Source organism: Bifidobacterium olomucense (assembly GCF_012932375.1).
GTDB lineage: Bacteria > Actinomycetota > Actinomycetes > Actinomycetales > Bifidobacteriaceae > Bifidobacterium > Bifidobacterium olomucense.
In genome coordinates this window covers 1-57,671 of the sequence record NZ_JAAIIG010000010.1, presented here as the reverse complement: position 1 = coordinate 57,671, position 57,671 = coordinate 1, and the positions used below count along the sequence as shown (strand labels likewise).

Sequence of the window (57,671 nt, the reverse complement as noted above, 5' to 3'; positions counted from 1 at the left end):
TAAAAAATGTGAACTCGAATGCTCTAGGCGAGGTGTTGACGGATGGATTCGTCGGCGCCTTCGCCGTTGGCCCATGCTGTGGCGCCGTTTGCCTCCGGCTGGACTACTGCCGTTTCGGCCGCACCCAAGATTGTTTGATGCGCAGTTGGCACTCGATTTGCGGCGAATGTTCGCTCAACGGCGGCGGCTGGACCTTGTCGACCGGGTATCCGGTTTTCGGGAATGGCGTCGGCTCTTTGCCTTCGATCATCGAAACCAGTTTGCCGACCGCCCAATAGCCCATTTCATAATGAGGCAGTTCCACGGTGGACAGTGCCGGGTCCAGCGCTTCGGCGATGACCTGGTGATTGTCCACGCCGACCACCGCGATATCTTTGCCGGGCGTCAATCCGCGACGGGCCGCTTCGGAGTAGATGGCCCAGGCGCGGGTGTCGTTGAAGCAGAAGAATCCATCTACGTCCGGATGACGGTCGAAGAACGCCGGCATGCGAGCTGCGGCGTCGCTTCCGGTGTCCACGTTGATCATGAGTTCCGGGTCATAGGGAATGCCGCGATCGGCCAGGGCATCCACATATCCGGACAGGCGCCCGGGCTGGGCGACCATATTGTGTATGGTGCCCACGTAAGCGATGCGCCGGCAGCCGGCTTCGATGAGATGGTTGGTGGCCGTGTAGCCGATGCTGTGTTCGTCCGGCACGATGCTGGGTGCCGATCCGGAGGCATCCGTGGAGTCGGCGAGCACCACCTTGCAATCCTGCAGTGAGTCGGGCAGCGTGGTCTTTTGATTGAACATGCGTGCGTAAATGAAGCCGTCCACCCCGAACTGGCGCAGGGAGAGAATCTCGCGGTCGGATTCTTTCGCGCCGTTCTTGATGTTGGCCATGACGAGCAGGTAGCCGAGTGCTCGGGCGGCGTCCTGCGCACCTTCGATCATGCGCCCGGCGAACGGAGTGGTGGCTACTTCGTCGCTCAAGAGGCCGATGGTGTGGCTGCTGCTGGTGCGTAGGCCGCTGGCGAAACGATTGGTCAGATATCCCATATCCGTGGCGATCGAACGGATGCGGCTGGCGACGTCCGGGCTGATGCGTCCGGCGTCGCGATTGTTGAGTACGAGTGAAACGGAAGATACGGAGACTCCGGCGCGGGTGGCAATTTGTTTCATGGTGACCATGGTTTTGCCTCCTTGCTTGCTCCTGGTTGCTTCGTTGGTTGCGGCTTCGCGATGATGAAGCTGTCCTTCATTGGCTCGTTGTGTTAACAAGGTTAAAAAGTCAAAAAGTTGACGTCAATCGATTTATGTATCGGTGTGTCGGTTGGAAATCCGCTGTTTTCGTAGATTCCTTAGGTGAGTCAACAATTTGACTTGCGTTGACGTCTGTCTTGACTTCCGCTTGGTGGGCTTGTCGCTCCGTTTTGACGTGCTGATGGTGGTCGTTGCGACGGACACGTCGCGGCAGACGTTGCGATGAATGCCGTCAAAGATGATTGCGGCACAATGCTATGCGCTCGCTGGGCAAGACCATAGGATTGATTGTTATGGGCATAGTGGGTTTGGGACATGATGTGGTGGACGTTGCGGCCTTCGCTGAACAGCTGGCGGAGCCCGCTTCGCGCATGCGCAATCTCTTCTCCGTGCGTGAGGTGCGGCAGGCGCTGGAGCGCGCACGCGTGAAAAACGATGGCGAAGCGGTGCACCTGGCGGCTAAATGGGCCGGCAAAGAGGCCTTCCTCAAGGCATGGTGCGAGTCGCTGGGGGAGGGGCCGTATCCGTTTACGCTCGATGATTTCCCGTGGCGTGAGGTGGAGATTCTGGATGATTCGCGTGGCGTTCCTCATGTGATGCTCGCTGCAGGGGCTGCGCGTGCGTTCTATGGCGGCGGCCTGTCGTCTGATGGTCCATATGCTGGCTCGCGTCCTTCCATCCATGTTTCCTTGAGTCATGATGGTCCTATCGCTTCGGCAATGGTGGTAATTGGTCGCTAGGTCCATAGTGCCGTGGCGTTTGCATGGCGTCGGTGTGCGTATGCGGTCTGATGCCTTGGAAAGTGTGGGCTTTCGCGGGTTTTCGGCGTGGCGCGCTTGCCGGTATCGAACCGGTTTGATATCCTAGTGATCACACGTCAAACGGTTGACGCGGGCAATAATAGGGACGAAGGAGTTTCCGATGGCTCAAGGTAACCAGTCGGTACAGGATCAACAGTCGAACACTACCGTGGCGTCGCGCGCGAAGTCGTCGCGTAAGTCCGCGGCGAAAACCGCATCGAAGACCCCACGCAAAAGCGCACCCAGCAAGGTGTTCACCGCACGCCTTGCATCCCGCAAGGATGAGCTGGAGCGCCTGTTCAGCAGCCTGTACAGCGATCATGATCAGTTTGACGCGCTCATCGAAGCGATGGCCGCAGCCTACGCAGACCGTCCTGCTGATCTGAAGCGTCTCGACAAAACCCGCGAAGCCGATCCTGAGTGGTACAAGCGTGGCGACATGTTCGGCATGACCATGTACACCGACCTGTTCGCCGGCGATCTCAAGAAGCTTGCCGACAAGATCCCGTACCTGAAAGAGCAGAAGCTGACGTACCTGCACCTCATGCCGTTGCTGACCATGCCGCACCCGAACAATGACGGCGGCTACGCGGTTGAGGATTTCGATACCGTTGATCCCAAGCTCGGCACCAACGAGGATCTTGCCGAGCTGGCGAAGAAGCTGCGTCGCGCCGGCATCAGCCTGTGCATCGACTTCGTGATGAACCACACCGCCTCCACCCATCGCTGGGCCAAGGCCGCACAGGCCGGCGACCCGGAGTATCAGGATTACTACTTCTGCTACGATGACCGCACCGTGCCGGACGAGTACGACGCGCACGTGCCGCAGGTCTTCCCGAACACCGCGCCCGGCAACTTCAGCTGGAACGAACAGATGGGCAAGTGGGTGATGACCCAGTTCTACCCGTTCCAGTGGGATCTCAACTACCGCAATCCCAAGGTGCTGGTGGCCATGCTCTCCTCTGTGATGCATCTGGCCAACCTCGGTGTGGAGGTCTTCCGCATCGACGCCGTGCCCTACATCTGGAAGCAGCTCGGCACCAATTGCCGCAACCTGCCTGAAGTTCACACCATCGTGCGTATGCTGCGCATCGTGCTGGAATGCGTCTGCCCGGCCGTCGTGCTCAAGGGCGAAGTGGTTATGGCCCCCAAGGAGCTCGCCGCCTACTTCGGCACTCCGGAAGCCCCCGAGTGCCACATGCTGTACAACGTATCCATCATGGTGAACCTGTGGAGCGCGTTGGCCAGCCGCGACGTGCGTCTGCTCAAGGCCCAGATCGACAAGCTCAACGCCCTGCCGGACAACTGCTGGTTCGTCAACTACCTGCGTTGCCATGATGATATCGGCTGGGGTCTGGATGAGGATGTGGAGCGTTACCTCAACATCGATCCGCTCAAGCACAAGGAATTCCTGTACCACTTCTACGAGGGTGCGGTGCCCGGCAGCTGGTCGATGGGCGAGCTGTACAACTACGACGAAGCCACTCGCGACGCCCGCAGCTGCGGTACCACCGCCTCCCTGTGCGGCGTGGAGAAGGCCATCATCACGCACGACAAGCCGCTGTATGAAACTTCCGTCAAGCGTGATCTGCTGATGCACCAGGCCGTGGGCTTCCTGCGGGGCTTCCCGATGCTCAACTGCGGCGATGAGATCGGCCAGCTCAACGGTTGGGATTACAAGGAGGATCCGGACCGCGTGGAAGACAGCCGCAACCTGCATCGTTCCAGGTTCGATTGGGACAAGGCGGCGCTGCGCAAGAAGGCTGGCACGCTGCAGAATCGGCTGTTCAAGGGCATGGCCGAGGTGCGCGAAGAGCGTCATAATCCGTGCTTCGCCCCGGACGCTTGGGTGTCTACATGGGATACGTTCAACGACGCGGTGCTCGCCGTGGTCCGCAAGGTCGAAGGCGAGACGCTGATTGGTCTGTTCAACTTCTCCGAGCATGACCAGCACGCGCACCTGAACGCCAGCGAAGGTATCCTCGACGCTCCGCTCGATGCCGATCTGGAACCGTATGAGGCACGTTTTGTGCAGCTGTGATCGCCTAGGCTGATCGATAGCAGTCAAGAGTCGATTACTGAACAGCAAGGGCCGGGTGAGATTTCCCTCTCATCCGGCCCTTGGAGTTGTGGGGGCTGAGCGTGGTGTTTATGCCTCTTCCGGGTGCGGGCCCGCGGGAGAGCATGCGCGTCGCGGGGCGGCCGGCGTCTGCGGGTCCCGGCCTCGCGGAAGACGTCCCGCGAGAAGGGAAGGCCGGCGGCATGGTCCCGGAACATTGGCCCGTCTCCCGTAGCCGCCGGGAGACGGACGGCATGCGTTTCGCCCCCTCTGGCGCATGCGCACGATTCGCGTTGCCTTTCCGGAACCGCGGTTTGTGCGCGCCGTCGCAGGCCACTGTCGGGATCGGCCGTGCGGGGAAGGGCGGAATTCCGGCGATCGTGATCCCGCATGCCGGCGCACAAAGCGTTTTTGAAGGCTTTTTGCTTGATTCGTGCGAACACAAAATACGGCATGCGGGCCAATGGTCCCGAAGTGCGCGCCCGCAGTGCCCAGCCGCCCGAGCTGCTCCAAACCTCCGCTTACGCCCGACTCTCCGCCGCTCATAGGGCGTGATTACGAGCTCTCCTTGCCGCGATTGAGCTCTCATACCGTGCGAGCTCTTCCATGGTCATTGCGGTCACGCGAAAATCGACATGCGCGCCCCCTCGCTCCAGTGTGCGGGCAACAAGGAACGCGAATTCGGCCCTGGACTCGTCGTGGCCCAGATTGCCGGCCGTGGCCAGGATGATTTCCCAGCCGCGGGCGCGTAGGCGGTTGCGTTTCTCCTGGTCGCGTCTCCACTGTTCCCTGTCCGTGCGATGCTGATCCCCGTCGTATTCGACCGCCACGAGGAAATCCGGCCATGCCATGTCCAACGTCATCGGGGCGCCCGTCTTGAACGAGGAATCCGGCACATGATAATTCAATATTGGGTGCGGGATGCCGTGGCTGCGAAGCAGGAGATGGGACTCCGATTCTTTGGGCGACCTCGCTCCGGGAATCATGAGTCCCGTGGCAGTCTGGCATTTCTTTTTGCCGTGAAATGACAGGGGGCTCTTGCTCAGCGCGATAAAGGATCGTATGTGGCCGCCGAAGTCCGTTGCCGAATCGTTCGTCCGAAGATCCAAGGCGGCGATGATGGACTCCCCGAGGATGACGAGTTCCCGCAAAGGAAGATGCGTAGCCATCTGCGCCCAGGTATGGAACAGATCGAGCGCGTACACGTACTGGTTGATTCGCACGTTGCGCGCGGTCTTGAGCAAGGTCCAGACATGAGGTTGTACGAGGCCTCTCAGACTATGCATGCGCTGGCGTTTGCTGCTTGAGACCGTGTGCAGCCTGTCGGGGTCCATGGCGCAGTTCGACGGCAGCGGTACGGCTTGCAGCATCAATGATGTGGTCATACCGAACAGCAGTGGTTTGCCGGCCCGTTGCGCGACTTCCGTACAATGCTGGATGATGTCGCGTTTGCGTTGCGACAGACTGCCATACATCGAATTGGCGGCGAAATCGTTGCGGTTTGACGAATATGGACTGGCGCATGTGTTGGCATGCTGTGTGCCGAGCGTATCCGGAGGCTCGTCGCCGAAGACGCCGGGCGGGGGTGTGGGGAAAGGCCGACCGAAGGTATTGGCGTTGGTTCTATTGGATGATGTTGTGCTCATGATGTCACGGTAGCGGGTGCCGCAATGAGCCGCCACCTGAACCGGTGCATGTGGTTCGAGCTTATGTGGATAACTTGAATGTGGATAACCGGGCTGTCCGGCTGTCCGGGTGCCGCGGGCGCGCACTTCGGGACCATTGGCCCGCATGCCGTATTTTGTGTTCGCACGAATCAGGCAAAAGCCTTCAAAAACGCTTTGTGCGCCGGCATGCGGGATCGCGATCGCCGGAATTCCGCCCTTCCCCGCATGGCCGATCCCGACAGTGGCCTGCGACGGCGCGCACAAACCACGGTTCCGGAAAGGCAACGCGGTTCGTGCGCACGCGCCGCCGGGTCCTTCTCCCGCGGAGCGTCTTCCGCGAGGCCAAAGCCGCCGGAACCAGTCGGCCGTTGGCATGCCGGCGACGTTCCCGCAGGCCCGGACCCGGAACATAAACACCACACCCAGCTCCCACAACTCTGTTCCCTGTAACCCTATAAGACGGAAAACAAAAGAAAAGCCCGGTTCCGAAGAACCGGGCCGGAGAAAGGAGAGAGAAGAAGAAAGGAATTCAGTTATTGCGACCTCGTGGCCGTAAGTCCTATATAACAACCCCAAGCTCATTGCAACATACAAACCACCTGAAAACTGCATGAAAAACAGTGCCTGCCGTTTCCGTGGTCCCTGTCCTGCCGCTGGAGTTGTGACATAAGTGTGGCATTTCGCTGTCGGCGCTGGCCGCAAAACAAAAAACCGTTGGAATTCCAACGGTTTTCGACTGGAGCGGATGACGGGAATCGAACCCGCGTAATCAGTTTGGAAGACTGAGGCTCTACCATTGAGCTACATCCGCGCTAGGTCGTCGCTTTTGGCGACTTGAGACATTATACATAGGAATCCGACGCAAGCAACTTCGTCTGTCGTGCCTCGTGCCTCGGCGTGTGGCATCGGACCATGACGCAGGGGAAAATGCTGTTGCGAGCGGGGTTGCGAGTACCATGGTTGCGGACATGAAACATATGGTGTGCCCGCGCATGGTGCGCCCGCGCTGCTCGCGCTGCCAACAGCGCGAGTACACCATCAACAGCACAGGGCTGGACGACAGGACGGAGGATCATGGCGGACGTCGACGCAACCGTGCACTTCAATGCAGTCGCACAGTCTCACGCACAGCCTCACGCGCAGACCGACTCGCAGACTGACGCACAGATCAAGACGCAGGCCGACGCGCAGCCCGACAGGCGCGATGCCGAATCCGATCCGCTTGCCTCTGACGCCGAATCCGAACTTGCTCAGCTCATCAGACCCACGTTAACCGAAGAGCCCACGGAGCCCAACGAGGCCATCGAAGTGGTGGGCGGCAAAGTCGAAACGGTGGAAGTGTCCAAGCATCCTACCCCCTCGATTCCTGAAACCGACCTTTCGTTGGCGGAAATCGAACGGCGACGCTCCCATCCGGTCCGCTGGATCGTGGTGATTCTGGCGGCGTTGACGGCCATGATTGCGCCGTACTGGTTCGGTCGCTCGCTAGCCGTGAACGATACCTATGCCGTGCTGGGTGCTCTTGGTGGGGTGTCCGCCCAAGGCATTGCGTTGATCGGCTGGACCGCCGTGGTGATCGCCTATGTGGGGCTTGCGATGGCTGTAGTCGTTTCTCCTTCATGGCCGTGGCTGATCGTATTCGTTATCGGCCTTGCCGGCGAGCAATTCATAGCCGGCCTGAGCATGCTCAATCTGAACTTCTGGTATTCCACGTATGTGGTGTACGGCGACCAGGCCAATCTGGCGAACGCCGCTAACATCGGCATTATGGCGGCGGCGATCGGCATCGCCGTATATGCGGTGATTTTCGTGGGGCTATTGGTCGTCATCAAAAAAACGTCGCCACTGAACGTGCTGACCAAAAGCTGGGCGAGTTTCATTCTGTACTTTGCGATCGAGGCGCTCGCACTGTTCGTCGTACTGTTCGGCGGTGTGCTGACCGTGCTGTGACGCGGCAGACGGTCCGCCCCCTGACCTATAGTTTCCACTTGGCGTGATTTCGCCCGCGGATAGAGAGCGTTTCGAGCGAGCCCGCACGGAACACCGCGCAACGACCATATTAAGGAGGATGCCGTGGCACTGACGGCTGAAGAGAAGACCCAGATTATCAACGAGTACGCAACGCACGAAGGTGACACCGGTTCCCCCGAGGTTCAGGTTGCTCTGCTGTCCAAGCGCATCGCCGACCTGACCGAGCACCTGAAGCAGCACAAGCACGACCACCACTCCCGTCGTGGTATGCAGCTCATGATCGGTGATCGTCGTCGTCTGCTTGACTACCTCAAGCGCGTTGACATCAACCGTTACCGCTCCCTCATTGAGCGTCTGGGTCTGCGTCGATAATTGAAGACTTCCGCCCGAGTGCCTAGGATGGTACTCGGGCGTTTTACATATGCCAACCAACGGCAACAACAGCAAGAGGGTTAGAGGATAGGCCGCAAAACAGGCGCCGCAAGACAGTAACAAGACAGTAAACGGTCATGTAACGATCGAGTCTGGCGCTGGAGTTCATGAGGTAAGGCCGAAGAGAGAACCCGAATGAATGGGTTGACACGAGGAAGCGGTGGCCAAGGGGCCAGCCGACACAAGGTATGTGACGTCCGCTGAAGAGGACATGCGGCACGAAACCGCATTTGCATGTAGGAATAATTAGATAAGTAAAAAAAGGAGGAACCCCATGGAGGGTCCCGAAATCAAGGCCGTTGAGGCCGTAATCGACAATGGCTCGTTCGGCAAGCGCACGCTGCGCTTCGAGACCGGCCGTCTCGCACAGCAGGCCGATGGTGCTGTGGCCGCCTATCTGGACGACGATTCGATGATTCTGTCCACCACCACCGCCGGCTCCAGCCCGAAGGAGAACTACGACTTCTTCCCGCTGACCGTCGATGTGGAAGAGAAGATGTATGCCGCCGGCAAGATTCCGGGCTCGTTCTTCCGTCGCGAAGGCCGTCCGAGCTCCGAGGCAATTCTCGCCTGCCGTATCATTGACCGTCCGCTGCGTCCGCTGTTCCCGCACACCCTGCGCAACGAGGTTCAGGTTGTCGAGACCGTGCTCGCCGTGAACCCGGATGACGCTTACGACGTCATCGCACTGAACGCTGCCTCCGCTTCCACCATGATCTCCGGTCTGCCGTTCTCCGGCCCGGTGTCCGGCGTGCGTCTGGCCCTGATCGACGGCCAGTGGGTCGCTTTCCCGCGCTGGAGCGAGCGTGAACGCGCTGTATTCGAGATCGTGGTCGCCGGCCGCGTGATCGATAACGGCGATGTGGCCATCGCTATGATCGAGGCCGGTGCCGGCAAGAACGCTTGGCACCTGATCTATGATGAGGGACAGACCAAGCCGGACGAGACCGTTGTGGCTCAGGGTCTTGAGGCCGCCAAGCCGTTCATCAAGGTGATCTGCGAAGCTCAGAACGAGCTCAAGGAGAAGGCGGCCAAGGAAACCAAGGAATTCCAGCTCTTCCCGGAGTACACCGACGAACTGTACGCTCGCATCGACGAGATCGCTCACGCTGACCTCAATGAGGCGCTCTCCATCGCCGAGAAGCTGCCGCGTCAGGATCGCATCCACGAGATCAAGGAACACGTGCGCGAAGTGCTCGCCAACGAGTTCGAAGACATGGATGATGCCGAGAAGGAGAAGGAACTCGGCAACGCCTTCAAGGAGCTGCAGCGCCAGATCGTGCGTCGCCGCATCCTGACCGAGGACTACCGCATCGACGGCCGTGGTCTGCGCGACATCCGCACCCTTTCCGCTGAAGTGGACATCGTGCCTCGCGTGCATGGCTCCGCTCTGTTCCAGCGCGGTGAAACCCAGATTCTGGGCGTCACCACTCTGAACATGCTCAAGATGGAGCAGCAGATCGACGCGCTGTCCGGTCCGCAGTCCAAGCGCTATATGCACAACTACGAGATGCCGCCGTACTCCACCGGTGAGACCGGCCGCGTCGGCTCTCCGAAGCGTCGTGAAATCGGCCACGGTGCCCTCGCCGAGAAGGCTCTCGTGCCGGTGCTGCCGAGCCGCGAAGAGTTCCCGTATGCCATCCGTCAGGTCTCCGAGGCCATTGGTTCCAATGGTTCCACGTCCATGGGCTCCGTGTGCGCCTCCACCCTGTCCCTGCTCGCCGCCGGCGTGCCGCTGAAGGCACCGGTTGCCGGCATCGCCATGGGCTTGGTCTCCGGTGATGTTGATGGCAAGCACATCTACAAGACCCTGACCGATATTCTGGGCGCCGAGGATGCTTTCGGCGATATGGACTTCAAGGTGGCTGGCACCTCCGAGTTCATCACCGCCCTGCAGCTTGACACCAAGCTGGACGGTATTCCGGCTGACATTCTGGCCGCCGCCCTGCAGCAGGCCCACGAAGCCCGCACCACCATCCTTGAGGTCATCAACGAGTGCATCGATGGTCCGGCCGAGATGAGCGAGTTCGCTCCGCGCATCATCACCACCACCGTTCCGGTTGAGAAGATCGGCGAGGTCATCGGCCCGAAGGGCAAGATGATCAACCAGATTCAGGAAGACACCGGTGCTGAAATCGCCATTGAGGATGACGGTACCGTCTTCATCTCCTCCGAGGGCGGCGAGGCCGCTGAGAAGGCCAAGGCCATCATCGACTCCATCGCCAACCCGCATGTGCCGGAAGCCGGCGAAACCTACAACGGTAAGGTTGTGAAGACCACCTCCTTCGGTGCCTTTGTGAACCTCACCCCGGGCACCGACGGTCTGCTGCACATCTCCCAGATCCGCAACCTCGCCAACGGTGAGCGCATCGACTCCGTGGAGGACGTGCTCAAGGAAGGCGACACCGTTGAGGTAGTCGTGCAGGGTGTGGACGACCGTGGCAAGATCTCCTTGGCCATCCCGGGCTTCGAAGATCAGGAGAACAACGCCGGCGCTCGCGGCGGTGCTCGTGCTGAGCGCGGCGACCGCGATGATCGCCGTGGCGGCCGCGGCTCCCGTGACGATCGCCGTGGCGGCGGCCGTGGCCGTCGTTCCGCTGATCGTGACGATCGCGACTTCGATCGTGATGAGGATCGTCCGCGTCGCCGTCGTCCGGTGGATCACGACGACTTCGAGGATGATTACGAGGATCGTCCGCGTCGCCGTCGTTCCGCTGATCGTGACGATCGCGACTTCGATCGTGATGAGGATCGTCCGCGTCGCCGCCGTCCGGTGGATCACGACGACTTCGACGATCGTGACGACGAGGATCGTCCGCGTCGCCGCCGCTCCTCCGACCGTGGCGATCGCGATTTCGACCGCGATGACCGTCGTTCGGGCTCTCGTGGTCGCGGCCGTGGTTCCGACCGCAACCCGCGCTACGCCACCGATGACAACTATGACGATTACCGCGCCGATCGCGAAGAGCGTTCCGAGCGCCCGCGCCGTCGCGTCCGTCGCGACTTCGATCCGTTCGAGGACTGAGATCCTCTCACGGATCCGTCGCGGCATGGCCGCTCCCCTCACCTACGGGGAACCCACTGGGTTCCCCGCTTGACGGTTCGGCATTCGAGGACTGAGGTCTTCGGAAAGACCTTCGCAGTGATTACGGCATCCGCTGGAAATAACTGCATGTACTAAAAAAGGACAGGCCCTATTGCGGGTCTGTCCTTTTTTAGTATTTCGGCGTCGGTGATGAAATACTGCGCACAACGGAGAGAAACGGGGTCCTTGTTGGTTTTGTGCGCGTCGTTTTCAGGTGTATTCGCAGTGAGCTCGCACAAGAATGCTGGATTTCCAACGATTCTCACCAAATAGTTCGCCGCACAACGTCACTATTTTTTGCATTGTTGCGTAAAGTGCGTACACAAATCACAACAATGCAAAAAATCGAGGCATTGTGCGGCGTCATAATGGCGAATTGCGCTCGGGGCGGGGAAGCTGTCCGCTCACCGCTCGCGAAGCGGGGCGAGCTGGAAGACTTCGTCGGACTGGGCGGCGACTTCCGGGCTATGCGTCACGATAATCACGCATTTGCCTTCGTTATGCGCCAAATCCTTGAAAATCGCCATGATGTCGTCCTGCGTGGCCAGATCGAGATTGCCGGTGGGCTCGTCGGCCAAGATGATCTGCGGGTCGTAGCTCAACGCGCGCGCAATCGCCACACGCTGCTGCTCGCCGCCGGACAGGTGCAGAATACGCTCGTTCAAATACTCCGGCTGCAGGCGCACCTTCTCGATAAGCTCGGCGGCGATTTCCTTCTTCGGCTGATCAAAGGTTTTGCCGGAGGCGTCCATGGACAGGATGATGTTCTCCGCCACGGTCAGCGCCGGCAAGAGATTGAAGCTCTGGAAGATCACGCCGATGTCATGACTGCGGAAGCGGTAGCGGTCGGCTTTGGCCAAATCTTCGCCGTTGTGCAGCACCCGACCCTTGGTCGGAGTGGTCAGTCCGGAAAGCAGCGAAAGCAGCGTGGTTTTGCCGGCTCCGGAAGGTCCAGTGATGGAGATGACACGTCCGGTGCGGAACACATAGTTCTTGTCGATAAGCACGCGCTTGCCGCCCTTGGTGTACGAGTAGGAGACGTGCTCCAATTCCAACGCCGGCTTGGCGGCAGTAGTGGTGTTTGCGGTGCTTGCAGTGTTTGCAGTGGCTGTAACGGCAGTATCCATAATAAAAATCCTTAATCGGTGTGGCGATATCTACACCGTGACAAAGAGAGCGGATGTATTACGAGCGATCGGCGAGGATCTGCAGCGGTTCGTAACGCATTACGAACACGATGCCGACCAGTGCGGAGATCAGTGTCAGGCCGAGTCCGATAAGAATCAGCTGGCCGACCACTGCGAGATTCACGGTGGCGTTGATTTCACTGACGTAATCGACGGCTTGCCTCATGCCGCCCGGTCCGCCTTGTTGTGAAGGCTGGGCAGTATTGCCTGCATTGGAGTCGGAGTTGGAGTTGGAGTCTGTGGAGGAGGAATCAGAGGAAGACGAGCTGGACGAATCCGAAGAGCTGGAGTCGGACTGCTGCTCACCGCCCGGTCCGCCGCCCATATCGGCCGCACGACCGAACTGCTGCTGCTGGCTGGACGCCTCGGATTCCTGTGCGGACACCTGCGAGGCAAGCAGCTGGTTGGACACCGGTACGGAAGCCACCGCGCCGCCGGCCACGCCAAGAGCGATGCCGCACATCGTCACAATCAGCAGTTCGATGACGAACTGTGCCGCCACCTTGGTCTTCTTCACGCCGATGGCCGTCAGTACGCCGACCTCATACTTGCGCTCGCGGATATTGAACAGGTTTAGCACCACCAGCACCACGGCACCCACCACGAGCACCACGATCAGCAGGGTCAGTGCGAACTTCGCCAGATTGTCGAGCGGCACGAGGCTGGACTCGTACTGTTCCACATCGGCGGACTGCACGGTGTACGTATCGTCCAGACCGGCCGCCTTCACGTCGGAGGCGAAAGTCTCGTAGTCGTCGGCGCTGGAAAGCACATACGTGTAGTTGAGCTGGGTGGTGGTGTCGTCGTTATCGTCGTTGGCGGTGGTGTCGGAGTCCAGACCGAGCGATTTCAGCGTGGAGACAGACGTGTAGATCGCGTTGTCGGCGTCCTGCGAAGTGCCGCCCATCGGACCCATCGCGTTCGTGTTGCTGGACGTGGTGTTCTCGTAGATGCCGCAGATGGTCAGCGTGTAGGTGAGCGAGGTGTCGCTCGGATTGGTCACGGTGATGGTGTCGCCGACGGACAGGTTGTTGAAGTCTGCCAGGGTCTTGGAGATGATGACCTTGCCGTTGTCGTCCTCGCCGTATCCGAACACTTCGCCGCTCGACATGGTGAATGTGCCGTTGGATGCGTTGGCGATGGCGGTGTCCGAGGAGAAACCGGTCAGGGTGAAGTCGCCGGAGGTCATCATATTGCCGGGGCCACCACCCTGGCCGCCTTGGCCTTGGCCGTCGCCCGGACCTTGCTGGCCGGAGCCAGAGCCGGAGCCGGACGACTCGGACGAAGAATCCGATGACGAGGAGCTGGAGTCGGATGAGTTCGCGGCATTTGCCGTGCTGGTCTCCACCGGCTGGAACGAATCGGTGCCGGAGACGCCGGTGCTTTCGGAGTAATACGAGCTGACCGGAACACTGGAGGCCTTCTCATACTTCTGGTAGTCGGCCAGCGTAAGGTTGCTGTCGTCCAGCGCACTGCGCATCGAATCGAAGTCCGGTGCGGCATCGGTGGATGAAGAGGAGGAGTCGGACGAACTGGAGGATGACGAGGCTTCACGCGCCTGCTCCATCAGTTTGCTGCGATCCACACTGATGGTGGCGGTCACGGACGTGTTCGCGAGACCGGTTTCGCGCGCAGTGCCGGCGGCGTTGCGAATAGCGAGTCCGATGGTGGCTGCCGCGGCGATAATCGCTACGATCAGCACGATCAATATATTGCGGCCTTTGTTCCGTATCACGGTTTTCCAGGCGTTGTTCAACACAAACATAGTGAGTCCTTGGGTGGGTCTGTGTCGGATGCTTTCCGGGTTCCGTAAGGAGCCCTGAAGCGGTGCTGGCTGCTTCAGACAAAGCCAGGGAAGCGCGAATCCGACTCGGCAGAGCTTTTGTTGTTGTGCAGGTTCCGTTCTGGGCATGCCTAGGCGGGACCTCTGTCCCTAACTATCGAGGCTGAAATTGATTGCCCGCTGGTGCTGGGCTGATAGCCGCTGACAAACTACGTTGCACTTGACTGGAGTCTTCCTGAACGTTCGCTGGACTGCTGAACATCGCGCGCCGTCACGCAACGTTCACTTCGGCCTCCTCGCTTTTTGCGCTCGCGCATGAAAGAATAGGTGTGGAATGGACGCCGTGTGGGCAAAGGGGCAGTTATGAGCGTTGGGGTCATTATCGGAATCATCGTTGTGATCGTGATCGTGGGCCTGATCGGTTGGGCGATCAGTGCGTACAACGGTTTGGTCGCGTTAAGGAACCGGGTGAAGAACGGCTGGGCGCAAATCGATGTGCAGCTGAAGCAACGTGCCGACCTGATTCCGAATCTGGTGGAGACCGTCAAAGGATATGCAGGACATGAGTCGAACGTGCTGACACAAGTGACCCAAGCCCGTGCCGGCGTGGTGGCGGCCGCGCAGAATCCCAACGCCACCCAAGCGCAACGTATCACCGCGGAAAATCAGCTGTCCCGAGCGTTGTTCAACCTGCAGGCAACCGCTGAGGCTTACCCACAGCTGCAGGCCAATCAGAACTTTATGGACCTGCAGGCCCAGCTCAAGGAACTGGAGAACAAGATCGCATACGCGCGTCAGTTCTACAACGATGTGGTGTTGAAGCTCAACACCGCCATCGAAACCGTGCCGACCAACATCATCGCCGGCCTGTTCCACTTTGAACAGGCGCAGTACTTCGAGGCGGATGTGGCCGATCGCCAAGCCCCGCAGGTCAAATTCTAAGCATCAGACCCTCGCAGAGGTCTGGGTGCCGGCTGCACTGGGGAATCCGGGGGAGGGGAAACAGCAATGAGAAAGAGACTGATTCGAGCCACTATCTTCAGTATGGCTATCACATTGCTCGTTGGCGGCGTATTCACGATGTATGCGATGGGTATGATTACCGTGGCTGTCACCGGCGAGGACCTGAGCTATCGCACGCTTGACTATGACGCCACCATCACCCGCGGAGGCGACCTCAAGGTCACGCAGCATATCGACATGAAGCTGCTGAAACGCGACGACGATAACGGCGACACCAAGCCATGGAAGCAGTTGTATCAGCAGTACACGTTGCGTACCGGCAATCTCACCGATATCAGTGACATTACCGTGCGCAACGTGACCGAAGGCGTCACGTACCAGCAGCAAAGCGAACCGAAACTGCCGGACGCTGTGGCAAGTGACGCCATATGGGATTCCGATTACGCCGACCATTGGTATATCGCGGATGTGACCGGCGGTACGAACGCCGCTCGCCCCTACACGCCCGGCACGGATGCCTTGGATGTTACCGCATACGGCACCGACGCCGCCAGCAAAACCGTGGAAATCGGTTGGAATATCCCGGCAACCGTCTCGGCCGACTCCATGAAATTCGACGTGTCGTTCACCATGCACAATGTGGCCGCCCAGTGGGATGACATCGCCAGCTTCCAATGGGAGCCGCTTGGCAAGTCCAATGCGGTGCCGATCGGCACGGTCAGCGGCACCGTACACTTCCCCGACAGCATCACCGCAGACACGTCGTGGGCGTGGCTGCACACCGAACGCACGTCCGAAACCAGTCGTGCCGCCGACGGCAGCCTGAAATTCAAAGCCTACAACGTGCGTTCCGGCGACTATCTGGACGTGGTTGCCGCGTTCAAAGCTGGTCCGAAAGACACCGGTATCAATGCGGCCCGTTATCAGTCCGGTGACCATCTGGACACACTGAAACACAGCGAATACCAGCAGGAGCAGCAGTGGCGCGATAAGCAGCGCACGATGGCCCGCATCCGGCTGGGCATATGGATTGCGATTGTGTTGTTCGGCCTTATCTTCTGTGCGTGGGGAATCGCGGCCGTCATCACCAGCAATAAAAATACAAAATACCGCGGCCCTATCGAATATTGGCGTGACCAGCCTGGCATCAGTCCGGCTTCGGCCGCACGACTCATCGATGTAGTGGAGTCGCCGAAGCATTCGCGGCCAATGAACCGTGAGCTTACGGCAACCATGCTGTCGCTTGCCGTCAAGAAGGCCGTCGCCATCTATCCGGGGCCGGCAGATATGTATCGCGGCATCGATATGAGCAAAGCCACGCCGGTGAGCCTGAGCCATATGATCGATGGGGATTCCGGCAGACGCCGGGCCGCACGATTCACGAGCACCATCGTGATTCTGCCGTCAGCCATCGATGGTGTGCCGAACGCCGAGCAGTTGGGCTTAAGCGAATCCGAGAACGCGCTGCTGAACCTTTTGATTGTGATATCCGAGCGTGTGGGATCCCCGGTATTCGACTTCGGTCAGATGAAACAGGCCTGCAAGGATTGGGAAGACGGTTATGTGGAGCTCGGCAAGTTCACAGGCGCTTGCGACATTGAATATGCACGACTGAACGCCTCGCGCTCGCGTAGATGGCAGTCGATTACCGCCGGTGCGTTTGCCGCCGTGATCGGCTATGGGTCCATGATTGGCAACACGGATATTGGATATGCGGCAGTCGGCATTATTCTTGGGCTACCGCTAATCCTTGTCGGCCTGTTTTGTGCTCTGGCCGGCGCGACGCACGAGCTGACCGAACAAGGCCAGGAAATCGCCGGCAAATGCTTGGGGCTCAAGCATTACATGCAGGATTTCTCCAGTTTCACCGATCGCGGTACCGCTGATTTGGCCATGTGGGATTGGTATATGGTGTACGCCGCCGCATTTGGCATCAGCGACCGCGTGGCCGCCGAACTGGCCAAGGCGTATCCGCAGGTCGCCGACCCGCGCTGGCTCGACGACAACGCTTCCGATTCCACGCTCTACTGGTCCTATCGTTCGCATAGCTGGAATGACGATGCCCGCTATGGTTATGGCGCGCAGGGCAGTACGCAGAACGTCGGTGGTGGTCTCGCCGGCCAATTCGGCGCGAACTCGATGTTCGGCGGTTCCTCCTATGTGCCGAGCCTGAGCTTCAGCGATCTCGGCTCCCAGCTTTCCTCCGGTTTCGCAGACATCACATCCACTATCAGTGCTGCCGCTCCCAGCTCGTCGGACGGTTCCAGCGGCGGCTTCTCCGGCGGCGGTTTTGGTGGATCGTCCGGCGGCTCTGGCGGCGGCTCGTTCGGCGGACGCTAAATGTGCGGCAGCTGGGTTGATGATGGGTTGATGATGGGTAATCGTGACGGACGATCGTGACGCAATTCACCACACATTGTGCGGCTCGACTGCGATGGAACAGCGAAACGGCTTATAGTGGCCAGTGGAAGTGTTGATAACCCGGCCAACAACATAAGTACATACACAGCAAAGGAGCCATTATGGCACTGTTCCGCAATCTTGGTCCGTTCTCTACCACCGCCATCGGCCACGGCGAAATGCCGCTGACCATCGAGAACAATCGCGGTCATGATATCGGCATCGAAACCCTTCACGCTTCGTTGGATGCCGGATGCCGCCATATCGATACCGCATGGGCCTACTACACGCCGGGCGAAGAGGAACAGACCGGTGAAAAACTGGTGCGTGAGGCCCTGGCCAGCTGGAAGGGGCCGAAAGACGAAGTGACCGTGGCCACCAAGGTGGGATTGCGCCGTACGTGGGGTGAGCACGGCGAGCCGCTCTGGCCGCGCGATGGCAAGCCTGAACACTTAATCGAATACGGCAAGCAGTCTGCTCTGGCCCTCGGCGTGGACACCATCGACTTGCTGTATCTGCACCGTCACGACCCGGAAGTGCCGTACAACGAGTCGATCGAAGGCATCAAGGCGCTGCTGGATCAGGGTGTGGCTCAGGTCGCCGGTGTCTCCAACGCTTCGATTGAACAGATCGACATCGCCCGCTCGATTTTGGGCGACAAGCTGGTGGCCGTGCAGAACCAGTATTCGCCGATTCATCTGGAGACGCAGGATACGCTTGATTACTGCGCCAAACTCGGCCTCGCCTTCGTGTGCTGGAGCCCGCTCGGCGGCTACCGTCACCCCTATGACGAGTCCAAGTTCGACCCGTTCCGCGAAGTGGCCGCCGCTCACGGCGTGAGCTACCAGCAGGTGGTATTGGCGTGGGAGCTCGCCAAGGGCGATCACATGTTCGTGATTCCGGGTGCTCATCGCCCTGAGACCATCCTTGATTCCCTGAAGGCTGATCAGCTTGAGCTCAGCCCCGAGGAGCTTGCCAAGCTCGGCTGATCGTCTCGTCGTCTCGTTGTTTCGTCATTCCGTCGTCTCGTCGCTGACTCCCCCTCGCGTCGGCTCCCCACTTCGCCCCCCCTCCTCGCGAATATGTACCACTGACTCACAGTGAGAGATACATATTCGCGAGGGAGGAACCGTTCCTTTGAATATGTACCACTGACTCACAGTAAGTGGTACATATTCGCGTGAGGAGAGGCCATCCCCCTGCCGGGAGCCACTCCTAAACGAGGAACCACCTCCCGTGAGGGGTTCCCCTGAATATGTACCACTGACGACGTGGCAGCGGTACATATTCGCAAAGGCGAAAGCTAAAAAAGACGGAGAACCGTAGATAAACCGATGAGATATGAAAGAGCGTCGGACGTGACTTTAATCACCTCCGACGCTCCTTCATGAACGACGATATATTTTACAATCCGGGAATCAAACCACCGGGCGGATCGAGCGCCAGGTATTGCCCATCCAAATCAATCTCCGGTACCAGCTGTTCCACGAACGGTACGAGTGCGGTTTTCTCGACCACATCCTCGCCCTTTGCATTCTGACCAGTCACTACCGGCTCGGTCAAACGAATCTTCAGCAACGACTGGGCGGGGGAGTCAACCACATCGACCACCTTGCCGACCACCTGACCGGACGGAAGTCCCAGTCCATTATCCTCGGCCATACGAGCCTCAAGCCCGATGAGATCTTTCGGATACCATTCGTCGGCCTCCAGCATCTCATCTGGATCGTCGGCTTCACCGTACAGTTCGATGCCGTTCAACGCTTCCGCGGCGTTACGGTCGTCGGTGCCTTCAAACTTGATGATCCAACGGTCCTTGAACGTGCGGGAGTTCTCGACGATGTATTCGGTCTCGCCGTCCTGCTCATAGAGCACCGAGCCGGGCTCGAAACGCCACTCCGGATCGTCGGTAAACAGGCGAACGGTGACCTCGCCCTTCAAGCCTTGTGCCTTACCAATACGAGCGACCCTCAGCAACTCAAGCTGCTGAGGGTCGTCGTGCATGTCTTGCTGTGCCATGCTGCGAATTATCCCTTATCGACGGACGTCCATGATATCGACGCGTACCTTATGATCAGACAGCGCCTGAATCACAGTACGAATCGCATTGGCGGTGCGGCCTCCACGGCCGATCACGCGGCCAATGTCCTCCGGGTTCACGCGTACGCGAAGCAGTTCGCCGCGCGCGTTCTCGTGAGACTTGACGGAAACATCATCCGGAAAATCGACGATGTTCTTGATGAGGTGTTCCACAGCCTGTGCAAGCATTGCTCAGCCTTTCTCGAATCAGGCTTCAGCCGGAGCTTCTTCAGCAGCGGCATCCTCGGCCGGGGCCTCCTCAGCGGCGGCAGCGGCTTCAGCCTCAGCCTTAGCCTTGGCCTCAGCCTCGGACTTGGCGGCCTTCAGCTTCTGAGCCTCGTTCTCCACAGCCTCAATGCGAGCAGCGGCATCCGGGCCAGCCTCAGCGGTCTTCAGGGTGCCTTCGGCACCTTCGAGGCCCTTGAACTTCTGCCAGTCGCCGGTGATGTTCAGCAGCTTGAAGACCGGCTCGGACGGCTGAGCGCCGACGCCGAGCCAGTACTGAGCGCGGTCAGACTTGATCTGGATGGTCGAGGGCTGGGTGTTCGGGTTGTAGGTACCGATCTCCTCGATGACCTTGCCGTCGCGCTTCTTGCGGGAATCAACGACCACCACGCGGTAGAAGGCGTAGAACTTCTTGCCCTGTCGCTTCAGACGAATCTTGGTTGCCAAAATGGCTCTCCTTGTAAATGCTAGGTTTGTGGTTTCTCGGTATGCTGTGTGGGGCACGGCACGCCGGAACCCACGTGTCCTCACGGCACGGGGTGTAGAGGGCGCCACGCGCGCGTGAATAACTGGCCCATTATAGCGCCGAGCCCCGGACCGAATACACGTTGAACACGCGCGCTGAACACGCAGTGCACCGGCTCGCGGGCACGTATTGAACGCGATCCCGTCATGGCTGACGCGTATCGGCCTGACACGCGTGATGTTTTGCGGGGTTTCGTTACGTTTTTGGTGAGATTCCTAGCGTGATTTTTTTAGTGTGATTTCAGTGTGACCTAACGCGGCTTCAGTGTGCCTTGAGCGCGAGCGTTGCGGCGACGGCCAGATGGTCGGTGTCTTTGATCTCGAATGACGTGACGTTGCTGACGGCTAGGCCAGGCGTGAACAGCACATGATCCAGTTCGATGCGTGGCCATTTGATCCATCGGGGGAAGGTCAAGGTCGGGCCGGACGCTTGAGTCAGACTCGCGTCTTTGAAGCCGGACTTCAGCAACGTGCGGAAACTGGGGTGGTCGGTGCTGGAGTTGAGATCGCCCATAACGACGGCTATGTTGTGCTCTCCGATCGATGATGCCCGGGCGAGAGCGCCGAGGCCGACGATGCCGGCCGACCAATCGGCGCATCCGCGCATCGGAGATTTCGGATGTGCCGAGCAGAACGTGACTGTGCGGCTGTGGCGCGGTGCCGGAGAATCGGCGGGGGCTTCGGTCGAGGACGGGGTGCTGACTGAGGAGGGGACGCTGGCGGAAACAGCCGTTGGCTCATCGACCTCAGCGATGACGGTTGGCGCGAGTTTCAAGGTAATCGCCGGCACGTCGGCCGCCGGAATGGTAACCACATTGGGTACGGCTGCAGCGGGTTCATACCGGGAGAACAGCGTATTGTAGCCGCCGTTGTCCGTGGGCTTGGACTCGCCCGACTGGCGATAGGGGAGCAGTTGCGCGATGCCTGCCGTGTCCAGCCGCGCGATGAGCTCATCGGAGACTTCCTGCAATGCCAGCACCGCGATACGACGTTCGCGTACCGCTTGCACAATCGCATCGGCGTTTGCACGGCCATAGCGGCAGTTCAGCGTCATAACCGTAAACTGGTTCGGCAGTGTTTCAGACGATGTTTCACGGGAGGTTTCACGGTCGACCGATGGTGTTTCACGGGAGGTTTCACGTGCTGGGCGAGTGCCGGTCTTAAGCCCGGTTCCCCAGTAGCTGATGCGTTGGGAGCTGGTCATCAGAGCCGTGACCAACAACAGGCAGACGAATCCCCAATGGTGCTGCCAAGCCGCCACGCCGGCCAATACGGCCAGCGGAATCCACAGGAATGGCGTGAGCGCAATCATATATGGCATTGGCATATGCGCTTCAAGCCCTGACGGCAGCGCTGACAATCCCAGCCAAAGCCATGCGAGGATGACTACTACCGCGAACAACGTAGTCATGGATACACTCCTTAAGTACCGAACTTACGTAAGTATCGAACTTGCGTACTGAGCTACTGAAGTACAAAAATAGGCTCCCCTCCTTCAAGAGGGGAGCCGAAAGCAGTTGGAATCAGCGGCCGAACAGACCACCGATTCCGCCGCCAAGGTTCGGGGGCATCTCCATGCCGTTACCCTCGGCGTTATTCATCATCTGCTCAAGGCCGGCGGGCAGGGCCGGGTTCTGCGGCTTCTTGGCGAATGCGGAACCGCCGGTGGAGCCCGAGGACTTGCCGGCCAGCTTGTCGCGCAATGCCTTCTCCTCGGCCTCGCGCTTCATCGGGTTGCCGGACTTGCCGCCCTTCTTCTTGTTCTTGCCTTTCCGCTTGCTGTTGCCCGAACCGGGGCCACCGAAGCCGGGGATGCCGCCGCCCATGCCGGCGCGGTTGGACATGCGCTTCATCATCTTCGCGGCCTGCTCAAAACGCTGCAGCAGCGCGTTGACCTGTGAAACCGTTACGCCGGAACCGTAGGCGATGCGGGCGCGGCGCGAACCGTTGATAATCGACGGATCACGGCGTTCGGCCGGTGTCATCGAGCGGATAATCGCCTCGGTGCGGTCGATTTCCTTCTCATCGAACTGTTCCAGCTCCTTGCGGTGCTGGGCCATACCCGGAATCATGCCGAGCAGCGACTTCATCGAACCGAGCTTCCTGACCTGCTGCAGCTGATCCAGGAAATCGTCCAATCCGAACGATCCATCGGAGATCTTGGCGGCGGCCTTGCGAGCCTCCTCCTCGTCGAACTGCTTCTGCGCTTGCTCGATCAGGGTCATGATGTCGCCCATGTCGAGGATACGCGAAGCCATACGGTCCGGATGGAAGACCTCGAAATCCTTCAGCCCCTCACCGTTGGAGGCGAACAGGATCGGCTTGCCGGTCACGGATGCCACGGACAGTGCCGCACCGCCGCGGGCGTCGCCATCGAGCTTGGAGAGCACCACGCCGGTGAAGTCCACGCCCTCATCGAAAGCCTTGGCGGTTTTGACCGCATCCTGACCGATCATCGCGTCGATGACGAACAGAATCTCGTTGGGCTGCACGGCGTCGCGAATGTCGCGAGCCTGCTTCATCAGCTCTTCATCCACGCCCAAGCGTCCGGCGGTATCGATGATCACCGTGTCATACAGCTTTTGCTTGGCCAGCGCGATGGAATCGCGAGCCACCTTGACCGGATCGCCGGTGGTGAGTCCCGGAGCGGAAACCGCTTCGCCGCCTTCGGCTTGGGTCTGCACGCCCTTTTCCGGCGCGTATACCGGTACGCCAGCGCGTTCGCCGACCACCTGCAGCTGTGTCACGGCGTTCGGACGCTGCAGATCGGCCGCCACCAGCAGCGGCGTGTGACCGGCGTCCTTGAGCCAGTAGCCGAGCTTGCCGGCCAGCGTGGTCTTACCGGCACCCTGCAGACCGGCGAGCATGATGATCGTCGGCGGATTCTTGGCGAAGTTCAGCGGACGATCCACGCCCTGACCGAGGACGTCGGTCAACTCTTCGTGGACGATCTTCACCACCTGCTGGGCGGGGTTGAGCGCCTCGGACACCTCGGTGCCCAGCGCACGCTCGCGCACCTTGCCGGTGAAGGAGCGCACCACTTCGAGTGCCACATCGGCGTCGAGCAGTGCGCGGCGAATTTCGCGGATTGTGCCGTCGATATCCGCTTCGGAAAGCTTGCCTTTGCTCTTCAGATGCTTGAACGCATTCGAGAGTCTGTCAGTCAAAGAAGAAAATGCTGCCATAATGGGCAACAGTCTAGCCGTCACGCGGGAAATTGCGCCGTGCTGCGCTTGACCATGTACTTTTCGCGCGAAAAGTACGCTATCGGGCCTTTCGCGGCGTCCATACGCACTCCATACGCAGTCCATACGCAATTTTCGTGCGAAAAGTGCGGGAACGGGGTCTTGCGAGGTGCTTACACGCAATTTTCGTGCGAAAAGTGCATGGGGGAGAGGGAGGAGAGAGAGGAGGGGGAGCGGGAGTGGGGGGAGTTCATTCGCTGGCGGCGCAACTGCGCTGTGTTGATCGAGGGGTCTCCGGTACTATGGAATGGCTAAAAATCCAGTGTTTTTTGGAATGCTTATGCTGTTTTGAAAATCCTTGGACACCACCCTATACGCAGACTGCCGTGCGCCCTCGCGAATCGAGCCAACGGGTCGGAGAAAACCGTGAGCCAGTGAAGTAGCGGGCCAACGCAGACATGCCGTGCAATAAGGAAGGCCCGCTTATGCCACAACATAAAACCATCGAACGCAAAGCCCTGATCGTTGGCATCGTCGTCAATACGATTCAGGTTGCGGCCGGTATGGCCGTGTTCTTCATGACCGGTCTCAAGGCCATGTTCCTCGATTTCTCCTTTACCGCCATCTCTGTGCTTTCAGGTCTGGTCGCGGTGTATCTGTCTACCCGAACCGTGCGCACCACCGAACGGTTCCCCAACGGCATGTTTGCGCTGGAACCGATCTATGCGATCTGCAAAGCCATCTTCACCATGTCCCTGCTGGTGTATTCGCTGATCGACGTCTGCCAGGTGGCCTACGACTACTTTGTGCTCGGCGACGGCGAACGCATCGTCACCGGACCGGTGGTGATCTATGAAGTGGCCACTGTGCTGATCTGCTTCGGCCTGTACGTGTATTACCGTCGTGAAAACCGGGTTATTCGCAACGCCAGCACCATGCTCACTGCCGAATGCAAAAGCACGCTGGTGGATGGTGCGATGTCGTTTGGCATCGGTGCGGTAGCGGTGTTCCTGATGATATTGCCCGCTGGAGGCCCGTTGGACTTCCTGCATTACACCGGCGACTTCTTCATCACCGTGGCATTGGTCGCGCTGACTATCAAAGAGCCGTTCAGCGTGCTCAAGGAAGCATTCATCGAATTGGTCGGCGGTGTGCATGATGATGACGAGACCAACGCGTTTGCGGAATCCGCCGCGCTGCGTCATCTGCCTAAAGGCACTGAATACGAGCAGACGTTGATTTTCAAGACCGGCATGAACTACACGGTGGACGTGTACCTGAGCGGTGTGAGCGACACGATTGACGTGGCTGACCTAGTGGAGTGCAAGCGCTCGCTGGAACAGGAACTCAAGAAACGGCTGCACATCGTGGATGTGGACTTCGTATTCGACTAAATTATTGAGCGATTAGTCGGAACGTTCAGTGGTACGTCATCGCCGTATTGCTTATTGCGTGATAACGTACCACTTCATTTTTTGATGGCTTTCCATCTTGAGCCAAAAAGTGGGGTCCAAACGGCTTGGGAACCGGTGTACCACTCGGTTGTGGCAAAAAATAATGGCACGATTGCGCAATAATATGCATTTTGCGCAATCGTGCCACGAACAATTACCGGAACGCTACTTCAAACGCTACTTCAAGCTCCAAGTCGAACCCTGCGGGCCATCCTCGATGGCGATGCCGGCTGCACCCAAAGCGTCGCGAATCGCATCGGCCTTGGTGAAGTCACGAGCCTTGCGAGCCTCCTGACGGGCCTGAAGCTGTTCGGTGATCAACGCCTCAAGCGCCGTGTGCTCGGGAGACTCGTCCGCGCCTGTGCCGGCTCCGCCTGCCGCACCGTCGGAGAGCCACGGCTCGGCCAACGGATCCAAGCCCAACGTGTCGAGCATGGCACGCACAGAGACCAGAATCTCGCGGACCTCAGCCTTGGCCGCCTCGGAATCCACGCGGTCGGCAAGCTTGGACAACAGCGTATTGCCGGAGCGGATGGCGGTGAAGATCGCGGCGGTCGCACCGGACACATTGATGTCGTCATTCATTGCAGCCACGAAGTCGACAGGCAGAGCGTCGGCGGACACTGCGGCCACCTCTTCACGGGAGGGCTGGTCTTCCAACACCACGCCAGCGCGCTCGATGAAGTTCGCAATGCGGTCGTAAGCAGCTTGTGCCTCCACCAGCGCCTGATCGGACCACTCCAGCATCGAGCGATATTGCACGGAGCCGAGGGCGTAACGCACCACCCAGGCGGAATGCTCGGCCAATACGGAGGGCACGGACAGGCCGGTGCCCAGCGACTTCGACATCTTCTCGCCCTTGGCGGTCACCCACGCCGAATGCATCCAACGGGCCGCAGAGGGGTATCCTGCCGCTCGGGTCTGGGCCATCTCGTTCTCATGATGCGGGAAACGCAGGTCCAAGCCGCCGCCATGGATGTCGAAGCCGTCGCCCAAGTAGCGGTGCGACATGGCGGAGCACTCGATATGCCAGCCCGGGCGGCCGACGCCGAACGGCGTGGACCAGCGAGCATCCTCAGGATCGGTGTCCTTCGGGGCTTTCCACAGTGCGAAGTCACGCGGATCATGCTTGTCGGGGGAGATGTCGGCCGGATCGACAGGGTTGTACTTGTCTTCACCGGCGGCATCCACGGACGGACCCATCCGATCGGCGACGGCCGCGGCCTCGTCCACTTCAGCGGTCTGCTTCTGATGGGTCAGCTCGCCGTAATGCGGCCAAGATGCCACATCGAAGTACACGTTGCCGGTCGGTTTGTCGTCCGCGTCGGTCACCACGTAGCCGTGACCGTTGTCCAGAATGCGCTGGATGAGATCGATCATGTCCGACATATGGCCGGTGGCGCGAGGCTCGACGGTCGGAGGCAGCACGCCAAGTGTGTTGTAGGCCTCGGTGAATTCGCGCTCGTAGTAGTAGGCGCGTGCCCACCAGCGTTGACCTGCGGCTGCGGCCTTATCGAGAATCTTGTCGTCGATATCGGTCACATTGCGCACGAACGTGACCTTGTAGCCAAGCTTCAGGAACCAACGGCGCACGATATCGAACGCCACGGCCGCGCGAATATGGCCGATATGCGGAGATGACTGCACCGTTGCGCCACACACGTAAATGCCCACTTCGCCGGGTTTGATCGGTACGAAATGGCTGACCTGATGTGAAGCCGTATCGTAGAGGCTGAGTTCGGCCGCGGCCTTGGCCACGTGTACCGGAGTCAGACTCGAAGGCATGACGGAATTGTTGAAATCCTGCGGTTCTTGGCTGTTTCCCATAACAGTCAAGCGTAGGAAACGAGTCAGACATGAAGCGCCGCCGGAGTATGGCGATGTTCGAATTGCGACGGCCGCTCGGACGGCCGCTCGGACGATCGCTCGGACGGCCGCTCGGCCCTTCGCCCCCGCCCATTGCCAGCCGTCGCCCCCGCCATTATTCGCACGGTTTACATATACGGGTGCAGTTCGTGCCACAATGGAAGGCATGGCCACACCACAAGTGCTCATTCTGCAACATGTTCCCTGGGAACGTCCGGGGCGTATCCTGTCCAATCTTGAGGACCTCGGATTGAAGACGGTGACGTTGAACATCGCCGACAAGAAGAAACCCGATTTGCCGGATTTCAAGGAGCTCGCCGGCGTGGTAATTATGGGCGGCCCTATGGGCGCGCAGGATTACGACCAGTATCCAGGGCTCAAGGTGGAGGCCAAGCTGGCCCGTGCCGCCGTGGCGTCGAACAAGCCATTGCTTGGCGTGTGCCTCGGGCACCAGATCATTGCGACTGCATTGGGCGCTCAACTGCGCAGGGGTGACGCTCCGGAAATCGGCTTTGCGCCTATCAAGCGCATGGACAAGCATGATTTCTTCTCCATGTGGGACAAGCAGGTCAATGTGCTGCACTGGCATAACGATGTGGTCGGACTGCCTGAGGGAGCCCAGCTGCTGGCGCGTTCCAGCGTTACCAAGGTACAGGCTTTCCGTTTGGGATCGGCGTTGGGTATGCAGTTCCATCTTGAGGTATGCCGCTCGTTGCTGGATGAATGGCTGGACGAGCCGAGCATGGTCAAGGATCTGAAAGCTGTAGGCGGTTCCAAATCTGCGCTGCGCGAGGCGTTCGAGCAATACGACCCGTTGCTGCAGCCGCTGGCCGAACAGGTGTTCTCCGGTTTCGCCGCCCGTTGCAACTCCTACGCGCAAACCCTCAACCAGTAATCCTCGGTAATCCTCGGTAATCTTCGGTAATCCTGCGCCATGCGGCAAACCATCCACCGTCTGGAACAGCAGGCCCAGCAAAAATGGCCGTTTCCAGCCATTTTGCATTGTCGGTGACTGTTGCGGCAGCCACACTGTGAGGAAATTGCCGCGCCGTGGACGGCGGAGGGCCATATGCCCCACGGAGAGAAGCGGAGGTGGCCCGCAACCGGGCTGAAGATGGGCAAGCATGCCGCTACATTGGTGAATCATGCCGACTTACGATATTGGACTGGAACACGTTTCGCTCGCTTTCGCGACAAAGACCATCTTTAACGACGTCACCCAAGGTGTGTTTGAAGGCGACCGCATCGGCATCGTCGGCCGCAACGGCGACGGTAAATCCACGTTGCTGCATCTGTTCAAAGGAACGCAGGAGCCGGATTCCGGCCGTGTGACCAAGCGTGGCGGCCTTACGTTCGGCATGCTCGACCAGCGCGATCCTCTCGATGACGAGGTGACGATCCGCGAGGCGGCGCTCGAAGGCCGGGCCGATTATGAGTGGGCGTCCGACAATGCCTCCCGCGAGATCGTCGAAGCCCTGCTTGGCGGCATGAGTCTGGATGCCAAGGTCGGCTCGCTTTCTGGTGGTCAGCGCCGCCGCGCCGATTTGGCACGTCTGCTGCTTAAGGATTGGGATATTCTCGCGCTCGACGAGCCCACCAACCATCTTGATGTGGTCACCATCCATTGGCTGGCCGAACATCTGAAGAACCGCTGGTCTCGCGGCCAAGGCGCGCTGCTGCTGGTCACTCATGATCGCTGGTTCCTCGACGAGGTGTGCGAATCGATGTGGGAGGTGCACGACGGCGAGATCGAGCCGTTCGAGGGCGGCTACTCGGCGTATATGCTGCAGCGTGTGGAACGCGACCGCCAAGCTGATGTGCGCGAGACGAAACGCCGCAATCTGGCCCGTAAGGAGCTTGCCTGGCTGTCACGCGGCGCTCGTGCCCGCTCCACCAAGCAGAAATTCCACGTCAAGGCCGCACGTGAGCTCATCGCCGACGTGCCGCCGATGCGCAATACGCTTGAACTGAAGCAGATGGCAACTTCCCGCCTGGGTAAGCAGGTGGTCGATCTTATCGATGTGACCCAGATTTTCGAGCATACGCAGGGCACGGTGTCCGCCGTGGACCGTATTGACCCGGATGCGGCGGCGCTCGCCGATTCCGCCTCGCGTGTGGATGTGGTCAACGCCATGTACGCCGAACCGCAGCTGCATGGTTCGGTTGAGGTGGCGGTCACCGATATGACCGATCCTCGCTTGGTGGACGCCGGGGTTCCCGAGGCCGTCGCCGCCGCCGAAGAAGCGCGCGCGAAAGCTGAAGCCGAGGGCAGTGCATCGCTGGCTGACGACCGTGAGGTACGACGCATGAACACCGGTGGCGAAACCATCGGTGGCGGCATTGCTGATTCCGGAGACGATACGACTGCCGCGACTTCTGCCGCCCGTAAGGTCACGGTGTCTGGTCGAGAGATTCTCGATGATGTGACTTGGCTGATTGGTCCGGGCGACCGTTTCGGCATTGTCGGTGCGAATGGTGCCGGCAAATCCACGTTGCTCAAGCTGATTGACGGTACGATTACGCCGACTGCCGGGCACGTGAACATCGGCAAGACGGTAAAGTTCGCCGTGCTCTCGCAGCGCCTTGATGAGTTGGAGAAACTCGGCAAGTACAAGATCAAGGAAGTGCTTTCCCGTTATAAGCCGAGCTATATCGTGGATGGCAAGGAAGTTACTCCCGGTCAGCTGATGGAGCGTTTGGGCTTTGAATCCGCCCAGCTCATGACGCCTATCCGTGATCTTTCCGGTGGCCAGAAACGCCGTATGCAGCTGTTGTTGATTCTTCTGGATGAGCCGAATGTGCTCATTATGGACGAGCCCGGCAACGATCTCGATACCGATATGCTCGCCGTGATGGAAGACCTGCTCGATACTTGGCCGGGTACGCTGATTGTGGTTTCCCATGATCGATACCTGTTGGAGCGTGTCACTGACCAGCAATTCGCTCTGTTGGGTGGCAAGGTCCGTCACTTGCCCGGTGGTGTGCAGGATTATCTCGATATGGTGGAGGCGATTGCAAACGGCAAGGGATTGCCTCCGATGACGGCCGGCATTGCAGGCACCGGAAGCTCGTCTGGTCGCCGCAGCAAGTCCGGCGGATCCGGTGCCGCATCTGCTACGGCATCCGTTGCCGCGCGAGATTCCTCGTCATCCGTGGCGGCGAATGATATCGAGACTGGTGCCGATGAGTCTGCCGAAGCTTCGCGGAAACTCACTGGCAAGGCGTTCCATGAGGCATCCAAGCGTGTGAAGGCCATCGAGCGCAAGCTCGCCAAGCTCGAAGAGCAGAAAACCGATCTGGAGTCTCAGATGGCCGCCCATGATCCTGCGGACTACGAGGGCCTCAACAAACTCAATGAGCAGCTCAATGCCCTGACCTCGGAAAGCGATGATCTCGAAGCCGAATGGCTGGAGCTATCCGAACAACTGGAGTAGCGGAACTTGAAATATCAGACAGCGGCATGACCGTCAATGGACCTTGGCGATCATGCCGCGCAATGGCGGCAATCATGGCGTCCTGCGCTGCGCGGTTTATCCGCTGTTTGGCGATAATTTCGCTCACGACATCAGTGTCAGGCAATACAAAAAGGTGGATATGCGTCGTACAACGCATATCCACCTTTTGCATCCACCAGCCCCGCGCTACTGAGCGCATCGCCTGAATAGGAAAGGCAACAGCCGGACTTACCGACCGGTGACCTCGGACCCGATCACCTTTTCGCTCAGCGCACGCGGCCCGCGAGTGACGGCCACAGCGCCGGAACGTACCAGCTCGATCACGCCGTAATGCTCCAACAGTCCCAGCAGCGCATCGATTTTGCCTTCTGCGCCGGTGGCTTCGATGGTGAGCGATTCCGGATTCACATCCACCACGCGCACACGGAACAGTCGCACGATTTCGAGCACGTCGGAACGGTTCGACTGGTTCGCCGCCACTTTGATGAGCACCAATTCACGCTCCACCGTGGAATTCGGGTCGAGCTCCACGATCTTCAACACATGCAGCAGCTTGTTAAGCTGCTTGATGATCTGCTCCAGCGGCACTTCGTCCACGTCGGCAGTCACCGTCACGCGCGAAATATCCGGGCGTTCGGTGGGGGAGACGGACAGCGAGTTGATGTTGAACGCACGACGGGCGAACAGGCCGGCGATACGCGCCAGCACGCCCGGACGGTTCTCCACCAGCACCGACAGCGTGTGACGCTGTGATCCGGGCTGGGAAGCAGGATAGTTAGCCATGAAAGTTCTCCTTAACCCTTAACAACCCTTAACGCATAACCCTTGAGCTCTGCCGACAATCAGAATCCGGCGTCGCTGAGCGTGCCCACGCCAGTCGAGCCGGACACAGCGCCATTCTCATCGGCGTGACGCAACAGAGGCTGCGTTCCCGGACGATACGTCACCTCGTCGTTTGAAGCGCCGGCGGCAACCATCGGCCATACCATCGCATCCTTCCACACACGGAAGTCGATGAGTACCGGACGATCGTTGATCAAGTTCGCCTTATCGATGGCGGCCAGCGCCTCTTCCTCGGTGAACGCGCGCAAGCCCACGCAGCCGTACGCCTCGGCGAGCTTGACGAAGTCCGGCACGTCGAAGAACTCGGAGGTGCCCTCTTCCTGTTCGGAATGGGCCTCGCCGTCGAGCAGATTCGTCTGCGAGTAGTGCTGCTGATAGAACAGCGTCTGCCACTGACGCACCATGCCGTACACGGAGTTGTTGAGAATCGCGATCTTGACCGGTGCATGGTCCAGGAATGCGGTGGCCAGTTCCTCAGAGCACATCTGGAAGGAACCGTCGCCGTCGATCAGCCACACCGGCTTCTTGCCGCCGAAATCACGGGCGGAACCGACTGAAGCGCCGATTGCGGCGGGCAGACCAAAGCCCATCGTGCCCAAACCGCCGGATGAGATCCACGAATGCGGCTTCTCGAAATCGATCAGCTGCGCGGCCCACATCTGATGCTGGCCCACGCCGGTAACCCAGATCGTAGCCGGATCGGCCTTGGCCGAAAGCTGCTCGACTACCCACTGCGGCTGCAGCGAGCCATCGGTCGGCTGATCCTGCGGCTCGTCGTACGTAATCGTGTACTGCTCGCGCAGAGCGTTAAGCGAGTCCCACCAAGGCTTCAGGTTGAGCTTGCCGCCGATGGCCTGCGAACGCTTGATTTCGGGGATCAGATCATGCAGTACGGTAGCCACATCACCCACGATCGGCACGTCCGGCGCACGGTTCTTGCCGATTTCTGCCGGATCGATATCGATATGAATCACTCGTGCGCTTGGAGCGAATGCCGACAGCTTGCCGGTGACACGGTCATCGAAACGTGCGCCGATGGCCACCAGCAGATCGCAGCGCTGGGCTGCCGCGGTAGCTGCCACGGTGCCGTGCATGCCGAGCATGCCGAGATTCTTGGGATTCGAGTCCGGCACGATGCCGCGGGCGGGCAGCGTGGTGACGATCGGAGCGCCGGTCACCTCAGCCAGCTCGGCGACTTCCTTGGAAGCGTTCGAGCGAGCCGCACCGCCACCCACGTAGAGCAGCGGACGATACGACTGGGCAAACAGTCGTGCCGCATCCGCCAGCACGCGGCCGTGGGCCTTGGTGGTGGGATTGTAGCCGGGCAGAATCATGCGCTGCGGCCATGAATAATACATTTCGCCGGTCTGCGCGGTTTTTGTCAGATCGACCACGACCGGGCCGGGGCGACCGGAACGGGCGATGTAATGCGCTTCGGCAAGCACACGTGGAATATCCTGAGCTCGCGTGACCAGATATGAATGCTTGACCACCGGGTAGGTGGCACCCACGATATCCGCCTCCTGGAAGGCGTCCGTGCCAATTGCGTTCACGCCGACCTGTCCGGTGATCACCACTAGCGGCACCGAATCCATATTCGCGTCGGCGATAGGCGTGATCATATTCGTGGCGCCCGGGCCGGACGTCACGATGCAAACGCCCACGCGGCCGGTCGCCACCGCATACCCTTCAGCGGCATGACCGGCGGCCTGTTCGTGACGCACCAAGGTGAAGCGGAACTTCGTCTTATCGTTGATCGCATGGTAGACCGGCAGAATCGCGCCGCCGGGCAAGCCGAACACGTCCTGGACGCCCAGATCCTCCAGCGTGCGGACCAGCGCCTGCGCTCCGGTCATCCTCTCGCCGTCGATGATGGTCTGCTTGTCATTGCCGGTATGCGTTTTCGGCACGCCGCTGAATGCCTGCAAAGGCGTGGGTAAAGCCATGGTTCCTCTCACCTCAATGTCCGCTTGATATCCGCATGCGAGTCCGGTCGGGATTGGTTGGCCGGCGGTTAGTGCATGCAGATATGATGCAAGTCGCGTATTGCGAAGCTTGTGGCTCCGGCGCGGCTTCTCGTTTCGTGTTTCCCCAGTCTATGCGCAGGCCTATCTATACGCGCCTGTCGTTCTCATTGGTCAGACAGCCGAGGGCGTAAACACGGTGAAACACGTTGGAACACGTTGGAACACGTTACTTGCCGCGCGCGTCCAAAGCCTTCCACGCCGCCTCGGCCGCGGCCAGCTGCGCCTTGCGCTTGCTGGAGCCCTTGCCCACGCCGATAACCTGCTTGCTGTCCTCGCCGAGCGTGACCCGCGCGGTGAAAATCTGCGCGTATTCAGGGCCGGAGACTTCCATGTGATATACCGGCTCAGGCTTGCCCATACCGTGCGCCTTGACGGTCAGCGAAGTCTTCCAGTCGAGCGCCGGGCCTTCGGTGGCCACTTCGGCCAGCGTATCGTCGATCAAACGATGAATCACTTTGCGCGCCTCGTCAATGCCGTGTTCCAAGAACGTGGCGCCGATCAGCGATTCCACGATGTCGCACAGAATCGAATTCTTCTCGGCCCCTCCCTGCTCGGCTTCACCACGGCCCAGCAGAATGTAGGGGCTCACCTTGAGCTTGGTTTTGGCGATGGCGCTGAGCGCGTCCTCCGACACGGCTTTGGCGCGCATCTTCGCCAGCTGACCTTCGGACATGTCCGGATGGATGGTGAACAGCGTTTCTGTGGAGACGAACTCCAGCACTGCGTCGCCGAGGAACTCCAGCCGTTCGTAGTTAGGTACGCCCGGGTGTTCGTGGGAGAACGACCGGTGGGTCAACGCCTGCACCAGCAGATCCGGGCTGATGGTGGTGCCCAATGCCTCAAGCAGTTCGTTGGCCGGTGTCGCGGCCTGCGGCTGATGCGTGCTTGCTTCGCTCATGATGGTGATGTTTTGTCCTTCGTGCGAGTGGTTTTTCAGAATTGATTGTCAGATCGTGTTCAGAAACCTGATCAATGCATGATGAATTGAATGAACGGATATGCGAAGGCCCCGCCACCCGTCGATGGCAGGGCCTTATCAAGCCGTTCTCCTAGAACTCACTTGGTGTGAGCGGAGCGGATGGCTTCACGGTAAACGCGACCGCGGTAAGAACCGCAGGACGGGCAAGCCATGTGCGGCAGGGCCGGAGCGCCGCAGTTCGGGCAGCTCACGGTCTGGGCAGCGGTGGCCTTCCAGTTCGCGCGACGCGAATGCGTGTTGGCGCGCGAGGTCTTGTACTTAGGCAGTGCCATTTGAGTATCCTCTGTTTCGTTCGAACAATTGAGCTTAAGCGTCCGTTATCTTAACGCACGGCTCGTACAAAGTCCAAACCGGTGTCGCCAAGTTCGTTTTGCGCCGGAATCGCCGAATTGCCGGTGACTGCTCACGACTGCTTGTTGTCGCCCTGCTCGGCTTCCAGCTGCGCCTTCAGTCCGGCAAGCGAAGCGAATCGAAGATCGGTCACATCGTGATGATGATCGGGCTCCTCGTTCAGATCCACACCGCACTGCGAGCACAGCCCCTTGCAATCGGGCTTGCACAGCGGTTGCAGAGGCAGCGACTCGACCAGCGCGTCGCGAATCATCGCCTCGATGTCGGCGAAGGCACCACGCTCCAGCAACGGATACGTGTCTTCCGCCTCATCCTCGCCGGCGACGATGTCAATCTCTTCGTTGGCAGCGTCGCCGCGCTTGCCGCGTCCGGAGTCCGCTGCCGATTCATAGGGGAAGAACACGGTGACGTCTACGGGCCAGTCTTCGTCAATCGGCTTGAGGCAGCGGGTGCATTCGCTGACGAACGGTGCTACGAGACGGCCGGTGAACACCAATCCGTCCACAATGGAGTCGAACTGGCCGCGAACATGAACTGGCGCGCCCTCCTGAATGCCGACGATGGTGTCTCCGATGCCGGATGGTGCCGGAAAATCAGCGTCGATCTGCTTGGATTGACCGGCTCGGGAGGCGACTTGCGCCACCGAAATTGCCCAAGGGGAATCCTCGACTCGTGCCATGGTATGTTGCCTTTCGTGTTACTTGCGGCTTTACTGGGCTTCAGGATAGTCGTTGAGCGTCAGATGCGGCAGTTGCTCACCGGCGATTCGCTGACGTTCCTCAAGCACGTTCAATCCGGCCTGCACATCCTGGCTGAGCTTGCCGAGCTGCTGGGACAGGCCCTCCATCACCGTGGTGCAGTACTGGTCCGCGCCCTGAGTCAGATGATCGGCCTTGCTCTGTGCCTGATCAAGGATGGCACGTGCCTTCTGCCGAGCCAGTTCGGTCACATTCTCCTGGCCGGCCAGGAACTGAGCCTGTTCATTGGCGTCTTTGATCATGTCGGCCGCGCGGCTCTGGGCGCTGGCCACAATGGCGTTGGACTGGGTCTGCGCGGATTCCAGACGGCGCTCCGCCTCACGCATCAGAGCGGAAGCCCGCTCCAGCTGCACCGGCAGCATCTTCTTCAGCTCATCCAACTGTGCAGTGAACTCGTCGCGGTCCACGCGCACGGTGCCGGGGAACAGAAAATTGGTTTTGGCCTCGGCCAGCGTGGTTTCCATTTGATCGAGGATGTCGTACACGGTGGTGAACTCCTCGCGGCTGTGCTCCTCGGGCGAGTCGAGATTGACCGATTCGCGCAGATCGGGCAAGGAGTCCATGCGGAATGAGGCGCGGGAGGTGGCTTGCGCGCTGTGAGCGCCAGCACCCGCATCAGCCGTGCCGGCCTGAGACGCGTTCGCAGAACGGGCCGCGTTCGCGGGAGCCGGAGGCTCGCTGCCATTCGCCTGATTGAAGCTTGCGATGATATCGGCTTGTTCGGTCGGTGCCGGCTCGGGCATCTGGTCGGCACCCGTCGCGGGGTCGGCGGCTGCCGTACCGTTCGGCTGTTCGGCCGTGGCCGGCATCGGCGCCGAGTCTGCGCCCGAAGCCGAAGCATTGGACGCGGATGATACCCCGCTGTTCAGTCCGGTCAGGTCGACATATCCGGTGGGATGTTCGTCACTCATGTGGTATCAGTCCTTCCGCGTGCGCTCCTGAGCCAAGGCATCGGCGAGCATGGGTACCACGCAATCGGGCACCATGCCGGTCACATCGCCGCCATGGCGAGCTACGTCCTTGACAATGGAGCTGGAAATGTGTTCAAGAATCGGATCGGCGGGCAGGAACAGCGTTTCGATGCCGGCGAGCTTGCGGTTGACCAGCGCCATGCCGAGCTCGGCCTCGTAATCGCCGTTCTGCCGCAGGCCCTTGACGATGACGGATGCGCCGACCTGCTTGCAGTAGTCGGTGATCAGACCGTCCGTCGAGGAGACGGTGACGTTGGTGCATCCGGCTTTGTCCAGGGCGCGACGGATCACATCCACGCGCGTTGATTCGGAAAACATCGGTGTTTTCGCGGCGTTGACGGCCACCACCACGTGAACCTCGTCAAAGAACCGCGCCGAGCGCTCGATTACATCCAAGTGTCCGGCTGTCACGGGGTCATACGAGCCGGGGCATACTGCGATAGTCATGACTAATAGACTACCGCGTCGCAGACGGTTGCGGGCGGCGGTGCGCTGGGTTGTGGGAACGAAAAAGACAGGCGGGTCTATGGCCGGCATTTGGTTCGCGACTTATGATGGAAGGCAGGCTAACCCTGAATGTGAAGGAAAGTGGTGCATGATGATGTTCGTTGATGATGCCGAACCGTTGCGTAATCCCGATCAAGGTGCCGGTACGTCGGTGCTGGAGCGTCCTGAGACCCAGGAATCGCCGGTTCGCGACGATGGTGGTGACGCCGATCGTTTCGCCCACTATGTGTCCAAAGATCGTATTGCCGAGTCCCGTGCGACCGGTCGCCCGGTGGTGGCCCTGTGCGGCAAGGTATGGGTTCCCAAGCATGACCCGTCCAAGTACCCGGTCTGCCCGGACTGCAAGCGCATTTATGAAGAGATGATGGCGTAAGGCCGCTGAGGTCTGCCGAGTCAGTCGATTATTCGGCTGTGTATTGTCCCTCATGTGTCCCTCATGCGAGAAAAGCGTGATTTGAGCGTACCGGGACAAGAATTGCTGCCACGATATTCGATTTCGCCCGTATTCACGCGATTGTGGCACGCAACCGGTGCCATCAATAGAAAGTACCATGTGGAGAATGGCGGAATTTCGCCATTCTCCACATGTGCGAGTGGGGATTTTCGATGAGGAATTTGCCACAACTTACAAAAAACGCCTGTTTTGAGGTGTAGGGACACGAAATCGGTGCTCCTACACCTCAATGGCGGCGGATCGGGGCGCTAATCCCCTGAAATACGGCTGATGCAGCGTGTATGATCGCGCGATCAGCGAGCCGCGATCTCGTCGATGATCTTGAGCTCTTCATCGCTGAAGTGCGTGTTCTTCAGCGCGCCGATGTTGTCGAGAATCTGCTGCGGCTTGGAGGCGCCGGCCAATACGGAAGTCACCTTGCCGTCGTGCAGCAGCCATGCCAGGCTCATTTCCGCCAGCGTCTGGCCGCGTTCGGCCGCGAGGTTGTTGAGATCCACCACCTGCTTATGCAACTTGTCGGTCAGCGACGAATCGTTGAGGAATCGCGGATCGTGCGCGATGCGACTGTCCGCGGGAATGCCGTTGAGATAACGGTTGGTCAGCAGACCCTGCTCCAGCGGGGAGAAGATGATCAGGCCTTTATGCAGCTTGACGGCCGTGTCTTTGAGACCGTTGCGTTCGATGGAGCGGTCGAAAATGTTGTACTTGTTCTGGTTGATGATGAACGGCACATGCAGTTCGGCAAGGATTGCGGCGGCCTTCTCCATGGTCGGTCCATCGTAGTTGGACAAGCCCACGTACAGGGCCTTGCCGGAATGGACCGCCTGGGCGAGCGCTCCCATCGTCTCCTCCAGCGGGGTCTCCGGATCCGGATGGTGATGGTAGAAGATGTCCACGTAATCAAGACCAAGACGTTGCAGGGATTGGTCGAGTGAGGCGAGCAGGTACTTGCGGCTGCCCAGATCGCCGTACGGGCCGGGCCACATGTCGTATCCGGCCTTGGTGGAAATCACGAGTTCGTCGCGGTAGTGCTTGAAGTATTTGGCGAGCAACAGACCGCAGTTCTTCTCGGCGGCGCCGTATTCGGGACCGTAATTGTTGGCCAGATCGAAATGGGTGATGCCGTTGTCGAACGCGGTGAAAACCAGCGACTTCATCTGTTCGAACGGGGTGATATCGCCGAAATTATGCCAGAATCCCAGTGAGACGGCTGGCAGTTTGAGGCCGGAGTCGCCGCAGCGGTTGTAGGTCATCAAGTCATAGCGGTGAATATCTGGCGTATAGGGGGCGGTCGGTTTCAGCATTGAGGCTCCTTCGCATTGGCATGTTTGCTGTACCACTTACGTATTATGGTTCCAGTTCAAGTGAACTTGAATGCAAATGAGGTGCGTTGCTTTGGGCGTGTCGCAATCAATGTGGATGCGAGAGGTGGAACGTCGCCTCGGGGTTCGCGCCTTGTGCCGGAATGGGTCGGAATCTGTGAAGGGAGACTGTGATGCACACTGATGAAGCTGATGGCAGCAAGATGCAGCATGAGAGGCCGCGCGTCTATACGATTCGCGAAGTGGCCGCGCAATTCCATATGCAGCCTTCCACGCTGCGCTACTACGAAGAGCAGGGTTTGCTGACCAAAGTGGGGCGCACCGCCTCCGGTCAGCGAATCTACGAAGAATGCCACATCAATAGGCTGCGGGCCATATGCTGCTTCAAAAATGCCGGTATGACCATCGAAGACCTGAAGAAGTTCTTTGTTTACGAGCAGGACGAGCCGGCTCATATCGACGAGATTCTGTCGCTGCTGGAATCCCGTCGCAAGGCCTTGGACGAGCAACGCCGCGCCTTGAACGAAGCGGCCATGCATGTGCAGCGCAAGCTCCACTATTACGGCGATATCAAGCGCGCGCTGGACGCAGGAGAACGCTTGCCGGATTGGGGAAGCTATAAGACCCACGTCTATTCCATCGATTGCTGATTGCTTGAGCCGGGACGAACGAACGAAGGGTTCCGGCGAGGCCTGCAGAATTCTAGTCTCAGTAGCTGAGCCGTTAAACGGACAGTCCGGTGGACTGTCCGTAGGTGAGGTGAGCCGCTTGCGGCGAAGGGTTCCTACGGAGACTACAGAATTGTAGTCTCCGTAGGAATCACCGGCTCGCCCTTCATCAGGCTTTGCGCGGTGATGGGCAGTTCGGCCAACGCCTTGGCGCGATACTCGTGTGCGGCCATGATGGCATCATGTCCCTGCCAAGTCGAGTCGATATCGCCGTGATCGACGAAGTCCACCAGCAGGTTCTTCCATTCCGGGTTCGGCTGGAAAGTGGCCAGTTTGTCTTCCGATCCGGAGATCACGTGCTCAGCATCGGCCAGCGCATACTCGTAGGAGCGGTATGCCAGTTTGCGGCCCGGGACGGTGGCCTTGTTCTTGGACTTCTTGGCCACGGACTGCATGGTGCCGTCCGCGCCTTCGCGCTCGGTGAGCTTGTACACCATTGCGCAAGTGGGGGCGCCGGAGCCGGTGACCAGCATCGTGCCCACACCGTAGGAATCAACCGGCGCGGTTTGCAGTGCGGCCAGCGCGTATTCGTCCAGATCGTTGGTCACGGTGATCGTGGTATTCGTGGCGCCCAAAGCGTCCAGCTGGTTGCGCACGCGCTGGGCCATGGCGGCCAGATCGCCTGAGTCGATGCGCACGCCGCCGAGCTCAGGTCCGGCCACTTCGACTGCGGTTTTCACCGCTTCCTCAATGTTGTAGGTATCCACTAGCAGCGTGGTGTTGCGGCCCAAAGCCGCGATCTGCGATTCGAAGGCGTCCCGTTCGGAATCGTGCACCAGCGTGAAGCAGTGTGCGGCCGTGCCGATGGCCTTCAAACCATACATCTGAGCGGCCAGCAGATTGGCGGTTCCCTTGAAACCGCCCACCACTGCGGCTCGCGCGGCTGCAACCGCCGCCCATTCGTTGGTGCGGCGCCCACCCATGTCCATGCACGGACGGTCTTTGGCGGCCGAAACCATGCGGGAGGCGGCCGATGCTACGGCGGAGTCGTAGTTCAAGATGGACAGGATGAGCGTTTCCAGCAAGGTGCATTCGCCGAATGTGCCTTCGACCTGCAGGATCGGCGAGTTCGGGAAGAACATTTCGCCTTCGCGGTAACCGCGAATCGAACCGGAGAAGCGGAAGTTCTCCAGCCACTTGATGGTTGCGGGGCTTACTACATGGCGGTCGGCGAGGAAGCGTAGATCCTCGTCGTTCAGATGGAAGCGTTCGAGCGCGTCCAAGATGCGGCCGGTGCCGGCCACCACGCCGTAACGACGGCCCTCCGGCAGGTGCCGTGTGAACACCTCGAACACGCATTTGCGGTTGGCGGTGCCGTCTTTCAGCGCAGCGTCAAGCATCGTGTATTCGTACATGTCGGTCATCAGGGCCGGTGAATAGTCAAGCATTGCAAGGCCTTTCCCGCTCGTCGCGCATGCCATGGTCGTGTCAATGACGTGTCATTGTCGTGACGGCGAACCTACTTTTGGTTAATGTGACTATAAGTGTAGTCCACCGGTGACCAGCGCCCGGTCCATAGTCCGGCCGATGTCCAGCACATGCCGCACGCTCCGCAGACTCAGCGCCAGGTCCGCAGTGTCCTTGTGCCAAGACCGAGACGGTAACGGACGGCGGTAGACTCGTGGCATGAGATTCATCGTGGCGCTGTGGCGTCTGGCCATCGCGGGATTATGCTTTGCGGGCACGTACGAAGCGTGGTCCAAACCGCAATATTGGGTGTATTTCACCTTCCAGACCGGTCTTGTGCTGGGAATCGTAATGCTGTGGGCCGGCGCCGCCACGCTGCTCAAAGGCATCCAGCCACCTGCTTGGCTGAAAGGGTGTGTCACGCTGTACGCCGTGGTCACCGCGCTGGTGGCGTTTCTGCTGATGCCGCCGGACGACCCCGCCTATGTGCCGCAGGTGATCGGCATCATGACCAATACGATGCTGCATAAAATCGCCCCGATCATGGCGGCGGTCGATTTCGTACTGGCCGACCCGCATCGTCGTTTCCGGTGGCACTATATGTTTTCGTGGCTGGCGTATTTCCCGCTCTACCTTGGCTTTGTGCTGATTCGCGCTGCTGTCTGGCCCGGTTCCGGCCCTGCGGCCGGCGGCAGTCCGTACCCCTATGACTTCATCGATCTCGATACGCTCGGCTGGCAAGGTTTTGCCGTCAGCTGTGGACGTCTGGCCATCGCCTTTGCGGTATTGTCGCTCGTGATATGGCTGATCGACCGTATACTGCCGGTCCGGTCGATTGTGGGGTAGGTGTCTGGCCGCCTTGTGCGATAACCGGCGTATGCTGGGGCGCATGGTTGAAATCAAAGATATGCTTGGCAAACATCAGGTGATTCGTGCGGACGGTCGTAAGGTGGACGAACTTCGTCCGGTGCGCATCACCCGTCATTTCACGGACGCCCCGGAAGGCTCCGTGCTCATCGAATGCGGCAATACGCGTGTGATGTGCACCGCCACGTTCACCCCCGGTGTGCCGCGCTGGCGCAAGGATTCAGGCCTCGGTTGGGTGACCGCCGAATACGCGATGCTGCCGCGCGCCACCGCAGAGCGCACCGATCGCGAATCCGTCAAGGGCAAGCTTGGCGGCCGCACCATGGAGATCAGCCGACTCATCGGTCGCTGTCTGCGCGGCGTGGTGGATATGAAGGCGCTGGGAGAGAATCAGATTCAGCTTGACTGTGACGTGCTGCAGGCCGACGGCGGCACTCGTACCGCTTCCGTGACCGGCGCATATGTGGCGTTGGTGGACGCGGTGAACTGGGCCGAGCGCAACCATCACATCAAGTCCGCCGCCCGTGTGCTCAAGGATACGGTTTCCGCCGTGTCTGTGGGCGTGATCAACGGCACGCCGATGCTGGACCTGCCGTACATCGAGGACAGCCAGGCCATGACGGATATGAACGTGGCGATGACCGGCTCCGGCGCGTTCATCGAGCTGCAGGGCACCGCCGAGCACCGTCCGTTCACCCGCGCTGAGCTCGGCACGCTGCTCGATCTGGCCGAAAAAGGCAACAAGGAGCTTCAGGCCGCCCAGCGCGCCGCCCTGGCACTGGATTAGTCGACTAGTCCGCTGCTTCCGGTGACTGGCCGGCCGAATCGGTCGGCGGCTGCCATGCCGGCTGCCATGCCGGCCGCAACACCCTGTCCGAGTCGAAAACGAATCCGCGAACAACGCGAACAACGCGAACAAGGAGAACCCCCATGAAAATCGTCGTCGCCACCCATAACGAAGGCAAGCTTGTGGAGATCCGCCGCATCCTCGAAGAGGATCTGGGTGAAGACGCCGCGCACATCGAGCTCGTCTCCGCCGGCAGCCTGCATCTGCCCGACCCGGTGGAAACCGGCGTCACCTTCCAGGAGAACGCTCTGCTCAAGGCCCGCGACGTGGCCAGCCGCACCGGTCTGCCCGCCGTGGCGGACGATTCCGGTCTCATCGTGGATGTGATGGGCAACGCCCCCGGCATCCTCTCCGCCCGTTGGGCCGGTGCGCACGGCCATGACAAGGCCAATAACGCGCTGCTGCTGGCCCAGATCGAAGACATTCCGGATAGCAAGCGCACGGCTCGCTTCCGTTGCGCCGCCGCCTTGGTGGTGCCGGATGTGGAAGCCGGAGCCGATGCGACCGGTGCCGCGTCTGGTGCCGCCGCCGGCTCGGCTATGGTGCAGGCCCGTTACGCCATCAAGTCCGAGACCGTGGAACTGGGAGAAATGCCGGGTACGATCATCCGCAAGCCTCGCGGCGAGCACGGCTTCGGCTACGATCCGCTGTTCGTACCGGACGATCAGCCCGGCCGCACCAGCACCGAACCCGATTATGAAGGCGAGCCGCTGACCAGCGCCGAAATGACTCCGGCCGAGAAAAACGCCATCTCCCACCGTGGCAAGGCCCTCAAGGCCCTCGTCCCCGCCATCGAAGCGCTGCTGGGCTGAGCGCCGAGTCTGCCTTCTGCCGACTGTGGTAATCTGGCTGCCGATTGACTGGTCGTCGGCAGCTTTCATCTCTATGGTTATAGGCTTCGCAAGTCGAAAGAAATCCGAAAGAAAGCCGAAAGAATAAGGAAGAACATGCGTGATTTTGTGCTGGTGCGGTTGAGCGACGATGAGTTCGATGAGTTCTCCGCCAAGCATCCGCAAGGCAATTTCCAACAAACTTCGGCTATGGGACGTCTCCGCGCCGCGCAAGGTGTAGAGGTGGAATATCTGGCCGTCAAGGAACATGACGAGATTGTGGCGGCCGCGCTGTTCGAAACGCATCGCTCCCGTTTGTCCACATTCGCCGCCATTCACGATGGCCCGATGGTTGACTATCACGATGACGAACTGTTGGGCTTTTTCATCGCCCAGCTCAAGGCCCACGCCAAAGCCAAGGGCGCCTCCCAGCTGGAAATCACACCTGAAACCCCGTATCGGCTGCACGATTCGGATGGACAACCGTTGCCTGCCGACGCCGAAGGGGACACCCCGGATGACGAGCTGCTGACCAACCTCCAGTCCCTCGGCTTCAGGCACGGCGGCTTCACCGTGGGATACACGGCCGTGCCGCGCTGGCGCTACCTTAAGGACCTCACAGGCATCGATACGGAATCGGACCTGCTGAAGTCCTACGACAAGCGCACCCAGTGGAGCGTCAAACGCGCCCGTTCGATGGGCGTGCATGTTCGCGAGCTGAACGACGACGAGCTGAATGTGTTCGCCGCCATCGAACAGCAGACGGCCGAGCGTCGCAGCTTTGAATACCGCGGTGAGCAGTACTTCCATCGCTTTAAGCAAGCGTTCGGAGACAAAGCCCACTTTATGGTGGCAGAAATCCACATTGCCGAATATATCGCGGACATGACGGCCAAGCGTGAGGCGCTCGCTGCCAAGGTAGCGACGCTGACCGCCAAAAACGAAGCCCACCCCACTACGAAAACCGAACGTCAGCTCGGCGAAGAGAGCCGTAATCTCGCCGCCGCTGAGAAACGCCTGAATGAGGCCGCTCAATTCGCCAAACAAGGTGATGTACTGCCGGCGGCTGCCTCATTGTTCGTGGAACATCCGCGCGAGACCATATACCTGTTCTCTGGCAGTGTGGAGGAGTACAAGCCGTTCTACGCTTCCGCCCTCATCCAACATGAGGCCATGCTGCACTTGTGCTTGGAGCGCGGTGTGAAGCGGTACAACTTCTATGGCATCGACGGCATTTTCGATGATCCCAACAGTGAGGGCCGCGGCGTGCTGGAATTCAAGCAGGGCTTCAACGGCTATGTGGAGGAACTGCCCGGCGAATTCGAACTGACCGTCAAGCCGCTGGCATATGCCATCAAACAGCTAGTTCACAAAATGCTGGGACGGTAGAAGCCTTTAAAGATTGCGATCGAAGGAAATGTCGCTGCAAACAATTGGAGTTCAACAATATGACTGCGAATGACAAAGACTTCATCCGGAGCTCATCGATCACCGGTGAACAGCTGAATGCTTTTTCTGCTGAGTTTCCACGAGGTGGATTCCAGCAGACAACCGCGATGGGACAGCTGGCGCAGAGACGTGGCAATCCGGTTGATTATCTTGGCGTATGGAAGAACGATACATTGGTCGGCGCTGCTGAGGTGACATATACCCGTGGTCGTTTTGGTTTGGAAGGATCTGTCTGGCTGGGACCGTTGTGTGATCCGCATGATGTTGATGTTCTACGCGAAATGACATCCGCGATACGCAAGGCGGCTCGGGCCCGTAAAGCATTCAGCGTGACAGCTTGGCCCAATGACCTGTACCGTCGGCATGCTTCCGATGGAACGCCTGAAGGTATCGCTGATGATGAAGCCATTGATAATTACATTCATCTTGGATGGAGTCATGCGGGCTTTACTTGTGGCTATGGTGCTGTGGTCAACCGATGGAGTTACGTCAAAGACCTGACCGGCATCGCCGATAGCAAGGCGTTGCTGAAGTCGTACGACAAACGTACGCAGTGGAGCGTCAAACGAGCGCAATCTATGGGCGTGCATGTGCGCGAACTGAACGACGACGAACTGTCCGTGTTTGCGGACATCGAACGGCAGACCGCCGAACGCCGCAGTTTTGCGGCCCGCAATGAGCAGTATTTCCGTCAGTTCAAGGAAGCGTTCGGCAGCAAGGCGCATTTCATGATCGCCGAGATTCATATCGCCGAATACGTGGCGGATATGGAAGCCAAACGCACGGCGCTGCAGGCCAAGGTCGATGCGTTGCAAGCCAAGTACGACGAACACCCCACCACGAAAACCGAACGTCAGCTCGGTGAGGAGAGCCGTAATCTCGCGGCGGCTGAGAAGCGTTTGGCCGAGGCGGCTGAGTTCGCCAAAGATGGAGACGTGCTTCCCGCGGCGGCCTCGCTGTTCGTGGAGCATCCGCAGGAATTCGTCTACCTGTTCTCCGGCAGCGTCGAACAGTACAAGCCGTTCTATGCTTCGGCTTTGATTCAGCACTGGGCGATGAGCAAGTGCTTGGAATTGGGCGTCACCCGCTACAACTTCTACGGCATCTCCGGCGTGTTCGACGATCCGAACGACGAAGGTCGTGGCGTGCTGGAGTTCAAGCAGGGTTTCAACGGCTATGTGGAGGAGCTGATCGGCGAGTTCACGTTGCCGGTGAGCAAGCCACGCTACATGGTCAGCCGTTTGGCTCATACGTTGCTCAAGAGATAGCTTGTAGCGATTCGATGGAAGAGAGTATGGAAGAGAGTTAGGAGTTCAAGTTCAGATGACCCAAAATACGTTCGGGGGGGGGTATACCTCCGGTCCAATTAATGATGACGAGTTGATCGACTTCTCCAGAAGCGCGCTCTGCCCGCAAGGATGCTCCCAGCAAGACAGCGGGCAGATTCGTCTGGCTCGCATGCGCGGGCATATGGTGGAATGCCTCGGTGCACGCAATACGGAGGGGATGCTGGTCAGCGCCTGTGCGATCGTGTATCTCAAAGGCCGATTCGGTGTGGACGGTTCCGTATACTACGGCCCGATCTGTGCTGTCGTCGACGGTCATGACTATTCCGCCGATCGTGAAGTGATCGCAGCCATGACTGCCGCGATCCGCGAATCGGCGAAGCGTCATCATGCCATTTCCGTGGCGTGCTGGCCGAATGAGCTGTACCAGCGTTGTACGGCTGACGGCGAACCCGACGGTGCGCCGAATGCGGCTGCTGTTGAGACATACCGCAGCGCAGGATGGACACATGATGGCTTCCATACGGGCTATGACGTGGTGTGCCAATGGTCCTTCGTCAAGGATCTCACCGGCATCACCACGGGTAAGGAGCTCATGGCCTCGTTTGGCAAGCGCGCTCAGTGGAGTATCAAGCGTGCACAATCCATGGGCGTGCATGTGCGCGAAATCGGCCCGGATGAGTTCCCGGTGTTCTCGCGCATCGAATCGGATACGGCGGCTCGCCGCGGGTTCACAACCCGTAATGAGGCGTATTTCCATCAGTTCAAGGAAGCGTACGGTGACGACGCCCACTTTATGCTGGCGGAAATCCACGTTGCCGAATATCTGGCGGACATGACGGCCAAGCGTTCGGCGCTGGCCAAGAAGGTCGCCGATCTGCAAGCCAAATATGATGAGCGCCCCACCACACGCATCGAGCGCCAGCTGGGGGAGGAGAGCCGTAACCTCGCCGCAGCGGACAAACGTTTGGCGGAGGTCGCCGGGCTCAAGGAGCGAGGCGATGTGGTTCCGGCGGCGGTTTCGTTGTTTGTCAGTCACCCACATGAGGTGATCTACCAGTACTCGGGCAGTGTGGAGGAGTACAAGCCGTTCTATGCTCCGGTGCTGATTCAGTATGAGGCGATGCTGCATCTATGCGTGGAGCAGGGCATCACACGATACAGTTTCGGTGGCATCTCCGGCGTGTTCGACGATCCGAACGACGAGGGCCGAGGCGTGCTGGAGTTCAAGCAGGGCTTCAACGGTTATGCGGAGGAACTGGTCGGCAAGTTCACGCTGGAAATCAATCCGTTCATGTGCGCGGTGAGCCGGCTGGCGCATAAGCTGTTGGGCCGCTAGGCCCACATCCTACGGCAGCTGCACCGGCTCATCTTCCTCGCGCGGATGCCGCTGCCGCCACCAGCGCTGCACGAAGTACGCGGCGTAACACACCACGATAAACACCAGTTCGGCCCCCAGGGCGAACCGCTGCTCCTTGTCGAAGAAGACCAGCAGGAATGACGCCGTACACAGAATGAACGCACCCCATGAAGTCCACGGATAACCGGGCGTCTTGTACTTGAGCTCGTCCACCGAATGTCCGGAGGCGATCCAACGCTTGCGGAACACGATCTGGCAGTATGCGATGGCGATCCACACCACCACGGCAGACAAGCCGGAGAGCGCCACAAGCACCAGATACACGGTGGTGGCGGCGACTGCCGAGGAAAGCAATGCCAGCAGGCCGCCGGCCATTGCGGCGCACAGGGCCAACACCGGCACGCCATGACGGTTCGTCTTGGCGAACCAGCGCGGGATCATGCCTTCATGGCCCATCGACCACACCATGCGCGTGGAGGCGTACAGGCCGGAGTTCGAGGCGGAGAGCACGGCCGTAAGCACCACAAAGTTCATGATGTCCGCTGCGTACGGGATGCCGATGGAGCTGAACACCAGCACGAACGGGCTTTCGCCCACACCGGCCTGACGCCATGGAATCAGTGCGCTCATCACCACAATGGAGCCGATGAAGAACAGTACGAGTCGCCACAGCGTGGTGTGGATGGCTTTCGGCACTGCGGTTTCCGGGTCACGTGTCTCGCCGGCGGTCACGCCGATGAGTTCGGTGCCGGAGAAGGCGAAGTTGACGGTTAGAATCGTGGCGAACACCGGCATGAAACCGTTCGGGAAGATGCCGTCTTTGGTGAGATTGTCGAACAGCGGGGCGTGGTCGTATCCCTTCATCGGCAAAATGCCGAAAATCGCCAGCAGACCGATGCCGATGAACGCGCAGATGGCGAGCACCTTGATGGAGGCGAACCAGAATTCGGCTTCCGCAAAGAACCGTACGGACAGCGCGTTGAGCGTAAAGATCAGTATGATGCAGGCCGCGCTCCACATCCAGGTGGGTGTGTGCGGGAACCATCGCTGCATGAGCAGACCGGCCGCCGTGAATTCGGAGCCGAGCGCCACGGTCCATGTGAGCCAGTACTGGATGGCGATGACGAATCCGGTGCCCGGGCCGATGAACTTTTCGGCGTACACGTGGAACGAGCCGGTCACCGGCATGGCTACGGACAGTTCGCCGAGGGTCAGCATCACCAGGTAGACGATGACCGCGCCGATGCCGTACGCCAGAATCGTACCGATCGGGCCGGCCTGTTGGATGGTGTAGCCGGAGCTCAGGAACAAGCCGGTGCCGATCACGCCGCCCAGCGAAATCATCTGCAGGTGACGTGACTCCATGCCGCGCTTGAGGTTCGTGTGCAGCGCATGCTTGGTGTGGTCCTTACGATTCGTAACGTTGACTGTGCCGTCTGAGCCGCCGTCGGCTGTGCTGTTGGTTTCGCCGGCAACGTCGCCGGCGTTCGGCAATACTGCAGTCGATGATGATGCCGTTGTGGGCTGGGAAGGCGATTGCGTCGCCGTTTCAAGGTCGGATTGGCTCATGCTGCTCTCTCTGACATGCGTGTTCCATGGCGGCCGCCTCAAGACGGCCCGGAACAGTATACCCGTACCGGGCTACGCCTCCACGCAGCTCGGTGCTGCCCAATCTCCGTGTACGCACAACCTGCTTGGCACAACAACAATGCGGTGTTCATCCAACCGCGCCGGTAGCGCGGAAACATGAACACCGCAATGTTACGGTTCGATATCAGATATCGATGGATAATCCGCGGCCGACGGTAACCAGGCTGCGGACGGAGTCGTGATCCAACTGCGATCAGGCGGCGAGCTCTTCGTCTTTGCGGGACTGGGTGGCCGCGGCCGCCGTCTGCCGGGACTGGGCGGCGTCGTTCTGGTGATGGTACTGGAACGCCAGCTCGGCCAGATGCACGCCGTGGGTGAGGAACTCGTGCGTGCGGCACACGTAGTCGTGCTCGCGGCCCAGCTTGGCGATGTAGCCGTTGATGTAATCGACCTCGGTCTTGCGGCCGCGGCTCATGTCCTGATACATCGACGGGTAGTGCAGCGGGTTGCCGGTGCGACTCACGTAGTCGACGGACTCCAGTTCCTCGGCGCGCGTGTTGATGAGCTTGATGCCGGCGCGCTCGCATGCGTCGTAGGCCTCGTTGATCAGCTGCATGGCCATATCGCGGGCACCTGGGTAGCTGATGAACTGGCCCATCGTGATCTGGTACATGGTGCACAGCGTGTTCACCACGGAGTTGAACACGATCTTGGCCATGCACATGCCCTTGAAGTCGTCGGAGATCTCCGGGTTGAGGTTGGCCTGCTGGAAGTCGGCGAACATGGCCTTCTCGATGTCGGTGACCTTGTTGGTCATGGCGCACATGTGCATGGTGCCCGCGCCGGACTTGCCGATGAAGTCCACATCGCCCGGGCCGTTCAGCACGGTGGCGACGAGCGCGGTACCGCCGTAGATGCGATCCTCGGAGAAGTACTGGGCGATCTTCTCGAAGTGGCCCCAGCCGTTCATCGCGCTGAAGGCCACCTGATGATCCTTGAACAGGTGTGCGCAGCGCTTGAGCATATCTTCGAGCTGCATCTGCTTCATGAAGATGATCCACACGTCCGGATCGCCGTCGTACTCTTCGGGCGTATACAGGTTGATCGGGATGAGGCGGCGGTTCTCATGGTCGCGGCTGACGTAGACGCCGCCCTGCTCGCGAATCTTGTCGATATGCGGCGCCCATGCGTCGATGAAGTCCACGTGCGCGTTGGTGTGTTCCTGCAACAGGATGCCGTAACGCAGACCCATTGCGCCTGCGCCGATAACGGTGTATTTCATGATGAATTCCTCTATGGGATTGATGCGATTGTCGAATTGCGCCGCATCTGACGCCCGACGGGGTTTCGGAAAGTATGCGCCATGCGGCTTGCGATAGATGTATGCAAGCGATCTTGTGAACCGCGGATATCCATCGTGCTGTTGGCATCACACCGTAGCACCGCACGTCGTCTTGCACAGGCTTGCCGCACGGCATGGGTCACATTGCGGTCATGCCAGTGTTCGCATGATGGTCGGCCTTGTGCGGGTGCGCGGCGGGTGTCGCGCGCATTATTCGCGATACGTGCGATACATATGCGGCGCGTACAGTGTTGCGCATGAGCGCTTCCGTCACCTATAGCGATGTGATTTTCGATTTCTGCGATGTACTGGTCGATTGGCGGCCGCGGCTTGCGATTGAGGGAGTCGTCTCGCCCGACGCCGCCGACCGACTGTTCGACAGAGACGACCCGTACGGATTCTGGCATTACGATGAACTGTCCGATCTGGGATGGAGCGAGGAACATATTCTTGCGGATTACGCCGCTCACCATGGCATCGGCAACGTTCCGGTGTCGCAATCACCGGAACTTCAGGCTTTTCGCACGTATTTCATTCGTCAGCGACTGGCGCTGGCCGGTATGCTGCCCGGCATGGCAACGTTGTTGCGCGACTTGGACGCGGCCGGCGTGCGCTGCTGGGGCCTGACGAACTTCACCACAAAATTTGTGGACGCGGCGCGCGAACTGTTCCCGGAACTGAGCCTGTTGCGCGATATCGTCGTCTCCAGCGCCGAACGCATCCATAAGCCGGACCCTGAAATCTACCGTCGTGCCGTCGCCCGTTTCGGCGTCGACCCGGCGCATACGGCGTTCGTCGACGATAAGCAGCGCAACGCCGACGCGGCGTCCGCGGCCGTCTTAGGACTGACCGGCATCCGCTTCACCGATGCGGCCTCCCTGCGTCCGCTGCTGCTCGCGTAATACGTTGCGTACGTACGCAATCGCCGCACGCGTGCTGTAGCTGCCACGTGCGCCACCGTCGCCCGTCCGGCGCAAGAAACCTGAAGAAACCTTGAGAACTCCCATCGGGTTTCATGAATTTGGCCGTCCCTTCATGGTTGGCGCGTTATGGTAACGCGGTTGAGCAATTCGTAGGAATTCGTGGGAATCCGTGGGGGAGGGCGGTATGCAGGACTCCGTATGGATGAAAACGATGATGGGATGGTCGTTGGTCGGCGGCGTGCTGCCGTGGACTGTGTTCGGCGTAACCGCGTTGGTTGCGGTCGTGCTGCTGATGCTGATGATTGCGGGAGAGATTCGTCATCGGTCCCTCCGCGTTGCGCCGGCCTCGGCACCATCCGGTAGCACCGCTCACCTCACCCTGTGGTCGCGCCCCCTGCCGCTCTCGACGATCGTCATGATCGCGGCCGCGATAATCGGCACCGTCGCGGCTTGGCTGATATCCGACGTGTTCATGGTGTTCGGCGTCTCGCTCGGCTGGTCCGTGATCTGTACCATAGGTGCCGGAATCGCGGCGTTGGGATTCGCGATCGCGGCTGCCGCGCGAACCCATCGTATGCGCCGGGTGTGCGCGATCGTACTGGTTCCGCTGATCCTGATGTCCACCGGATTGGGTGTGGACGGCATCTACGGCGAATATCAGACGGTCGGCAGTCTGGTGGGGTACGCGCCTTACGCTTCGATCGATTCGGTGGATGTACATAAGTCCGTGATGAGCGTGGCGCAATGGCTGGCCGACGCGCAACGTGATGCGCTGCCGGATATGCCGCAACAGGGCAAGGTGCTTACGGTGGATATTCCGAACACCAAGTCCGATTTCAACGCACGCAGGGCAATGATCTACCTGCCGCCCGCAGCGTTGAGCAAACAGCCGCCCGCACTGCCGGTGATGGAGCTGCTTGCCGGCCAGCCCGGCAGTCCGGGGCGACTGATCGCCGCCGGTGGCATCGCCGCGATGATGGACAGTTATGCCGCCGGCCATCACGGTCTGGCGCCGATCGTGCTGGTGCCAGACCAGAACGGCGCGGACACCCATAACAGTCTGTGCGCGGACACCACCCAGGGCAATGCGGAAACATACCTGACCCAAGACGTGGTGACGTGGGCCAAGCGTACGCTTCCCGTGGCCACGGACGCATCGATGTGGGCCATCGGAGGATTCTCCCAGGGCGGGACCTGCACCACCCAGCTTGCCCCTCGCCATCCGGAAATCTATGGCGCCATGCTGCCGGTGGACGGCGAGCTGAAGCCCACCAACGGTACTGTCGATGAGATGGTGCGCAACTATTTCGCCGGCGACCGTACGGCTTACGACGCTCAGGTGCCGGTCAATGCGATCGCCGCAACCGGTTCCTCCAGTCAGGCGTTGTTCGCCGGTGCCGGAGAACGGGATAGCGAATCAATCACAAACATGCGCACGATTGCGGCGGCCGCGCGCAAGGCGGGCATGGAAGTCACCGAACTGCTGGTGCCGAACACCGGTCACGATTGGCATGCCGTACAGGCTGTATGGAAGCCCGGACTGGAGTGGTTCGGGCAGCGGACCGGATTGGGAACGATGACGAAGCCATTGAAGGACTACAGCCAAGTGGAGGTGCTGCAATGAACGATGACGCAACAATCAAACCGAATCAGAACAATCGCCGTCCCGCAGCCTCCCGTACATCCGACAACTGGAAGGCGCTGGCCGACGACGCACGACGATGGGTGAACGAGCACCGGTTGTGCGTCAGCGCCACCGCAGGTCTGGTGGCATTGAATCTGGTCGTCTGGCTGGTCAATGCGATGGCCGGATTCGCGTTCCCGCTGCGTCTCAACACCAGTATGGCGGAGTTCAGTCTCGGCAAGCTCGTCGCGTCCTTGTTCCTGGCCCGTGGCGTACTGCAGCTGATGTTCGACGCCGTGCTGTGGATCGTCATGCTGTCGATCGCCGAAACCCGACTGGGCCGTCGGCGCACTGTCAGCATGGCGTTCGGCTGCGCTGCGGTTGGCATCGTCGTAGGTCTCGCCTTATGCTGGGCGACCGGCTGGATGTTCCAGGATTCCCGTGTGGTTTCGCGTATCGGATTCGCGTTGAGCCCGCTGGTATTGCCCATCGGGGCGATGATGGCGGCCAGCGCATGGTGCAGTCATCTGTGGCGTCGCCGTATCCGGCTCATCGGCTATGTGGCGATTCTCGTCGTGCTGCTCTACAGCGGCAATCCCGGCGTGTATTGCATCTTGGCGGCCGCGCTCGCCGGTCATATCGCCGGACGTGTGATGGCCGGTCGTTCTGCGTCCCCGACTTCGTCCTCGGCGGCTGAAATCGGTTGGCATTGGCTGCGCAGCACTTCCTTCGAGGCTCGCAGAATGTTCGCCGCGATCGCCGTAGTGCTGGCGTTGGGTCCTGTGATCGCCATCACCTCGCATAATCACGCCGGTCCGCTAAGCACCATCGGCCTGTTGATGAGTCCGGCCGCCGCCGACGACCACACCTTGGCCCGATGCCTTGCCGGCGATACCCACAATGGCTGCTTCCTGCAGTTTGACCTGATGCGCGCTTCGATGCCCGGTGCCGTGCTGCGCTCGCTACTGCCGACGGCCGTCATGCTGGTGCTGGCATGGGGCCTGTATCGCGGCCGTCGCTTCGCGGCCATTGCGGCTTCGGCGATCAATCTGGTCACTGCCGGACTCGCCGTCGCCTACTATTTCATCGTCCCGCTGAGCTTCGCGCCGGACGGCATGATGTCGTTGCTGCAGCATGGCGTCCTCTCCGCCTGCGTGACGAACGCCTTGCCGCCACTGATGTTTGCGGTCGCGCTTGCGGTATCGATGCGATACTTCCCGGTCCGTATCGGCTGGCGGCGTCTGATCGGTGGCATGGGAGCGATGGTGGTGACGCTGCTGGCTTGCGCAGGCGTGTATCTGCTCTACGGATTGGCGCAGCCGGACGAATTCTCGCCGAACGCCACAGCGACGTCGTTGCTGGCCGAATTGCCGGGACGTTTCCTGCCCATCGGATTCCTGAGTCATATGAGGCTTTCGTTCGTACCTCGCACGCCGGTGGCGTCCGTGATTTACCAAGGCGTCGGATTGGTGTTCTGGATTGTGGTGCTCATTGTGGTGATTCGTTGGATGGGTGATGTCAGCCGCTCCAACGACCGTGCTCAGGAGCGTGCCGGACGATTGGTGGAAACCGGCGGCGAATCGATGAGCTTCATGACCACGTGGGAAGGCAACAGCTACTGGATGTCTCCCACCGGCAAGTCGGCGGTGGCCTATCGTGTGCTCAACGGCATTGCCCTGACATGCACCGGCCCGTTCGGTGATTCTACGGAATGGTCGAACGATCTTGTCGGTTTCACGCAGTATTGCGTCGAACGGTCGTGGTCTCCGGTGTTCTACAGTGTGCATCGTGCCCAGCGTGATCGGCTGGTGGCCAGCGGCTGGCAATCCATCGAGGTCGGCAGCGAGATGGTGGTCGATCCGCGCACGTGGAAAACCACCGGCAAGAAATGGCAGGATGTCCGTACGGCCATCAACAAGGCCAAGCGCGACGGCATCACCGATGTGCAGTCCACATTCCTTGAATCTCCGCTGGACGTGCGCGAACAGATCGAGGATATTTCCGAGGAATGGGCGCAGCTCAAGGCGCTGCCGGAGATGAAGTTCACGCTCGGCGGTGTCGAGGAGCTGCGCGATCCGCGCGTACGGCTGCTCTACGCCGTGGACGCGAACGGACGTGTGCTGGGCGTCACCAGTTGGCTGCCCACATGGCGTGACGGCCGCGTGATCGGCTGGACGCTTGATTTCATGCGCCATCGCACGGATAGTCCCAACGGCATCATGGAGTTCCTCATCGCGCGTATGGCCGAGCGTTTGCGTGACGAAGGCCAGGCTGATCCGGAACATGCCGTGGAGTTCATGAGCCTGTCTGCGGCGCCCCTGGCCGGTATGAATCCTGAGCGGGACAATGTTTCCGGCTCTGCTGCGGGTGGCGGGACGTCGAACGAGGGCGTCCGGGTGCTTCAACATGCGTTGCAGATCGTGGCCGATTGGATGGAGCCGGCCTACGGATTCCATTCGCTGTTCAACTTCAAGCGCAAGTTCCAGCCGGCCGAGGTGCCCGTATATGTGTGCTATCCCGATCCGGCCGCACTGCCGACGATCGGCTTGGCGGTGGTGCGCGCCTACGTGCCGTCCGTCACGCCCGCCGAGGTGACTGGCATGCTCAAGACGTTGCGCTCGTAGCGGCGGTCTAGCGCTGGTACGGCGGGTGTGGGTGCGGGGTTGGCTCCGGAAGCGGGGTGCCGTCCAAGGTCCGGTCCGGTCTTTCAGTCCTCGTCTGCAATCTGCTCCGCATCCCACCTGAGCGCGAGCACTTCAGAGCTCTTGGCCCGAATAGCGCATTTTGTGTTCACATAAATCAAGCGAGAAGCCGCCAAAATCACTTTGTGCGCCGACGCGTGAAATCACAATCGTTGGAATTTCGCCCTTTCCTGCATGGCCGACCCCGATAGGGATTTATGGTGGCGCGCACAAATCACGATTTTGGAGAGATAACGCGACTCGTGCACATGTGCCACGCCCGAATCCCAACAGATTGCATCCAGCCCGTAGCGGGATGCAATCTGATTCAGCAATTCGCGTACGCCGATTGTCCTTGAATGGTCTCGGGCGACGCGGCTCATACCGTCTTGGTCGGATCCTTTTGGAGGAAGAGGAAGACGAGGGCCGCAACCAGGAGAATCGCAATCGAAAGCACGCCGAGACTGGCATTGCCGGTCAGGGACGTGGTGGTGGCCACGAGGAATGTGCCGAGAATCGAGGCGGTTTTGCCGAAGATATCGTAGAAGCCGTAGTACTCGTTGGCGTGGTCCTTGGGGATGATCTTGCCGTAGTACGAGCGGGAAAGCGCTTGGATGCCGCCTTGGAACATGCCCACCAGAATCGCGAGGATCCAGAATTCCAGCGCGGATTTCAGGAAGAACGTGGCGAAGAAGACGATGCCCATGTATGCCGCCACGGCCACGGTGATCATCGGTTTGCATCCGAAGCGCCCGGCCAGCCGGCCATAGAGGATCGCGCACGGGAACGCCACGAACTGTGTGACCAACAGAGCCACCACCAACTGGGTGGAGTCGATGCCAAGCTGCGTGCCGTAGGAGGTGCTCATCGAAATCACCGTGTTCACGGCGTCGATGTAGAAGAAGAACGCCACCATGAACATCCACAACGGCTTGTTCCGTACGATCTTGCCGAATGTGGAGCCAAGCTCACGGAACGTGCCGCGGATCGCCTCGCGCGCATGGTCGCGAGTGGCGCGATAATGCACCTGACGGTAGCTGGTGATCAGCGGAATCGTAAACGCCACCCACCATACGGCCGTAATCACGAACGAAGCACGCGTGCAGGCCACGGTTGACCAGCCGAACAACGCCGGGCCACCGAAGATCAGCGCGATGCAGACGATGAACGGTACGGTGGAACCCACGTAGCCCCAGCCGTAGCCGTGCGAGGAGACTTTATCCATTCGTCCGTTGGTGGTGGTGTCGATCAGCATCGAATCGTAGAAGGTCAGCGAACCATTCAATCCGATGGTGGCGAGCACATACACAATCAGGAACGGCAGCCAAGTCAATGGCAGCGCCATTGCGCAGCACATCACCACGCCGGTGCCGAAGAATCCGAGGAAGAACTTGATTTTCATGCCCTGTACGTCGGCGATGGAGCCGAGCAGCGGCATCAGCAGCGCGATAACCAGCGACGCGATGGTCTGTGCATACCCCCATGCGGACACGATATTGCCGTCCGCCGGCATCAGCGACTTCGCATAGATCGGGATGACGGCCGTGCTCAGCAGCACGAATGCGGAATTGCCGACGTCGTAGACGATCCACTTCTTTTCGCGTGTGGATAGCTTGCCGTTTGGCGGTATCGGGAATTCGCCGGTCGCCAGCGCCTGCGGAGCGTCCGTGCCTTTCAGGGCGGTTGTGGTATCTGCCGAGCCGGTACTGCCCGTGGTGTGTGTCATATAACGCTCCTCGTAATGGTCAATCCAATCTATCGTAAAAGCGATTTGGTGCGTAAGAGGGGCGCGGAAGTTGAACGGAACATGAATTCCTGTACAGCGGGAGACTGTTTCGAGACGGTTCGCGATCATCTTCTATACAGGAAATATTAAGAAGAGTATGATGCGGCATAGGCGACAGTGGTGTTGTGTTGTCTAGCGGCTCAGATGTGTCGTGCGACGTTTCAGCAGATCATGCGGTTATATGATTCGCGAGCCTCGGCGAAATTGATGGACCGTGTCCCTGTACGCAATTGAGGGTTAAGTAAAGAAACGTGGGTCTTATCCGCGCGTGTCATCGCGTGGCGTGGATTATTTTGAGCGTCCTGCCCATCCTTTTCTGATGCCGAATCCGTTCTCGTAGGCATCGATGCCGACGGCCGG

The 57,671-nt window shown here is 59.9% G+C and carries 43 protein-coding genes, 1 tRNA gene and 2 pseudogenes; 23 read left to right on the top strand and 23 right to left on the bottom strand.

Annotated features, from left to right (window positions below; genetic code table 11):
* Positions 1-103: 103 nt before the first annotated feature.
* Entirely contained in the window at positions 104-1,171 is a 1,068-nt protein-coding gene (locus G1C97_RS09715; RefSeq protein WP_169241584.1) for a LacI family DNA-binding transcriptional regulator, read from the bottom strand.
* Positions 1,172-1,536: 365 nt separating this feature from the next.
* Here G1C97_RS09715 and G1C97_RS09710 point away from each other — a divergent pair, with 365 nt between their 5' ends.
* Together G1C97_RS09710 and G1C97_RS09705 are read left to right on the top strand one after the other, a co-directional pair.
* Positions 1,537-1,983, top strand: a complete 447-nt coding sequence (locus G1C97_RS09710; RefSeq protein WP_169241583.1) for a holo-ACP synthase — start codon at positions 1,537-1,539, stop codon at positions 1,981-1,983.
* Positions 1,984-2,164: 181 nt separating this feature from the next.
* A complete protein-coding gene (locus tag G1C97_RS09705) occupies positions 2,165-4,084 on the top strand; it encodes an alpha-amylase family protein (RefSeq protein ID WP_169241582.1) in 1,920 nt (639 codons plus the stop codon).
* Positions 4,085-4,644: 560 nt separating this feature from the next.
* On the opposite strand, the gene G1C97_RS12340 is transcribed toward G1C97_RS09705, so the two are convergent.
* Complete coding sequence (locus tag G1C97_RS12340; protein ID WP_240951103.1) at positions 4,645-6,204, bottom strand: endonuclease domain-containing protein; 1,560 nt, start codon at positions 6,202-6,204, stop codon at positions 4,645-4,647.
* A 302-nt stretch (positions 6,205-6,506) separates the two neighbouring features.
* Positions 6,507-6,580: transfer RNA gene (locus G1C97_RS09695), tRNA-Gly, on the bottom strand.
* A 446-nt stretch (positions 6,581-7,026) separates the two neighbouring features.
* On the opposite strand from G1C97_RS09695, the gene G1C97_RS09690 reads away from it, so the two are divergent.
* From G1C97_RS09690 to G1C97_RS09680, 3 genes are all read left to right on the top strand, one after another.
* Positions 7,027-7,719, top strand: coding sequence for a hypothetical protein (locus tag G1C97_RS09690; protein ID WP_169241600.1), 693 nt, complete (start codon positions 7,027-7,029; stop codon positions 7,717-7,719).
* A gap of 123 nt (positions 7,720-7,842) precedes the next feature.
* Positions 7,843-8,112 (top strand): 30S ribosomal protein S15, encoded by a 270-nt coding sequence (gene rpsO / locus G1C97_RS09685; RefSeq protein WP_109058111.1) that lies wholly within the window; start codon positions 7,843-7,845, stop codon positions 8,110-8,112.
* 334 nt (positions 8,113-8,446) lie between these two features.
* On the top strand, positions 8,447-11,197 hold the full coding sequence (locus G1C97_RS09680; RefSeq protein ID WP_100496934.1) for a polyribonucleotide nucleotidyltransferase: 2,751 nt from the start codon (positions 8,447-8,449) through the stop codon (positions 11,195-11,197).
* A 464-nt stretch (positions 11,198-11,661) separates the two neighbouring features.
* Here the strand turns inward: G1C97_RS09680 and G1C97_RS09675 are convergent, their stop codons facing one another.
* Positions 11,662-12,384, bottom strand: coding sequence for an ABC transporter ATP-binding protein (locus tag G1C97_RS09675; protein WP_169241581.1), 723 nt, complete (start codon positions 12,382-12,384; stop codon positions 11,662-11,664).
* Between the two features lie 58 nt (positions 12,385-12,442).
* Positions 12,443-14,209 carry an ABC transporter permease gene (locus tag G1C97_RS09670; RefSeq protein ID WP_169241580.1) on the bottom strand — a complete coding sequence of 589 codons (1,767 nt, stop codon included), beginning with the start codon at positions 14,207-14,209 and terminating at the stop codon, positions 12,443-12,445.
* Positions 14,210-14,590: 381 nt separating this feature from the next.
* Here G1C97_RS09670 and G1C97_RS09665 point away from each other — a divergent pair, with 381 nt between their 5' ends.
* The 3 genes from G1C97_RS09665 to G1C97_RS09655 all read left to right on the top strand — a co-directional run bounded on the left by G1C97_RS09665 (position 14,591) and on the right by G1C97_RS09655 (position 18,579).
* Positions 14,591-15,169 carry a LemA family protein gene (locus G1C97_RS09665; protein WP_100496937.1) on the top strand — a complete coding sequence of 193 codons (579 nt, stop codon included), beginning with the start codon at positions 14,591-14,593 and terminating at the stop codon, positions 15,167-15,169.
* Positions 15,170-15,235: 66 nt separating this feature from the next.
* Complete coding sequence (locus tag G1C97_RS09660; RefSeq protein ID WP_169241579.1) at positions 15,236-17,530, top strand: DUF2207 domain-containing protein; 2,295 nt, start codon at positions 15,236-15,238, stop codon at positions 17,528-17,530.
* 182 nt (positions 17,531-17,712) lie between these two features.
* Complete coding sequence (locus tag G1C97_RS09655) at positions 17,713-18,579, top strand: aldo/keto reductase (RefSeq protein ID WP_169241578.1); 867 nt, start codon at positions 17,713-17,715, stop codon at positions 18,577-18,579.
* A gap of 415 nt (positions 18,580-18,994) precedes the next feature.
* Here the strand turns inward: G1C97_RS09655 and rimM are convergent, their stop codons facing one another.
* From rimM to ffh, 5 genes are all read right to left on the bottom strand, one after another.
* Entirely contained in the window at positions 18,995-19,609 is a 615-nt protein-coding gene (gene rimM, locus G1C97_RS09650) for a ribosome maturation factor RimM (protein ID WP_169241577.1), read from the bottom strand.
* A gap of 15 nt (positions 19,610-19,624) precedes the next feature.
* Complete coding sequence (locus G1C97_RS09645) at positions 19,625-19,858, bottom strand: RNA-binding protein (RefSeq protein WP_007051427.1); 234 nt, start codon at positions 19,856-19,858, stop codon at positions 19,625-19,627.
* 18 nt (positions 19,859-19,876) lie between these two features.
* Positions 19,877-20,341: a 30S ribosomal protein S16 gene (rpsP, locus tag G1C97_RS09640; protein WP_169241576.1), complete on the bottom strand. Its 465-nt coding sequence runs from the start codon at positions 20,339-20,341 to the stop codon at positions 19,877-19,879.
* 340 nt (positions 20,342-20,681) lie between these two features.
* The gene (locus G1C97_RS09635) at positions 20,682-21,830 is read right to left on the bottom strand and encodes an endonuclease/exonuclease/phosphatase family protein (protein WP_169241575.1); all 1,149 of its coding nucleotides are present in this window, start codon (positions 21,828-21,830) and stop codon (positions 20,682-20,684) included.
* A 112-nt stretch (positions 21,831-21,942) separates the two neighbouring features.
* Positions 21,943-23,604, bottom strand: a complete 1,662-nt coding sequence (gene ffh / locus G1C97_RS09630; protein ID WP_205832604.1) for a signal recognition particle protein — start codon at positions 23,602-23,604, stop codon at positions 21,943-21,945.
* A 485-nt stretch (positions 23,605-24,089) separates the two neighbouring features.
* Between ffh and G1C97_RS09625 the strand changes: the two genes are divergently transcribed.
* Positions 24,090-24,998 carry a cation transporter gene (locus G1C97_RS09625; RefSeq protein WP_100496944.1) on the top strand — a complete coding sequence of 303 codons (909 nt, stop codon included), beginning with the start codon at positions 24,090-24,092 and terminating at the stop codon, positions 24,996-24,998.
* Positions 24,999-25,235: 237 nt separating this feature from the next.
* Here G1C97_RS09625 and cysS read toward each other — a convergent pair whose 3' ends face one another.
* Positions 25,236-26,885, bottom strand: coding sequence for a cysteine--tRNA ligase (cysS, locus tag G1C97_RS09620; RefSeq protein ID WP_169241573.1), 1,650 nt, complete (start codon positions 26,883-26,885; stop codon positions 25,236-25,238).
* Positions 26,886-27,090: 205 nt separating this feature from the next.
* Between cysS and G1C97_RS09615 the strand changes: the two genes are divergently transcribed.
* The 3 genes and pseudogenes from G1C97_RS09615 to G1C97_RS12550 form a co-directional block, all read left to right on the top strand.
* Positions 27,091-27,819 carry a type 1 glutamine amidotransferase gene (locus G1C97_RS09615; RefSeq protein WP_169241572.1) on the top strand — a complete coding sequence of 243 codons (729 nt, stop codon included), beginning with the start codon at positions 27,091-27,093 and terminating at the stop codon, positions 27,817-27,819.
* A gap of 250 nt (positions 27,820-28,069) precedes the next feature.
* Positions 28,070-30,035: pseudogene (locus G1C97_RS09610) on the top strand (ABC-F family ATP-binding cassette domain-containing protein); the annotation flags it as partial.
* Positions 30,036-30,127: 92 nt separating this feature from the next.
* Positions 30,128-30,358: pseudogene (locus G1C97_RS12550) on the top strand (ABC transporter C-terminal domain-containing protein); the annotation flags it as partial.
* Between the two features lie 249 nt (positions 30,359-30,607).
* Here G1C97_RS12550 and ilvN read toward each other — a convergent pair.
* From ilvN to coaD, 7 genes are all read right to left on the bottom strand, one after another.
* Positions 30,608-31,162 (bottom strand): acetolactate synthase small subunit, encoded by a 555-nt coding sequence (gene ilvN / locus G1C97_RS09605; RefSeq protein ID WP_100496948.1) that lies wholly within the window; start codon positions 31,160-31,162, stop codon positions 30,608-30,610.
* Between the two features lie 59 nt (positions 31,163-31,221).
* Entirely contained in the window at positions 31,222-33,168 is a 1,947-nt protein-coding gene (locus tag G1C97_RS09600; protein WP_169241570.1) for an acetolactate synthase large subunit, read from the bottom strand.
* Positions 33,169-33,415: 247 nt separating this feature from the next.
* Complete coding sequence (gene rnc / locus G1C97_RS09595) at positions 33,416-34,147, bottom strand: ribonuclease III (protein WP_100496950.1); 732 nt, start codon at positions 34,145-34,147, stop codon at positions 33,416-33,418.
* A 158-nt stretch (positions 34,148-34,305) separates the two neighbouring features.
* Positions 34,306-34,500: a 50S ribosomal protein L32 gene (rpmF, locus tag G1C97_RS09590; protein ID WP_100496951.1), complete on the bottom strand. Its 195-nt coding sequence runs from the start codon at positions 34,498-34,500 to the stop codon at positions 34,306-34,308.
* Between the two features lie 131 nt (positions 34,501-34,631).
* Positions 34,632-35,258, bottom strand: coding sequence for a YceD family protein (locus tag G1C97_RS09585; protein ID WP_169241569.1), 627 nt, complete (start codon positions 35,256-35,258; stop codon positions 34,632-34,634).
* Between the two features lie 30 nt (positions 35,259-35,288).
* Entirely contained in the window at positions 35,289-36,248 is a 960-nt protein-coding gene (locus tag G1C97_RS09580) for a cell division protein (RefSeq protein WP_169241568.1), read from the bottom strand.
* 6 nt (positions 36,249-36,254) lie between these two features.
* Positions 36,255-36,755, bottom strand: a complete 501-nt coding sequence (gene coaD / locus G1C97_RS09575; RefSeq protein ID WP_100496954.1) for a pantetheine-phosphate adenylyltransferase — start codon at positions 36,753-36,755, stop codon at positions 36,255-36,257.
* 151 nt (positions 36,756-36,906) lie between these two features.
* Between coaD and G1C97_RS09570 the strand changes: the two genes are divergently transcribed.
* Entirely contained in the window at positions 36,907-37,188 is a 282-nt protein-coding gene (locus G1C97_RS09570) for a DUF3039 domain-containing protein (RefSeq protein ID WP_100496982.1), read from the top strand.
* Between the two features lie 374 nt (positions 37,189-37,562).
* Here G1C97_RS09570 and G1C97_RS09565 read toward each other — a convergent pair whose 3' ends face one another.
* Positions 37,563-38,573, bottom strand: a complete 1,011-nt coding sequence (locus tag G1C97_RS09565; RefSeq protein ID WP_169241567.1) for an aldo/keto reductase — start codon at positions 38,571-38,573, stop codon at positions 37,563-37,565.
* 191 nt (positions 38,574-38,764) lie between these two features.
* Here G1C97_RS09565 and G1C97_RS09560 point away from each other — a divergent pair, with 191 nt between their 5' ends.
* On the top strand, positions 38,765-39,241 hold the full coding sequence (locus G1C97_RS09560; RefSeq protein ID WP_240951102.1) for a MerR family transcriptional regulator: 477 nt from the start codon (positions 38,765-38,767) through the stop codon (positions 39,239-39,241).
* 143 nt (positions 39,242-39,384) lie between these two features.
* On the opposite strand, the gene G1C97_RS09555 is transcribed toward G1C97_RS09560, so the two are convergent.
* On the bottom strand, positions 39,385-40,707 hold the full coding sequence (locus G1C97_RS09555; protein ID WP_169241566.1) for a nicotinate phosphoribosyltransferase: 1,323 nt from the start codon (positions 40,705-40,707) through the stop codon (positions 39,385-39,387).
* Positions 40,708-40,945: 238 nt separating this feature from the next.
* Between G1C97_RS09555 and G1C97_RS09550 the strand changes: the two genes are divergently transcribed.
* The 6 genes from G1C97_RS09550 (at position 40,946) to G1C97_RS09525 (ending at position 47,344) form a co-directional block, all read left to right on the top strand.
* Positions 40,946-41,572 (top strand): Pr6Pr family membrane protein, encoded by a 627-nt coding sequence (locus tag G1C97_RS09550; RefSeq protein WP_169241565.1) that lies wholly within the window; start codon positions 40,946-40,948, stop codon positions 41,570-41,572.
* 43 nt (positions 41,573-41,615) lie between these two features.
* On the top strand, positions 41,616-42,380 hold the full coding sequence (gene rph, locus G1C97_RS09545; protein ID WP_169241564.1) for a ribonuclease PH: 765 nt from the start codon (positions 41,616-41,618) through the stop codon (positions 42,378-42,380).
* Positions 42,381-42,523: 143 nt separating this feature from the next.
* Positions 42,524-43,252: a non-canonical purine NTP pyrophosphatase gene (locus G1C97_RS09540; RefSeq protein ID WP_169241563.1), complete on the top strand. Its 729-nt coding sequence runs from the start codon at positions 42,524-42,526 to the stop codon at positions 43,250-43,252.
* A 135-nt stretch (positions 43,253-43,387) separates the two neighbouring features.
* A complete protein-coding gene (locus G1C97_RS09535) occupies positions 43,388-44,659 on the top strand; it encodes an aminoacyltransferase (RefSeq protein ID WP_169241562.1) in 1,272 nt (423 codons plus the stop codon).
* A gap of 59 nt (positions 44,660-44,718) precedes the next feature.
* Positions 44,719-45,987 (top strand): aminoacyltransferase, encoded by a 1,269-nt coding sequence (locus G1C97_RS09530; RefSeq protein ID WP_169241561.1) that lies wholly within the window; start codon positions 44,719-44,721, stop codon positions 45,985-45,987.
* Positions 45,988-46,042: 55 nt separating this feature from the next.
* Positions 46,043-47,344: an aminoacyltransferase gene (locus G1C97_RS09525; RefSeq protein ID WP_169241560.1), complete on the top strand. Its 1,302-nt coding sequence runs from the start codon at positions 46,043-46,045 to the stop codon at positions 47,342-47,344.
* A gap of 9 nt (positions 47,345-47,353) precedes the next feature.
* Here the strand turns inward: G1C97_RS09525 and G1C97_RS09520 are convergent, their stop codons facing one another.
* Both G1C97_RS09520 and G1C97_RS09515 read right to left on the bottom strand, forming a co-directional pair.
* Positions 47,354-48,934, bottom strand: a complete 1,581-nt coding sequence (locus G1C97_RS09520) for an amino acid permease (RefSeq protein ID WP_169241559.1) — start codon at positions 48,932-48,934, stop codon at positions 47,354-47,356.
* A 274-nt stretch (positions 48,935-49,208) separates the two neighbouring features.
* Entirely contained in the window at positions 49,209-50,237 is a 1,029-nt protein-coding gene (locus tag G1C97_RS09515) for a ketopantoate reductase family protein (protein WP_169241558.1), read from the bottom strand.
* 317 nt (positions 50,238-50,554) lie between these two features.
* Here G1C97_RS09515 and G1C97_RS09510 point away from each other — a divergent pair, with 317 nt between their 5' ends.
* From G1C97_RS09510 to G1C97_RS09500, 3 genes are all read left to right on the top strand, one after another.
* Entirely contained in the window at positions 50,555-51,199 is a 645-nt protein-coding gene (locus G1C97_RS09510; RefSeq protein ID WP_169241557.1) for an HAD-IA family hydrolase, read from the top strand.
* Between the two features lie 205 nt (positions 51,200-51,404).
* On the top strand, positions 51,405-52,844 hold the full coding sequence (locus G1C97_RS09505) for an alpha/beta hydrolase (protein WP_169241556.1): 1,440 nt from the start codon (positions 51,405-51,407) through the stop codon (positions 52,842-52,844).
* Positions 52,841-55,468 (top strand): bifunctional lysylphosphatidylglycerol flippase/synthetase MprF, encoded by a 2,628-nt coding sequence (locus G1C97_RS09500; protein ID WP_169241555.1) that lies wholly within the window; start codon positions 52,841-52,843, stop codon positions 55,466-55,468. Before G1C97_RS09505 ends, G1C97_RS09500 begins: the two co-directional genes overlap by 4 nt.
* Before the next feature lie 436 nt (positions 55,469-55,904).
* Here the strand turns inward: G1C97_RS09500 and G1C97_RS09495 are convergent, their stop codons facing one another.
* Positions 55,905-57,251 (bottom strand): MFS transporter, encoded by a 1,347-nt coding sequence (locus G1C97_RS09495; protein ID WP_240951101.1) that lies wholly within the window; start codon positions 57,249-57,251, stop codon positions 55,905-55,907.
* Positions 57,252-57,671: the final 420 nt, after the last annotated feature.

Bases quoted from the DNA above. Each gene is read 5' to 3' on its own strand.
- G1C97_RS09600 (WP_169241570.1), bottom strand. From the start codon at position 33,168: ATGGCTTTACCCACGCCTTTGCAGGCATTCAGCGGCGTGCCGAAAACG.
- G1C97_RS09540 (WP_169241563.1), top strand. From the start codon at position 42,524: ATGAAAATCGTCGTCGCCACCCATAACGAAGGCAAGCTTGTGGAGATC.
- G1C97_RS09660 (WP_169241579.1), top strand. From the start codon at position 15,236: ATGAGAAAGAGACTGATTCGAGCCACTATCTTCAGTATGGCTATCACA.
- G1C97_RS09655 (WP_169241578.1), top strand. From the start codon at position 17,713: ATGGCACTGTTCCGCAATCTTGGTCCGTTCTCTACCACCGCCATCGGC.
- G1C97_RS09570 (WP_100496982.1), top strand. From the start codon at position 36,907: ATGATGTTCGTTGATGATGCCGAACCGTTGCGTAATCCCGATCAAGGT.
- G1C97_RS09670 (WP_169241580.1), bottom strand. From the start codon at position 14,209: ATGTTTGTGTTGAACAACGCCTGGAAAACCGTGATACGGAACAAAGGC.
- G1C97_RS09510 (WP_169241557.1), top strand. From the start codon at position 50,555: ATGAGCGCTTCCGTCACCTATAGCGATGTGATTTTCGATTTCTGCGAT.
- G1C97_RS09520 (WP_169241559.1), bottom strand. From the start codon at position 48,934: ATGAGCCAATCCGACCTTGAAACGGCGACGCAATCGCCTTCCCAGCCC.
- G1C97_RS09555 (WP_169241566.1), bottom strand. From the start codon at position 40,707: ATGCTTGACTATTCACCGGCCCTGATGACCGACATGTACGAATACACG.
- coaD (WP_100496954.1), bottom strand. From the start codon at position 36,755: ATGACTATCGCAGTATGCCCCGGCTCGTATGACCCCGTGACAGCCGGA.
- rimM (WP_169241577.1), bottom strand. From the start codon at position 19,609: ATGGCACAGCAAGACATGCACGACGACCCTCAGCAGCTTGAGTTGCTG.
- G1C97_RS09675 (WP_169241581.1), bottom strand. From the start codon at position 12,384: ATGGATACTGCCGTTACAGCCACTGCAAACACTGCAAGCACCGCAAAC.
- rph (WP_169241564.1), top strand. From the start codon at position 41,616: ATGGTTGAAATCAAAGATATGCTTGGCAAACATCAGGTGATTCGTGCG.
- G1C97_RS09565 (WP_169241567.1), bottom strand. From the start codon at position 38,573: ATGCTGAAACCGACCGCCCCCTATACGCCAGATATTCACCGCTATGAC.
- G1C97_RS09705 (WP_169241582.1), top strand. From the start codon at position 2,165: ATGGCTCAAGGTAACCAGTCGGTACAGGATCAACAGTCGAACACTACC.
- rpmF (WP_100496951.1), bottom strand. From the start codon at position 34,500: ATGGCACTGCCTAAGTACAAGACCTCGCGCGCCAACACGCATTCGCGT.
- G1C97_RS09535 (WP_169241562.1), top strand. From the start codon at position 43,388: ATGCGTGATTTTGTGCTGGTGCGGTTGAGCGACGATGAGTTCGATGAG.
- G1C97_RS09625 (WP_100496944.1), top strand. From the start codon at position 24,090: ATGCCACAACATAAAACCATCGAACGCAAAGCCCTGATCGTTGGCATC.
- G1C97_RS09635 (WP_169241575.1), bottom strand. From the start codon at position 21,830: ATGACTACGTTGTTCGCGGTAGTAGTCATCCTCGCATGGCTTTGGCTG.
- G1C97_RS09710 (WP_169241583.1), top strand. From the start codon at position 1,537: ATGGGCATAGTGGGTTTGGGACATGATGTGGTGGACGTTGCGGCCTTC.
- ffh (WP_205832604.1), bottom strand. From the start codon at position 23,604: ATGGCAGCATTTTCTTCTTTGACTGACAGACTCTCGAATGCGTTCAAG.
- rnc (WP_100496950.1), bottom strand. From the start codon at position 34,147: ATGAGCGAAGCAAGCACGCATCAGCCGCAGGCCGCGACACCGGCCAAC.
- G1C97_RS09680 (WP_100496934.1), top strand. From the start codon at position 8,447: ATGGAGGGTCCCGAAATCAAGGCCGTTGAGGCCGTAATCGACAATGGC.
- G1C97_RS09560 (WP_240951102.1), top strand. From the start codon at position 38,765: ATGCACACTGATGAAGCTGATGGCAGCAAGATGCAGCATGAGAGGCCG.
- G1C97_RS09500 (WP_169241555.1), top strand. From the start codon at position 52,841: ATGAACGATGACGCAACAATCAAACCGAATCAGAACAATCGCCGTCCC.
- G1C97_RS09715 (WP_169241584.1), bottom strand. From the start codon at position 1,171: ATGGTCACCATGAAACAAATTGCCACCCGCGCCGGAGTCTCCGTATCT.
- G1C97_RS09550 (WP_169241565.1), top strand. From the start codon at position 40,946: ATGAGATTCATCGTGGCGCTGTGGCGTCTGGCCATCGCGGGATTATGC.
- G1C97_RS09525 (WP_169241560.1), top strand. From the start codon at position 46,043: ATGACCCAAAATACGTTCGGGGGGGGGTATACCTCCGGTCCAATTAAT.
- cysS (WP_169241573.1), bottom strand. From the start codon at position 26,885: ATGGGAAACAGCCAAGAACCGCAGGATTTCAACAATTCCGTCATGCCT.
- G1C97_RS09530 (WP_169241561.1), top strand. From the start codon at position 44,719: ATGACTGCGAATGACAAAGACTTCATCCGGAGCTCATCGATCACCGGT.
- G1C97_RS09645 (WP_007051427.1), bottom strand. From the start codon at position 19,858: ATGCTTGCACAGGCTGTGGAACACCTCATCAAGAACATCGTCGATTTT.
- G1C97_RS09585 (WP_169241569.1), bottom strand. From the start codon at position 35,258: ATGGCACGAGTCGAGGATTCCCCTTGGGCAATTTCGGTGGCGCAAGTC.
- G1C97_RS09580 (WP_169241568.1), bottom strand. From the start codon at position 36,248: ATGAGTGACGAACATCCCACCGGATATGTCGACCTGACCGGACTGAAC.
- G1C97_RS09505 (WP_169241556.1), top strand. From the start codon at position 51,405: ATGCAGGACTCCGTATGGATGAAAACGATGATGGGATGGTCGTTGGTC.
- G1C97_RS09665 (WP_100496937.1), top strand. From the start codon at position 14,591: ATGAGCGTTGGGGTCATTATCGGAATCATCGTTGTGATCGTGATCGTG.
- G1C97_RS09495 (WP_240951101.1), bottom strand. From the start codon at position 57,251: ATGACACACACCACGGGCAGTACCGGCTCGGCAGATACCACAACCGCC.
- G1C97_RS09615 (WP_169241572.1), top strand. From the start codon at position 27,091: ATGGCCACACCACAAGTGCTCATTCTGCAACATGTTCCCTGGGAACGT.
- ilvN (WP_100496948.1), bottom strand. From the start codon at position 31,162: ATGGCTAACTATCCTGCTTCCCAGCCCGGATCACAGCGTCACACGCTG.
- G1C97_RS09515 (WP_169241558.1), bottom strand. From the start codon at position 50,237: ATGAAATACACCGTTATCGGCGCAGGCGCAATGGGTCTGCGTTACGGC.